The organism is Thiocystis violacea (assembly GCF_016583565.1).
Classification (GTDB): domain Bacteria; phylum Pseudomonadota; class Gammaproteobacteria; order Chromatiales; family Chromatiaceae; genus Thiorhodococcus; species Thiorhodococcus violaceus_A.
In genome coordinates this window covers 111,403-156,757 of sequence record NZ_NRRF01000006.1, presented here as the reverse complement: position 1 = coordinate 156,757, position 45,355 = coordinate 111,403, and the positions used below count along the sequence as shown (strand labels likewise).

Annotated in this window: 34 protein-coding genes (1 of these 34 cut by a window edge); 16 read left to right on the top strand and 18 right to left on the bottom strand. The window is 66.4% G+C overall.

Features of this window, described 5'->3' with window-relative positions; genetic code table 11:
- Positions 1-295 precede the first annotated feature (295 nt).
- Complete coding sequence (locus CKO23_RS04495) at positions 296-2,080, top strand: N-acetylglutaminylglutamine amidotransferase (protein ID WP_200328559.1); 1,785 nt, start codon at positions 296-298, stop codon at positions 2,078-2,080.
- Between the two features lie 227 nt (positions 2,081-2,307).
- The gene (gene grxD, locus CKO23_RS04490; protein WP_200328558.1) at positions 2,308-2,643 is read left to right on the top strand and encodes a Grx4 family monothiol glutaredoxin; all 336 of its coding nucleotides are present in this window, start codon (positions 2,308-2,310) and stop codon (positions 2,641-2,643) included.
- A gap of 74 nt (positions 2,644-2,717) precedes the next feature.
- Here the strand turns inward: grxD and rnt are convergent, their stop codons facing one another.
- Positions 2,718-3,398, bottom strand: coding sequence for a ribonuclease T (gene rnt, locus CKO23_RS04485; protein ID WP_200328557.1), 681 nt, complete (start codon positions 3,396-3,398; stop codon positions 2,718-2,720).
- A gap of 400 nt (positions 3,399-3,798) precedes the next feature.
- Here rnt and CKO23_RS04480 point away from each other — a divergent pair, with 400 nt between their 5' ends.
- The gene (locus CKO23_RS04480; protein ID WP_346014561.1) at positions 3,799-4,755 is read left to right on the top strand and encodes a TraB/GumN family protein; all 957 of its coding nucleotides are present in this window, start codon (positions 3,799-3,801) and stop codon (positions 4,753-4,755) included.
- 93 nt (positions 4,756-4,848) lie between these two features.
- Positions 4,849-5,634, top strand: coding sequence for an MlaA family lipoprotein (locus CKO23_RS04475; protein WP_200328555.1), 786 nt, complete (start codon positions 4,849-4,851; stop codon positions 5,632-5,634).
- Between the two features lie 13 nt (positions 5,635-5,647).
- Here CKO23_RS04475 and pyrC read toward each other — a convergent pair whose 3' ends face one another.
- The 5 genes from pyrC to CKO23_RS04450 form a co-directional block, all read right to left on the bottom strand.
- Positions 5,648-6,691: a dihydroorotase gene (gene pyrC, locus CKO23_RS04470; RefSeq protein WP_200328554.1), complete on the bottom strand. Its 1,044-nt coding sequence runs from the start codon at positions 6,689-6,691 to the stop codon at positions 5,648-5,650.
- Between the two features lie 350 nt (positions 6,692-7,041).
- Positions 7,042-7,314, bottom strand: coding sequence for a hypothetical protein (locus CKO23_RS04465; RefSeq protein WP_200328553.1), 273 nt, complete (start codon positions 7,312-7,314; stop codon positions 7,042-7,044).
- 497 nt (positions 7,315-7,811) lie between these two features.
- A complete protein-coding gene (gene secF, locus CKO23_RS04460) occupies positions 7,812-8,750 on the bottom strand; it encodes a protein translocase subunit SecF (RefSeq protein ID WP_200328552.1) in 939 nt (312 codons plus the stop codon).
- Between the two features lie 75 nt (positions 8,751-8,825).
- Complete coding sequence (locus tag CKO23_RS04455) at positions 8,826-9,542, bottom strand: response regulator (protein ID WP_200328551.1); 717 nt, start codon at positions 9,540-9,542, stop codon at positions 8,826-8,828.
- Positions 9,539-11,584, bottom strand: coding sequence for an ATP-binding protein (locus CKO23_RS04450; RefSeq protein WP_200328550.1), 2,046 nt, complete (start codon positions 11,582-11,584; stop codon positions 9,539-9,541). The genes CKO23_RS04455 and CKO23_RS04450 overlap by 4 nt, the downstream gene beginning before the upstream one ends.
- Before the next feature lie 290 nt (positions 11,585-11,874).
- On the opposite strand from CKO23_RS04450, the gene CKO23_RS25455 reads away from it, so the two are divergent.
- The 10 genes from CKO23_RS25455 to CKO23_RS26315 all read left to right on the top strand — a co-directional run bounded on the left by CKO23_RS25455 (position 11,875) and on the right by CKO23_RS26315 (position 25,523).
- A complete protein-coding gene (locus tag CKO23_RS25455; protein ID WP_346014560.1) occupies positions 11,875-12,186 on the top strand; it encodes an NAD-binding protein in 312 nt (103 codons plus the stop codon).
- A 17-nt stretch (positions 12,187-12,203) separates the two neighbouring features.
- A complete protein-coding gene (locus tag CKO23_RS25450) occupies positions 12,204-12,575 on the top strand; it encodes a hypothetical protein (protein WP_242482204.1) in 372 nt (123 codons plus the stop codon).
- Positions 12,572-14,026 (top strand): TrkH family potassium uptake protein, encoded by a 1,455-nt coding sequence (locus tag CKO23_RS04440; RefSeq protein WP_200328549.1) that lies wholly within the window; start codon positions 12,572-12,574, stop codon positions 14,024-14,026. Before CKO23_RS25450 ends, CKO23_RS04440 begins: the two co-directional genes overlap by 4 nt.
- A 605-nt stretch (positions 14,027-14,631) precedes the next feature.
- Positions 14,632-14,841: a twin-arginine translocase TatA/TatE family subunit gene (locus tag CKO23_RS04435; RefSeq protein ID WP_200328548.1), complete on the top strand. Its 210-nt coding sequence runs from the start codon at positions 14,632-14,634 to the stop codon at positions 14,839-14,841.
- 23 nt (positions 14,842-14,864) lie between these two features.
- Positions 14,865-15,257, top strand: a complete 393-nt coding sequence (locus CKO23_RS04430; protein WP_200328547.1) for a hypothetical protein — start codon at positions 14,865-14,867, stop codon at positions 15,255-15,257.
- A 242-nt stretch (positions 15,258-15,499) separates the two neighbouring features.
- Positions 15,500-17,107: an NADH-quinone oxidoreductase subunit L gene (locus CKO23_RS04425; RefSeq protein WP_200328546.1), complete on the top strand. Its 1,608-nt coding sequence runs from the start codon at positions 15,500-15,502 to the stop codon at positions 17,105-17,107.
- Between the two features lie 12 nt (positions 17,108-17,119).
- Positions 17,120-19,726, top strand: coding sequence for a YbcC family protein (locus CKO23_RS04420; protein WP_200328545.1), 2,607 nt, complete (start codon positions 17,120-17,122; stop codon positions 19,724-19,726).
- A gap of 588 nt (positions 19,727-20,314) precedes the next feature.
- A complete protein-coding gene (pta, locus tag CKO23_RS04415) occupies positions 20,315-22,429 on the top strand; it encodes a phosphate acetyltransferase (protein WP_200328544.1) in 2,115 nt (704 codons plus the stop codon).
- The gene (locus CKO23_RS04410) at positions 22,426-23,634 is read left to right on the top strand and encodes an acetate/propionate family kinase (RefSeq protein WP_200328543.1); all 1,209 of its coding nucleotides are present in this window, start codon (positions 22,426-22,428) and stop codon (positions 23,632-23,634) included. The genes pta and CKO23_RS04410 overlap by 4 nt, the downstream gene beginning before the upstream one ends.
- Positions 23,635-23,774: 140 nt before the next feature.
- Positions 23,775-25,523 (top strand): OmpA family protein, encoded by a 1,749-nt coding sequence (locus CKO23_RS26315; protein WP_274600189.1) that lies wholly within the window; start codon positions 23,775-23,777, stop codon positions 25,521-25,523.
- Positions 25,524-25,941: 418 nt separating this feature from the next.
- On the opposite strand, the gene CKO23_RS25275 is transcribed toward CKO23_RS26315, so the two are convergent.
- The 10 genes from CKO23_RS25275 to CKO23_RS04360 form a co-directional block, all read right to left on the bottom strand.
- Positions 25,942-26,307, bottom strand: coding sequence for an HVO_A0114 family putative DNA-binding protein (locus CKO23_RS25275; protein ID WP_207168423.1), 366 nt, complete (start codon positions 26,305-26,307; stop codon positions 25,942-25,944).
- Positions 26,289-26,606: a toxin-antitoxin system TumE family protein gene (locus CKO23_RS04400; RefSeq protein ID WP_242482203.1), complete on the bottom strand. Its 318-nt coding sequence runs from the start codon at positions 26,604-26,606 to the stop codon at positions 26,289-26,291. Before CKO23_RS04400 ends, CKO23_RS25275 begins: the two co-directional genes overlap by 19 nt.
- 130 nt (positions 26,607-26,736) lie before the next feature.
- Entirely contained in the window at positions 26,737-28,161 is a 1,425-nt protein-coding gene (locus CKO23_RS04395) for an FtsW/RodA/SpoVE family cell cycle protein (RefSeq protein ID WP_200328542.1), read from the bottom strand.
- A gap of 24 nt (positions 28,162-28,185) precedes the next feature.
- Positions 28,186-29,766 (bottom strand): peptidoglycan D,D-transpeptidase FtsI family protein, encoded by a 1,581-nt coding sequence (locus tag CKO23_RS04390; RefSeq protein ID WP_200328541.1) that lies wholly within the window; start codon positions 29,764-29,766, stop codon positions 28,186-28,188.
- Positions 29,763-30,812, bottom strand: coding sequence for an o-succinylbenzoate synthase (gene menC, locus CKO23_RS04385; protein ID WP_200328540.1), 1,050 nt, complete (start codon positions 30,810-30,812; stop codon positions 29,763-29,765). The genes CKO23_RS04390 and menC overlap by 4 nt, the downstream gene beginning before the upstream one ends.
- Before the next feature lie 5 nt (positions 30,813-30,817).
- Positions 30,818-31,738: a 1,4-dihydroxy-2-naphthoate octaprenyltransferase gene (gene menA / locus CKO23_RS04380; RefSeq protein WP_200328539.1), complete on the bottom strand. Its 921-nt coding sequence runs from the start codon at positions 31,736-31,738 to the stop codon at positions 30,818-30,820.
- A 394-nt stretch (positions 31,739-32,132) separates the two neighbouring features.
- Positions 32,133-32,999 (bottom strand): 1,4-dihydroxy-2-naphthoyl-CoA synthase, encoded by an 867-nt coding sequence (menB, locus tag CKO23_RS04375; protein WP_200328538.1) that lies wholly within the window; start codon positions 32,997-32,999, stop codon positions 32,133-32,135.
- Between the two features lie 438 nt (positions 33,000-33,437).
- The gene (gene menD, locus CKO23_RS04370) at positions 33,438-35,225 is read right to left on the bottom strand and encodes a 2-succinyl-5-enolpyruvyl-6-hydroxy-3-cyclohexene-1-carboxylic-acid synthase (RefSeq protein WP_200328537.1); all 1,788 of its coding nucleotides are present in this window, start codon (positions 35,223-35,225) and stop codon (positions 33,438-33,440) included.
- A 7-nt stretch (positions 35,226-35,232) separates the two neighbouring features.
- Entirely contained in the window at positions 35,233-36,621 is a 1,389-nt protein-coding gene (locus CKO23_RS04365; protein ID WP_200328536.1) for an isochorismate synthase, read from the bottom strand.
- A gap of 102 nt (positions 36,622-36,723) precedes the next feature.
- Positions 36,724-37,638, bottom strand: coding sequence for an alpha/beta fold hydrolase (locus CKO23_RS04360; RefSeq protein ID WP_200328535.1), 915 nt, complete (start codon positions 37,636-37,638; stop codon positions 36,724-36,726).
- Between the two features lie 505 nt (positions 37,639-38,143).
- Between CKO23_RS04360 and CKO23_RS04355 the strand changes: the two genes are divergently transcribed.
- Positions 38,144-38,926, top strand: coding sequence for a dienelactone hydrolase family protein (locus CKO23_RS04355; RefSeq protein ID WP_242482202.1), 783 nt, complete (start codon positions 38,144-38,146; stop codon positions 38,924-38,926).
- Between the two features lie 56 nt (positions 38,927-38,982).
- On the opposite strand, the gene CKO23_RS04350 is transcribed toward CKO23_RS04355, so the two are convergent.
- Both CKO23_RS04350 and CKO23_RS26310 read right to left on the bottom strand, forming a co-directional pair.
- A complete protein-coding gene (locus CKO23_RS04350; RefSeq protein WP_200328533.1) occupies positions 38,983-39,621 on the bottom strand; it encodes an EF-hand domain-containing protein in 639 nt (212 codons plus the stop codon).
- A gap of 185 nt (positions 39,622-39,806) precedes the next feature.
- Complete coding sequence (locus CKO23_RS26310) at positions 39,807-42,632, bottom strand: methyl-accepting chemotaxis protein (protein WP_200328532.1); 2,826 nt, start codon at positions 42,630-42,632, stop codon at positions 39,807-39,809.
- A gap of 814 nt (positions 42,633-43,446) precedes the next feature.
- Between CKO23_RS26310 and CKO23_RS04340 the strand changes: the two genes are divergently transcribed.
- Positions 43,447-45,355 carry the 5' portion of a glycosyltransferase gene (locus tag CKO23_RS04340; RefSeq protein ID WP_207168422.1) on the top strand. 1,664 nt of this gene lie beyond the right edge of the window, so only the first 1,909 of its 3,573 coding nucleotides appear in the window; its start codon is at positions 43,447-43,449; the stop codon falls past the right edge of the window.

The following is a 45,355-nucleotide window of genomic DNA, read 5'->3' as shown; positions in this document are numbered from 1 at the left end:
TTCAGGGTCCAACGGGTGTGCGACATGTGTTGTGCAGCGAGCGCTCAATCGAGGAGCCGGATGCGGTAGTCCCGCACGTCCGGATCTGTGGGAGCCGCGGGTGCGTAAGCACCCGCGGCCACCCGGTACCGGTAGGGTGGACGAGCGAGAGCGAAGTCCATCGAACCCCGCGCCGTTGTTGGTGGACTTCGCTGCGCTTGTCCACCCTACCGAAGACGACTGGTCCGAAGGATGATCGACGCCGGAATTCAGCTGAGCTGTTCTCTCCATCGACTGGCTTTAGGAGATCCTAGCGATGTGCGGTATTTGTGGTGAGTTGCGCTTCGACGGCGCTCCGGCCAATCTTGAGGCGATCGAGTCGATGATGGCCGAGCTGGTCCGGCGCGGCCCGGACCACGGCGGTAGCTACAGTGACGGAGCCCTCGCCTTCGGGCATCGGCGTCTGTCGATCATCGATCTGACCGTCCGGTCCAATCAGCCGATGGTCGATGCCGAGCTTGGGCTGGTCCTGGTCTTCAATGGGGCGATTTACAATTACCCGGCCCTGCGAGGCGAGCTGCGGGGGCTCGGTTACCGCTTCTTCTCGGAAGGCGACACCGAGGTCATTCTCAAGGCCTGGCATGCCTGGGGTACGGATTGCGTCGAGCGCCTGCACGGCATGTTCGCCTTTGCCCTCTGGGACGCCAACCGGCGCCAGCTCTTCCTGGCGCGCGACCGCTTCGGCATCAAGCCGCTGTACTGGTCCGAGCAGGCGGATCGCCTGCGCTTCGCCTCGAACCCCCAGGCGCTGCTCGCCGCTGGCGGGGTCGATACCGGCATCGATCCGGTCGCGCTGCACAACCTCTTCAGTTTGCATGCGGTGGTGCCCGCGCCGCGGACCATCCTGCGCGGGGTGCGCAAGCTCGCCCCAGGACATTGGATGCTGCTCGACGCACGTGGCGGCAGGACCGAGCAGGCGTACTGGCGGCTGAAAGCGACACGCCCTGAGCTGCCCAGGTCCGAGGGCGAGTGGCTGGAGTCGATCCATGCGGCCCTGCGGCACGCGGTCAAGATCCGCAGCGAGGTCGCCGACGTCCCCGTCGGCGTGCTGCTCTCGGGCGGCCTGGACTCGAGCCTTCTGGTTGCCCTGCTCGCCGAGGCCGGCGTCGCCGATCTGCGGACCTTTTCGGTCGGGTTCGAGGACACGCCGGAGGAGGCGGGTAGCGAGTTCGCCTATTCCGACCTGGTCGTCGCGCACTACGGAACCCGGCACCACAAGTTTCTCGTGCCGAACGATCAGGTGCTCACGCGCCTGCCCGAGGCCATCGACGCCATGGCCGAGCCGATGTTCGGACAGGACGCGGTGGCCTTCTACCTGCTCTCCGAGCAGGTCTCGCGCGAGATCAAGGTCGTGCAGTCCGGACAGGGCGCGGACGAGGTCTTCGGCGGCTATTTCTGGTACCCGCGCATGCAGGCGGAGACCCAGGGGACGCCGCTGGAGCGCTTCAGGAAGCACTACTTCGACCGCGACCACGACGAATACCTGCGCCTGGTCAGCGACGCCTATGGCTGTCCGGATCACACCGGAGACCTGATCGCGGGGCGCCTGGCCGAGCCGGACGCGGACACCTTCATGGATGCCGTTCTCAGGCTGGATGCGACCACGCTCATCGTCGACGACCCGGTCAAGCGGGTGGACAACATGACCATGGCCTGGGGGCTTGAGGCGCGCGTACCCTTCCTCGATCACCAGCTCGTGGAGCTGGCGGCGCAGTGTCCGCCCGAGCTCAAGCTGCGCGACGGCGGCAAGTATCCGCTCAAGGCGTTGGCGCGCGGACTGCTGCCCGACGCCGTGATCGATCGGCCCAAGGGCTACTTCCCGATGCCGGCCCTCAAGTACGTGCGGGGGCCTTTCCTGAGTTTGATGCGCGATGTGCTCAGCTCACGCGCCAGCCGTTCGCGCGGCATCTATCGTCAGGAATACCTCGACCAGCTGCTGGCCGCGCCCGACATGCACCACACCCGGATCCAGGGCAACAAGCTTTGGCATCTGGCGCTGCTCGAACTTTGGCTGCAGCGGCATGTGGATGCCATTCACTAGCCCAATGCCTCGGGCGATCGCTGGATGCGCCGCTGACGCCGATGCCAGGCTCGGAGCGGGTGGGTGCGCTGCGAGGCTGTGTCCGGAACGCCCTTGGCCTGCCGCCGGAGGCTGAGCAGGCTTTGTTCAGGTTGAAATGCCGCATCCCGCCCCGAATCTCGCCTCCGTGCAGCGGCCAGGCAATGGCTCGAGCCATCAGTCAACCATAGCGATCAACGAGGTGTGAGATGGACGTATTGGAGCGTATCGACGAGCAGGTCAAGGGGAACGCAGTCGTCATTTACATGAAGGGGACACCGCAGTTTCCGCAGTGCGGTTTCTCGATGCGGGCCTCGGCCGCGCTTCAGGCGTGCGCGATTCCCTTCGCCTACGTGAACGTGCTTGAGGATCCCGAGATCTTCGAGAATCTGCCGCGCTACGCGGACTGGCCGACCTTCCCGCAGATCTATATCGACGGTGAACTGGTCGGCGGCTGCGATATCACCCTCGAACTCCATACGAGCGGTGAGCTCAAGACCATGATGCAGCACGCGGCAGCCAAGGGTGAGGCGGCCGCTCAGTAGCCTCTCCGTCCGCCATTGGCCGGCCCGACGCATCGCTTGGGCGGGCCGCGCGGACTTCAGCCCAGACGCCCGGCTCAGACGCCAAGGTCTGGCATGGGCGTCAGCGCCTCCTGATTGCTTTCCCAATAACGCTCGGGATCCAGCTCTCGCCAACGGTTGACCACCGCGCAGAAGAGACGCGCGGTCTGCTCGGCGTCGTAGATCGCCGAGTGGGCCTCGCTGCTCTGCCAGTGCAGTCCAGCCGCCTTGGAGGCGCGCGCCAGGACCGTTTGTCCGAACATGAGCCCCGCGAGCGTCACGGTGTCGAAGACGCTGAAGGCGTGGAAGGGATTGCGCTTGTAGCCCGTGCGCTCGACGGCCGCCTTGACGAACCCAAGATCGAAGTGCGCGTTGTGGCCGACCAGGATGGCGCGATTGCACCCGTTGGATTTCACTGCCTTGCGAATTGGGGTGAGGACGCGGTGCAGTGCGTCATGCTCGGAGATGGCGTCGCGGAAGGGGTGATCCGGGTCGATGCCGTTGAACGCGAGCGCCCTGGGGTCGATCTCGGAGCCGACGAAGGGGAGCACGTGGCAGGCCAGCGTCGTCGCCGGTTCCAGCAGGCCGTCCCGCCGCATGCGAATGACAACGGCGGCGATCTCGAGGAGCGCATGGCGCTGGGCGTCGAAACCCGCGGTCTCGACGTCCACGACCACGGGTAGGAAGCCGCGAAATCGCTGGGCGATGCCATTTAGGATAGGTTCTTCGTCTCTCATCGCGACAGCATAAGATGGGCGGGTGCGTTTTCCAAATGTTGGTGTTGACGGTCTTCACCGGTTGCGACCAGAAGTGATGCGCGCCGGCCAGCTCCTGTCGGTTGGGCCGAGGTTGGCAAGCCCAACATGCGCCCTTTCCTCGGGCCTCGTACCTCGGCCCATCCCGCTCCAGACATCAGTCGTGGTTTCACCCGCCTTCACCGCACGCCTTTCGGCGGGCCGCTCTTTCTGGCAGCCTATCCGCGCGGGTGGGTGAAGCGAGGACGTGTCGGCGCGGTTCCGAGGCGCATAGCGGGTTCGATGCAACGAAGAACCGGGGTGAGCGAGGCGCTCGCCCGCTTGCGTCAGCGGTTCAGTCCAGGTCGGGCTGGCTCATCGGCTGGCGGGGCAGTGCTCACCGGTGGCAGTGGCTGCTCGCAATCGCCGGCCGCTGGATGTCTCTTCGAAGCATAGGGTTCTCTCCTTGAATCGCGTCGTTCGTCACTGGCCTATCTGGCCATGCATCTTGGTCCTTTTGTTCCTCTCTGTCGCCTCCGTCTTGGCTGGGGAGGCGCCACGGGAGCGGGGGCTCCTGTTCGAGGTGCGTTCCGCATCGTCATCGGCGCCGAGTTTCCTGTTCGGTACCATGCACAGCGAGGATCCCCGCGTGACGGGGCTCCCCGCGACCGTCCAGGCGGCCTTCGATGCCTGTCCGGGACTCGCGCTCGAGGTGGTCCCGGATGCCCCGGCCATCATCAAGGCGATGATGACCATGACCTATACGGATGGGCGCACCCTCGAACAGGTGCTGCCCGCGCGGCTGTATCAGCGGGTCAAGGAGGCGCTGGAGGCTCGGGGCATGGGCGAGGAGGCATTCAAGGACTTCAAGCCCTGGGCGGTCATGACGCAGCTCAGCATCCCGCCGGCGGAGACCGGCGAGTTCCTCGACCTTCGGCTCTACCGCTCCGCCGTTGCGGCGGGCAAAGGCGTCAAGGGCCTGGAGACCATGGAGGAGCAGCTCGCGATCTTCGACGAGCTTGCGGAGGCGGACCAAGTCGCGCTCTTGGATGAAACGCTGGCTGCGTCCGCCCTCATGCCCGTCCTCTTCCGTCAGCTGACCGAAGCCTATCTGCAGCGGGATCTGCTGCGTCTGCAGGCGCTGAGCGACGCCTCACTGCGGGAGAGCGAGCCCAGGCTGGCGGCGCTGTTTCGGGCGACCATCATCGATGCCCGCAATCGGCGCATGGCTGAACGGATGCGTCCCTTGCTGGACGAGGGTGGCTGGTTCATCGCCATCGGCGCCCTCCACCTTGCTGGCGATTCCGGCGTGTTGAGCCTGCTGCGCCGCTCGGGCTACGGGGTCTCGGTCCTGTACTGACCGGAGGGGTGAGGGCGTCGTGTCGGATCCACGATGAGGTGCGCTGCTGTGGTAGCATGCGAGCATTTCCTGGGTCGACTCTGGGCAAGAACGATGGGTGTGGAGATCCGCGCATACCGGCTGGTTTGGTTGGCTGCAATGGGCGCCGCCTTGATGGGCCAGGGCTGCGCCACGGATCCCGCTCGGGTCGCCGATCCGCGCGATCCCCTGGAGCCCTACAATCGCGCCGTCTACCGCTTCAATACGGAGATCGACAAGGCCATTCTGCGGCCGGTCGCGGTGGCCTACCAGAAGATCACCCCCGAGCCGGTCGATCGCGGCATCACCAACTTCTTCGACAACATCGCCGATGTCACCTCGGTCGCGAACAACATCCTGCAGTTCAAGATGTCGCGCGCGGGCAGCGATGTCGGGCGCATCTTCATCAACACCACCGTCGGCGTGCTGGGCTTCATCGACGTCGCCACCAACGTTGGCCTGCCGAGCTATAAAGAAGACTTCGGTCAGACCCTGGGTTATTGGGGCCTCGAGTCCGGTGCCTATTTCGTGCTGCCCTTGCTTGGGCCGAGCAGCATTCGAGACACCCTTGGCTGGGCCGGCGACATCGTCACGGATCCGCTGTTCAGTCTGCGGGAGGACAGGGTCCACTGGGGGTTGGTTGGTCTCAGGGTTGTCGATGAGCGCGCCGATCTCCTGACCGCCGTGGACATCGTCGAGGACGCCTCCATCGATCCCTACAGCTTCGTTCGGGATGCCTATCTGCAGCGGCGTCTCAGCCGGGTCTACGATGGCAATCCGCCCGCGGAGGAAGGTCGCGACGATTTCTGGAGCGAGGTCGACTTTGGCAACGGGCCAGCACCAGGTGGTGCTCGGCCCTGAGCCCAGGCGCGCCTCAGTCGACCAGCTGCCAGGGGATGGATTCGCCCGCGCGCAGCGGCACCACCTGGCTCTCGCCGAACGGATAGCGGTCTGGCACCTGCCAGGACCGACGCCTCAGTCGCACCTTTCCCACGTTGCGCGGCAGTTGGTAGAAGTCGGCGCCGTGGCGGCTGGCGAACCCCTCCAAGCGCTCCAGTGCTCCGGCCTCCTCGAATACCTGCGTGTAGAGTTCCAGTGCGGCATGCGCGCTGAAGGCTCCGGCGCAGCCGCAGGCGCTCTCCTTGTCGCCGACCGGATGCGGGGCGCTGTCGGTGCCCAGGAAGAAGCGCGGATGACCGCTGGTGGCGGCTTCGACCAAGGCTTGGCGATGGCGCTCGCGCTTCAGGACCGGCAGGCAGTAGAAATGCGGTCGAATCCCCCCGGCCAAGATGGCGTTGCGGTTGAAGAGCAGGTGGTGAGGCGTGATGGTCGCTCCCAGGGTTGCGGGGCCTTCGCGGACGAAATCCACCGCCTCGGCCGTGGTGACATGCTCGAAGACGACCCTCAGCCCGGGGAAGGCGGTGATGAGGGGCGTGAGCACCGCCTCGATGAAGACCGACTCGCGGTCGAAGATGTCGACCTCGGGGTCCGTCACCTCGCCATGCACTAACAGCGGCATGTTCTCGCGCTGCATCGCCTCCAGCACGGGCGCGAGGCGTGCCATGTCCGTCACGCCGCTGGCCGAGTTGGTGGTGGCGCCGGCGGGGTAGAGCTTACAGGCAACGACACCGCCGCTCGCCCGTGCCCGCGCGATCTCCTCGGGCGGCGTGTCGTCGGTCAGGTAGAGCGTCATCAGGGGCGTGAAGTCGCTGCCCTCCGGCAAGGCGGCGAGGATGCGGGCGCGGTAGGCCAGTGCCTGCTCGGTCGTCACCACGGGTTGCTTGAGGTTGGGCATGATGATGGCGCGGCCGAACTGCCGCGCGCTCAGTCGCGCCACGTCCGCCATGGCGATGCCGTCGCGGACATGCAGGTGCCAGTCGTCCGGACGGGCGATTTCGATCTCTTGGGGTTTTGTCATGATTCAGTCGGCCCCTGGTGGGCCGTCTCTGTGTGGCTGCGGGGTTGGTTGGTCCGCCGGCGGTGAGGCGCGGACATGACGCGCCCGCGATGGCATGAGGACTGCTTGGCGGGCGTCTCTGGATCCGGTCGATCAGTCCTATCGGCGGAGGTCGAGGCTACACCATTTGTCCCGCCGCTTGCAGGTTCGCGCGCGGGGTGGAGTGCGAGCGTCTTCAGCTGGGCGCCTGTCTTGGTGTCCCTCGACGCGGTGGCGGCAGGTCGTCAGCTGGCACTTCCCTGTGCCGGCGGTTGGCGCTGCGGGCAGAGCCCCCGGCTAGCCGGCGGCGGCTCTGCCCGGGATTGGAAGGATCAGTCGGCGTTCTTGTCAGTTGTCGAACTCTTCGATGACTGGCTCGAAGAACTCTTGCGCGAGGGTGTCTTGCGGCAGTGGCTCGCCACCTTCACGCCGTCCTTGCGGGTGTAGCCGTCCACCCAGTGGCAGGCATCCTTGGCCGAACAGGGTCCCTTCTCCAGTCCCTTGCAAGCCGATTCCGCAAAGCTTGGCGGCGAGGCAAGCCCCGCAAGCAATAGACTGGCGATGAGGGCTGCGCGTGCACGTCTGGCTGAATTGCGTGTTGTCATTGCATATCCTCGCGTTGATGTCTTTTTGCACCCTGCGTGCTCTTGTCCGAGCCAGCAAGAACTCGGATGTATAGTACGTTCGTACACTTAAATCAAACGCTCGCGTCAGGAAAGACGCCCTTTTGGACGCGCTTTGCGTTGTGTTTTGGCACGTTTCGTTGTGAGGCGCGATCTCTTGCGGCGCGATCGCCGGCATCGGACGGCTGTCCCGCGGCCTGCGGCGGCACATGGCATCAGGACCATCGGATACGCCAGCCGGCCCTCAAGACGTCCTTCATCGCATGATGGTCTCAACGCTCGAACTGCTGCGCCGTTGACGAGCAGCTTCCCGACGACCATGACGGCTTCACCCTGGCGCTCTCGCGCACGCCGAGGCTCATGAGTCCGACCAGGCTGAGGACGGTCAGCGCCGCCGGCAGCCTGATCCCATTCGACTCGGCGAAATGGCGACGGACGCGGGCGAGGCTCGGACGCCCTGTCCCCACTCAGCCAGGCGCCTAGGGCGTGTCGTCCACCGGTTTTCCTGTCTCCTTGTCGATCGGCAGGAGGTTTCGGCGGCTCACGCCCAGGTCGAGAGCGACCGTGCTCGCCACGAAGATGGACGAATAGGTCCCGACGAGGATCCCGATGATCAGCGCGAGCGAGAAACCGTGCAGCATGGGGCCGCCGAAGAAGAACATCGCGACCACTGTCATCAGGGTTGTTCCGGAGGTGATCAGGGAGCGTGACATGGTCTGGTTGACGGCCGAGTTGACGACCTCCACGGGCGTGGCCTTGCGCATCCTGCGGAAGTTTTCGCGAATCCGGTCGAAGACCACGACGGTGTCGTTCACCGAATAGCCGACCACCGCCAGGATGGCGGCGAGCACGGTCAGGTCGAAGTCCGTTCCCGTCAGCGAGAAGTAGCCGAGGATCAGCAAGGGGTCGTGAGCGGTGGCGAGCAGCGCCCCGATGGCAAAGCGTCGCTCGAAGCGCATCCAGATGTAGAGCGCGATCCCGCCGAGGGCGATCATGACAGCCATCCAGCCACGCTCCAGCAGTTCGCTGCCCACTTGGGCGCCGATGCTCTCGACGCGGCGGATGTCGGGCACTGCATCGCCTGCGTCAACGAATGCCTTGATGATATCGGCCTTGATCTGGAGCGGATCGACATGCTCGGTGACCGGGAGGCGCACCAGGACGCCGCGCTTGCTTCCGAAGTACTGAATCGTGGCCCGCTCCAGTCCGGCCCGATCCAGCACCGCTCTGACCTCGCTGGTCTCGGCCGCCTCCGCGAAGCTCATCTCGACCTGGGTGCCGCCGGTGAAATCGAGGCCGAGGTTCAGCCCTTTGATCGCCAGCGAGAGCAGCGCGATGAGGATGATGGTGGCCGACACCGCATAGGCGAGCTTGCGGGCCGAGACGAAGTCGATGTTTCTCAGATGGATGGACAGCATGGCGTGCGTGACCTCGACGCAGGGAATAGGGCGGTTCTTGGGTAAGGCGGAAAGGGTGGGGCTGCGCGCGGGCTCCTAGTCGGCCTGCTCGGCCGGGCGGCCGATGAAGCGGTAGCCGACGCCCGTCTCTGTCTGCAGGTAGCGCGGTTCGCCCGAGTCGTCTCCCAGCTTCTGGCGCAGCTTGCCGATGACGATGCGCAGGTAGTGGCTGTCCTCGAGGTGCGTGGGTCCCCACAGCTCGCGCAGGAGCTGGGTTTGGGTCACCACCCGCCCGGGGTGGCTGACGAGGGTCTGTAGCACCGCGTACTCCTTGCGCGTGAGGCGCACGGCGACACCGTCGCGGGCGACCAGCCGGCGCCCCAGGTCGATGCGCAGGCGGCCGTCCTCGAAGCACCCGGCGGGGCCGGCCTGATCCCCGCGCTGACGCAGGAGGCCGCGGATCCGCGCGAGCAGCTCCTGAACGCCGAAGGGCTTGGTGACATAGTCGTTCGCGCCGCCGTCGAGGGCGCGCACCTTCTCGGTCTCGGTGTTGCGCACCGTGAGCACGATGACGGGCACCTGGGACCAGGCACGCAGCTCCGCGAGGATGGCCTTGCCGTCGGCGTCGGGCAGCCCGAGGTCGAGCACGATGAGGTCGGGCGCCTGGGTGGCCGCGAGCGCCAGCCCCTCGGCGCCGGTGGCGGCCTCCAGCACCTCGTGGCCCTGGCTCTTGAGACTGATGCGCAGGAAACGGCGGATCTGCGATTCGTCGTCGATGACCAGGATGCGGGCCGGCGCGGTCGACTGCGTCATGCCGGCGGCGCCCTGTGGTCAGGCTCTGCCTGGAGCGGCAGGCGCAGGGCGATGCAGGTGCCTTGTCCATCGGCCCCTGGCTCGGCCGTGACCCCGCCGCCGTGCGCGCTCGCGATGGCGGCGCAGATGGCGAGTCCCAGCCCGCTGCCCTGCGTGTCGCGATCACCCCCGTCACCCGTGAAGAACATGTCGAACACCCGCTCGCGCTCAGCCGCCGGGATGCCGGCGCCCTGGTCGCAGACCCGCAGCAGCAGGTCGCTGCCGTCGCGCCTTACGGCGATCTCGATCGCGCCGCCCGGCGGCGAGAACTTGGCCGCGTTGTCCAGGACATTCACCAGCGCCTGCTCCATCAGCGCCGGCTGCACATGGAGCAGCGGCAGGTCCGGATCGATGCGCCGCACGACCGTCAGGCCGCGCAGCAGCTCGCGCAGCCGCCGCTGGGCGGAGCCGATGAGGTCGTCGATGCCGACCCAATCCCGCTGCAAGGTCAGCGTCGAGTGGCCGAGGCGGGTCATATCGAGCAGATTCTGGATGTAGCGGTCGAGCCGCTCGCCCTCGCTCAGCAGGGCGTCCAGCAGCTCCTCGCGGTCCTGGGCCGAGAGCTGATCGCCCAGGGTGCGCAGGCTGCTGGCGGCACCAATGATGGACGCCAACGGCGTGCGCAAGTCATGGGAGACCGAGGACAGCAGCGCCGAGCGCAGGCGCTCCGTCTCCTCGCCCAGTCGCGCCTGCTCCAGGCGGTCCGTGAGACAGGTTCTGGCCATCGCCAGTGTCGCCTGCCCGACCAGGACGTCCAGCGCGGCCAGCTCGATCGCCGTCGGTGGCGGTTTGCCCGCATAGCCGATCCCGATGACGCCGAAGCACGCCGGCTCCTGGAGCAAAGGGATCAGGCGCCAGGGCAGCTCAGCCCATTTTTGGGACTGGATCCCGCAGTGCTGGCGCTGGCTGTAGCACCATGCCACCGCCTCCAGGACGTGCGCGTCGAGCTCCAGTCGCGGGTCGGATGCGGCGATCAGACTGAGCCTGTCGTCCGTCTCTCCAGGCGCCAGCAGGAGTGTCGGCAAACGCAGGTGCCGCGCCAGGGCCGCGACCGTCTCGCGCTGAACCGACGCCGTCTCGGTCAGCGGAGCCAGGCGGCGGCTGAGATCCAGGAGTCCCTGAGTCTGCGCATTGGTCGCGCGCAGGGCTTGCAGTTGGCGCCGCAGCCGTCCGGCGAGCTGGCCGCCGACGACGACCATGAAGAGAAAGAAGCCGATCGTCAGGAGTCCGCTGGCATCGTGTACGACGAGGAAGTAACGCGGCTCGAGAAAGAAGTCGTAGGCCAGGGCGCTCAGGCCGGCCGCGAGCAGTGCCGGGCCCGTGCCGGTGCGCACCGCCGCCCAGAGCACGCCGGCCAGAAAGAGCGGCGAGAGATTGGCCAGCGGCAGCCAGGGGTGGACGAGCAGCGCCAGCGCGAGGGTGAAGGCGACCGCGCCGATGGCGATCAGGTAGTCGCGCGCCTGCCACAGGACGCGGTCTTTCGCGAGGGCCACCGGACCGCCCCTCGCCCTTGAGGGCACGAAGGTGATCTCCAGTTCGCCGCCCTCGCGCAGCAGGCGCTGGCTCAGGGTCCGCCCGATGAGGACCGCCAGGGGTCTGCGGCGGCTGCGTCCAAGCACCAGCGTGGTGATGCCGCGCGCGCGGCTGAAGGCGAGGATCTCGGCGACCGGGTCGGTGCCGCGCAGGCTGACCGTGTCCCCGCCGAGACGCTCGGCGAGCAGAAACGCCCGCTCGACCCGCGCCCGCTGCGCCGGGCCTGTCGCGCCCAGGTCGACGAAGGCGACCGTCCAGGGCGCGCGCCGCCCCTCGGCCAGGCGCTGCGCGGCGCGCACCAAGGCCTCGCTGTTGCCAATCCCATCGACGGCGACCAGGAGGCGGGGGCGAATCGACTCGGTGCGCTCGCCTTCCAATGCGGGACATTCCCCGTCGGTCTGCTGGTGAATCTCGGCCTCTGCGCAAGCGAGCCCGTCGCCCCGGTCGGAGCGCTCGCAACGGCTCAGCATGAATGGCTCCGAAACGTGCATGACACCCGGCTCAAGGACCATGACCTTCGCTATGGTAGGGACTTACCGCGTAAGCCTTCCATAGCGAGGATCCACGCGGGCGTAAATTCTTCGTAAAGCGCCTTAACAGGCTGGCGGGAAGGTGTTAATCCTTGTGCCCGGGCAAGCCGCTGGCGAATGCGGCCGTGCCTCTTCGGGCGGTATGCCGATGTCGTTGAGGATCGAGCGCGAGTAGCGCCTGTCGGCCACTTTAGCGGCGCATCGTCCCACAACTCCGAGCACATCAGTCCGTGCAGATCATCATCCTCGGCGCCGGTCAGGTCGGCACCTCCGTGGCGGAAAGTCTGGTGTCCGAGCACAACGACATCCACGTCGTCGATACCAATCCTCGTCGTCTGCGGCAGCTTCAAAGCCGCTTCGACCTGTGCGCAGTCGTCGGCAACGCGGCGCCGCCGTCGGTCCTGCGCGAGGCGGGCGCGGAGGACGCCGAGCTGTTCACCAACCTCTGCGCCTGCCGGACCGACGGGATCCCCTCTTCGACGTCCCGGCCACGATCGCCCGCCTGCGCTTGGCTGACTGGCCTGAGCACCCGGGGCCGCTAGGCGCGCGGACCTTCCGCGTGCATCTCGCCATGTGCCCCGAGCCGATGATCACGGAGCAGATCCTCAAGCTGACCGGTATACCCAGGCTGACCGGGATCCCCGAAGCCTTGCCGGTCATGGAGCTGGCGAATGGCCGCGTCGGTCTGGCGGCGGCGCGGGCGGTCGACGGCGGGGCCTGGATCGGCCACCCGGTCTCCGACCTGCGCCGTCACCCGCCGAGCGGCGATGTCCGCATCGCCGCCATCGCCGGGCAGGATCGGCCGATCATCCCCAGGCTGCGCCAGCGCGGACGCCCGAGCCGAGGGATCATGATCGCGGGCGGCGGAACGAACGGTGCGCGGCTGGCTCGGGAGCGCTACTTTCAGGCCGGGTTGGACTGCTTCTCATGAGCGGGCTGCTCTCGGTCCTCAATGTGCTCGGGCGGCTGCTGATCGTCTTCGGTCTGGCCTATGCGCTGCCGATCGCCTGCGCCCTCGTCACTGGCGACGGGACCCTGGTCACCTTTTTCCTGAGTCTGGCGGCCTGCCTGGCCGCCGGCGCGGCGCTGATCCTGGCTACCCGGCGCTACCGCGCGGAACTCAAGGCCCGCGACGGTTTCATCCTGGTGACCCTGGCCTGGACCCTGCTGGCCGCCATCGCCACCGTGCCGCTGCTGCTGCACCAGGGGCTCGGCTTCACGGACGCCTTCTTCGAGACCATGTCCGGAATGACCACCACGGGTGCGACGGTCATCAGCGGTCTCGACGCGCTGCCGCCCACCATCAATCTCTGGCGCCATGAGCTGAACTGGATCGGCGGCATGGGCATCATCGTGCTGGCCGTCGCCATTCTGCCGCTGCTCGGCGTAGGCGGCATGCAGCTGCTGCGCGCCGAGGTGCCCGGCCCCATCAAGGACGCCAAGCTCACGGCGCGCATCGCGGACACCGCGGCCGCACTCTGGCTGGTCTATCTCAGTATCACGGTCGCCTGCGTCCTCAGCCTGCGCCTCGCGGGCATGAGCTGGCTGGATGCCGTCTGCCATGCCTTCGCGGCGCTCAGCCTGGGCGGCTTCTCCACCCGCGACGCCAGTGTCGGGGCCTTCGACTCGCCGGCCATCGAGGCCGTGCTCATCGGCTTCATGGTGCTCGCCGCCCTCAATTTCGCGACTCACTTCACCGCCTGGCGCCAGCGCAGTCCGCGCCCCTACTGGCGAGACGCGGAGGCGCGCGCGGTGGTGTCGATTCTGGCCCTGAGCAGCCTGGGCTGTGCCGTCTACCTGTGGCTCGGAGGGGTCTACCCGGACTTCCCGACTGCCCTGCGCTTCGTCGGCTTCAACCTGGTCTCAATCGCCACCGACTGCGGCTTCGCCAGCACGGACTATGCGAAGTGGCCTATCTTCGTGCCCTTCTGGATGCTCTTCCTGTCCTCCATCACCGCCAGCTCGGGCTCGACCGGCGGCGGCATCAAGATGATCCGGACCCTGATCCTGGCGCGTCAGAGTTCACGCGAGCTGACGAAGCTGCTCCATCCCAGCATGGTTGCACCCGTGACTGTCGGTGGGCAGGCGATCTCCAACTCGGTCGTCGTGGCCATCCTGGGGTTCATCTTTCTCTACTTCATGAGCATCGTCACCCTGACCTTCCTGCTCATCTTCGGAGGGATGGACTTCATCTCCGCCCTGACCGCCGTGATCGCCTGCATCAACAACGCCGGCCCGGGTCTCGGGCAGGTTGGTCCGGCGACCAACTATGCGAGCCTGACCGATTACGAGATCTGGGTTCTGAGCTTCACCATGCTGCTCGGGCGGCTGGAGGTCTTCTCGCTGCTCATTCTCTTCACGCCGCAGTTTTGGAGAAAGTAGCCATGCGCTGGGGATACGCATTGGTGCCGGGCTCTCGTAAGCTCGACTTTGGCCATTTTTTCAGATCTATAAGTAATTTAAGATCAGTAGCTTAAGGTGCTCATGAAAATTAGCGAGGGGTCAAATTCCGGCGCGTCGGCCCTACCTGCCCCCTCTAATTTTTCGCCCTCATGATTTTTCGGGCGGTTAGCACGCTGGAGAAGTTGCCAAAATGGCCAAAGTCGAGGTAAGGATCTGTCCATCAATTGCTTCCCTCCTTTCTGGTCACGAAGCTCCAGCTTCTTGACCTCGGTGAGGCCTTGTTCGAGCAGGTGCTTGGGCGCATGCCCTGGCCGGCTCGACCGGCGCGACGACGACCGCGTCCGGCGATGTCTTCATAGGTGTTGGTCATCGGTTGGACCGGTAGGGTGGACGAGCGAGAGCGAAGTCCACCGACCCCCGCGCCGTTGTTGGTGGACTGCGCTGCGCTTGTCCACCCTACCGAAGACGATTGGTCCGAAGGATGATCGACGTCTATTCATAAATTACAAATGCTTGAAATTTATACGCAAGTTCTGATCCGGATATCCTCTTATCCCGCGGGCCATTCAAGCGAGGTCTTTCTCATGGGTATTTCGGGCATCAGCTTTTGGGAGCTCATGCTGATTCTGGTCGGTGCGCTGCTCCTGTTCGGCTCCAGGCGACTTCCGGGGATGGCCTCGGATCTGGGCTCGGCCATCCGCAACATCCGTCGCGCAATCGCCGCCGATCAACCGGGTGCCGCCGCCGGCACCGGCGCCGAGGGGCGTCCTCCGAGGGAGGGGGCGAGCGACTAAGGTCTGGAATCGCGGCGACCGCCGTGCTCGAGCCCATCCATCGACTCGCCCGCTGGCTCGCCCGGCTGCGCCCACTGTTTATCCTCGTCGGCGTCGTCGGCGTCGTCGGCGGGCTTGGCGTCGGGATCGGCCTGTTGGCCTTCTCCGGACGCGAGGGTGACGCCTGGGTGATGCCGGCGCTCCTCGCGATGCTCTGGGCGGCACTCGCGCTCGTCTTCATCGACCTCTTCGCGCACCTCCCGCCCTGGCTCCGCCGGGCTTCCGGCGCACGCTCGCCGTTGCTGCATGCCTCCGTCCTGGCGATTCGCTGGACGATGCTGGCCATCCTGCTCTTCCTTGGCGCAACCGCGGTGGAAATCAGCTCCTATATCGCTGAACGCTGGACGCAATCGCAGCCGACGCAGGGAGCCCGCTAAGGCTCGTGCCGTGATTCCGCCACCCCGTCGCAGGGAACCGACGCCGCGCCCGTCTTGGCAGGGTTTAACCTTTCCTCACAAAGGCATCCAGTGCTGGAGCGGGTAAGCGTCATCGCGCTCCTGCGCGCAAATCATCGACGATCGTCAATCTTTTTGATCTCAAATATTGATTTTATTTATGTCCCTCTGATGCCTATGTTCTTGCCATCACTTCGTCAGAGACTGAGACCCAGGAGGCGCAGATGTCGGTCACCATCACCACGGCAGCGGCACTCGCCGCGCCCCTCGCACTTTGGCTCCCCGCCGCGATTCCGAGCGACCTCGCGAACCGCGTCGGTCGACGCGTGCCGCCCCTGGCTAACAGCCTGGCCTGGTTGGCCTTCGCGCTGGCGCTGGTCGCGCTCCTGACCCATGGCTTCGGCCCCGCGGAATCCCTGACGCTCCTGAGCATCGATCTGCCGCTGGGCATCGGCGCCTTCGCCATCGGCGTCTATGTCAACGCGGTGACGGTCATCATGCTGACGCTGGTCTCGCTGGTGGGCGCGATCGTGTCCACCTACGCGCGCAACTATGTGGCGGGCGACGCCAATGAGGGACGCTTTCACAAGTGGCTGCTGATGACGCTGGCGGCGATCCTGACGCTGATCGTCGCGAGCAACCTGCTGATGTTCGCGCTGGCCTGGATCGCCACCAGCCTCTGTCTGCATCGTCTGCTGCTGTTCTATCCTGAGCGCCCGGCGGCGCTGATCGCCGCGCACAAGAAGTTCGTCTTCAGCCGCATCGGAGACGCCAGTCTGCTGATCGCCGTGCTCCTGATCGGCGCCACACTCCATACCCTGGACTGGGCAGGCGTCGCGGCGGCCATGGAGTCCATCCAGGCTCCGCTGCCCGCCACACTGCAATGGGCGGCCTGGCTGGTCGTGCTGAGCGCGGCCCTGAAATGCGCCCAGTTCCCCTTCCACGGCTGGCTGATTCAGGTGATGGAGGCGCCGACCCCGGTCTCGGCGCTCTTGCATGCCGGCATCGTCAACGCCGGTGCCTTCCTGGTGATCCGCATGAGTCCGATCATGTCGGTGTCCGGGCCGGCGCTCACGGCACTGGCGGTGATCGGCCTGGTGACGCTGACGGTGGCCTCGCTGGTGATGCTGACGCAGACCAGCATCAAGGTCTCGCTGGCCTGGTCGACCTCGGCGCAGATGGGCTTCATGCTGCTGGAGGCGGGCCTGGGGCTCTATAGTCTGGCCCTGCTGCATCTGGTGGCGCACTCGCTCTACAAGGCGCACGCCTTTCTCGCCGCCGGCAGCAGCGTGGACGCCTTCCGCGCGCCCGCACTCCAGTTCGACGCGGCGGGACCGCAGCCCTGGCAGTGGCTGGTGGCCTTCCAGGGTGCATTGCTGATGGCCCTGGTCGCCGGCTTCCTCTTTGGGGTGGATCCAACGCGCCAGCCGGCGCTCATCGTCACCGGCGCCATCGTCGCGATCGCGGTCGCCCAGCTTCTGCTCCAGGCGCTGGTGCTGCAAGACAACGCGGGGCTTCTGGTGCGCGCGAGTGCCATCGGCGCCCTGGTCTGTCTCGGCTACTTTGGCCTGCATTCCGCCTTCGAGCACGCCATCGCCGCAAGCGTGCGTCCCGTGCCGCTGCCGGGCGGGGTCTTGGACGTGGCGCTGAGCCTGGCGATCGTCGCTGTCTTCATCGGCCTGATCCTGCTGCAGCACCTCTTCACGCGCCTCGCCACGCCGCTGCGCCAGGCCATCCAGGTCCATCTCTACAACGGCCTCTACGTGGACGTCGTGGTCACCCGGTTGATCACGCGCCTATGGCCGCTTCGCCGCACGCCGGCCCTCGCCTGAGGAGGAGACAGCATGAACCTGACAGCACTCTCCAATCTTGCGCTGACGCCGGTCGAGACGATGACCATGACGGAGGAGACAGAGGTGATGGACACTTTCCACGCAATCGCGACATCCGTGCTTGACGCGCACATCACGGCGGCCTGCGACCGCATCGCCCCGGTCTGGCCGCTCGATCGCTTCGTCGCCGTCAACCCCTTCCACGGTCTGCGCCAAGCACCCTTTCAGGAGGCTGCCGCCATCATGCGTCGGGTGGCGGGCGCGCGCCTCTACATGCCCAGGGCCTACTACCGGGAGCAGATCGAGGCCGGACGCATCACGCCGGACGACCTGCGCCAAGCCGCCGCCCTCTGCGGCAGCGGCCTCGAAGCGGACGCCATCGCGCGCGCAACGGCCAGCGAGGCACGCCCCGCGGGCGGGGTCCCGCTGCTGACCGCCGTGCTCGACGAGATGGATGCCGATCGCTGGTCGAGCTTCGTCGTCGACCGGATCAGCCATCACTGCGCCGCCTACTTCGACATGGGTCAGGCGACCTGGAAACAGCCGTGGCAGGGCATGTCGCTCTACGCCTCCTGGCGGCGCTTCGCGGCGCTCGACTTCAGCACCACCATGATGGGACAGGGCGGCATGCGCGCTCGGGTGAAGGCCCTCCCGGAGCACCCGCGCGACTGCATCCGGTCCGCCCTGACGCGCCTGGGCATTCCAACCGCCGCCGCCCTCGACTACATGCACGCGGCCCTGATGGATGTCAGCGGCTGGGCGGCATGGACCCGCTTGCTGCGCTGGCAGGCGGAACTCGCAGGCGAAAGCGACGCGACCATTGAGGAGCTGCTGGCGATCCGCCTGGCTTGGGACCTCTTGGTCTATGAGCACAAGGCGAGGCCAGAGCTGACCCAGCGCTGGCGCGCGGTCTGCGCCGGGCTCGCAAGAGGGCCGGCCGCGCCCGAGCACGCGGACCAGGCTGATGCTGGGCCGCCAACCGATCAGGGCATCGATCACCTGCTGCTGACCGCCCAGGAGCTGGCCTACCAGCATCGACTGATCGGCCAGTTGACCGCGACCAGTGTCGACGACGAGGGGCCGCAGACCAGGCCGGTGCTGCAGGCCGCCTTCTGCATCGATGTGCGCTCCGAAGTCATGCGCCGGTCGCTGGAGACCGCCTGCCCGCAGGCCCAGACGCTGGGCTTCGCGGGCTTCTTCGGCGCGCCGATCGAGGTCGTGCCCCTGGGCGCGGTCCAGGCGAAACCGCATGTGCCGGTGCTGCTCAGTCCCGGTTACCGCGTCTGCAGCGAGATCCAGGGTGCCGACGGAGCGCAGACCGACCGGGCGTTGAGCACCCAGCGCCGGCGGATGGGCATCAGCAAGTCCTGGAAGGCGTTCAAGATGGGCGCCTCGTCCTGCTTCTCTTTCGTCGAGGCCGCCGGCATCTGGCTCTACGCCCCTAAGCTCATTGGTGACAGCCTGGGCTGGAGCCGCCCCGTGCCGGCCCCGGATGACCTGAGGCTGGATGCCGAAGCGGCGCATCGGGTCGGCCCGAGCCTGGGTGCGCCCGCTCATGACCACTGCTGTGGGGCACACGAGACCCCCCTGGGCATCCCCGAGGCTGACCGCCTTTCCCTGGCGGAGGGCATCCTGCGCGGCATGTCGCTGACCGAGGGGTTCGCGCGCCTGGTCCTGCTGGTTGGGCACGGCAGCACCAGCGTCAACAACCCCTACGCCGCCGGCCTCGATTGCGGCGCCTGCGGTGGACAGACGGGCGAGGCCAGCGCCCGCGTCGTGGCCGCCCTGCTCAACGAACCCGCGGTGCGCCAGGGCCTGGCCGAGCGCGGCATCGCCATCCCGGCGGACACCTGGTTCCTGCCCGGTCTGCATGACACCACGACCGACGATGTGCGGCTCTTCGACACCGCCATCCTGCCGCCCGGCTACGCGGAAGAGCTCGCCGAGATCAGGAGCTGGCTCAAGGAGGCAGGGGCGCTGACCCGGATGCAGCGCGCCACGCTGCTGAGCCTCGGCGGGCGGAGCGGGCGCGGGCTGGAGGCGCGCATCCGCCGCCGCAGCCGCGACTGGTCGCAGGTCCGCCCGGAGTGGGGACTGGCGGGCAACGCCGCCTTCATCGCGGCCCCGCGGGCGCGTACCCAGGGCATCGACCTCGGCGGGCGGAGCTTCCTCCATGACTACGACTGGCAGACCGATGCGGATTTCACGACCCTGGAGCTGATCATGACCGCGCCCCTGGTGGTCGCGACCTGGATCAATCTGCAATACTACGGGTCCACGGTCGACAACCGCCGTTTCGGCAGCGGTAACAAGGTGCTTCACAATGTCGTCGGCGGCGCCATCGGTGTCCTGGAGGGCAACGCCGGCGACCTGCGCGTCGGACTACCGCTGCAGTCCCTGCACGATGGCCAGCGCTGGGTGCACGAGCCGCTGCGCCTGAGCGCCTTTCTGCAGGCGCCCGAGGCGGCGATCGAGGACGTCATCGCCCGTCATGAACTGGTCCGACAGCTCCTCGACAACGGCTGGCTGCACCTGTTCAGGCTCGGTGAGTCCGGGGCCGAGATCGAACGGCGTCTGCCTGGGCAGGGTTGGGTCAGCGCGCTGCCCGAGGGGATCTAGGCGCGGCATGGGATCTTCGCCGGCGCTGGCTGGGCCGAGGTGCCTGTGGGCCTGGAGCCACGCGAACTGCGCCGCCGCCGGATAGTATCGGTCCGCTGACCGGACCATGCGCGTCCCGCCCGACCGTCGGGTCGGAATCTGCTCCGACACCGCCTGCTGGCCCGCACACCCGCGAACGGCCGCCGCTTCCGCGACTTGCTCTGGTCCCGTTTTGGTCGCACCCTCTGACCATGACTGGCGGCCTTCGCCAGCTCCGCCCGCGCACAGGGCTCGGTCACCCGCGCCGGACACGCCAGCGGGTTCTTCAGCACACGCCTCCGCCATTGCTCGCGCATTTCGTGCCGCTCGGTTTTCCAGCGCGGCCGTGCGAGGCATTTCCCACCGTGCGCGCACCGCTTCTTCTTCAGCCAAGCGTTGGTTGATTCCCAGTTACCTCGGCATCGCTCGATGCCTTCGTGTTTGCCAAAATGGGATCGATGACGAGCGCCGTCATCAAGACGTACGCCTTTTCTCGGGAATATCTGTTATTTTTCTGCAGCGCAGCATTTTGCGTATTCTTCGCCCATCGTCGTATCTAGAGGGAGATCCATGCAGAGCATCTATATCGCCGGTGCCGGCTCTGGCAGCGGGAAGTCAGTCGTCGTTTTAGGGGTCATGGAGATGCTCTCGGCGGTGAACCGGAAGGTGGGTTTCTTCCGGCCATTCGCGCCACGGGGGACGGAACCGGACAACCTGACCGCCTTGATCCGCAGCCGCTACGAGCTGCCCTTTCCGCCGGAAATGCTCTACGGCTGCACCGTGGAGACCGCCCGCCAGCTCATCGGCAGCGGTCACTATGATGAGCTGCTCAAGCTCATCATGAACAAGTTCAAGATGCTCGAGGAGCGCTGCGACATCGTCGTCTGCGCGGGCACGGACTACAACGGCCTCATCCCCTCGCTGGAATTCGGATTCAACGCGGATCTGGCCAACAATTTCGGCTGCAGCCTGATCGTCGTGGTCAAGGGGTTCGGGCGCTCGCCGGAGGAGGCGGTGGATGCCTTGCACATCGCCCATGAGCTGATGCGCGAGCGCGGCATCGACTTCTTGGCGAGCATCATCAACGGGGTCGCGCCGGAGTGCATGGAGGCCGTCGAGATCCGCGCGCAGGTGCTGATGACGGATACCGAACGGGTCTATGTCTTTCCCGAACAATCCGCGCTCGGCATGCCGACCGTCGGCGAGATCCGGCAGGTCCTCAATGCGGAGTGTCTGTATGGCGAGGGTGACGCCATGCATCAGGTCGTGACCAACTACAAGATCGCGGCGATGGAGATCCCGGACTTCCTCAACTATATCGAGGACGGCTGTCTCATCATCACCCCGGGCGACCGCTCGGACATCATCCTCACGAGCCTGGCGGCCGATGCCTCCTCCGCCTTCCCGCGCGTGGCCGGCCTGTTGCTCACCGGGGGCTTGCGTCCCGCGGAGAAGGTGCAGCGCCTGATCGAGGGTCTGCGGCGCACCAAGGTCGCGATCCTGCAGGTGCCGCAGGACACCTTTACGACGGCGATGAACGTCAACCGCATCGAGGCGACCATCCTGGCCGGCGACGACCGCAAGATCGCCGCCGCCCTAGGCCTCTTCGAGAGCCGCGTCGATGTCGAGGAGCTGCGCGGACAGGTGGCCGTCCACCAGCATGAGCGCGTCACGCCCTTGATGTTCGAGTATGAGCTGATCCGGCGGGCCAAGGCTCAGCGTCAGCGCATCGTGCTCCCCGAGGGCACGGACGAGCGCATCCTGCGCGCCGCCGAGATCCTGACCCTGCGTCAGGTCGCCGACCTGATCCTCCTGGGCGATCCGGACAAGATTCGTCGTCGCATCGGCGAGCTGGGTCTCAAGCTCGACGACATCCGCATCATCGACCCGACCACCGCCCCCGAGCGCGAGCGGTATGCGGCGGCCTACTTCGAGCTGCGCAAGCACAAGGGCATCTCCGAGCAGATGGCCCATGATGTGCTGGACGATGTCAGCTATTTCGGCACCCTGATGGTGTACCTCGGCGACGCGGACGGCATGGTCTCCGGCGCGGCGCATACGACTCAGCACACCATTCGCCCCTCCTTCGAGACCATCAAGACCAAGCCGGACGTCAAGCTGGTCTCCAGCGTCTTCTTCATGTGTCTGCCGGATCAGGTGCTGGTTTACGGCGACTGTGCCGTGAATCCCAATCCGGAAGCGGACGAGCTGGCCGATATCGCCATCAGTGCGGCCGCCACGGCCGCCGCCTTTGGCATCGAGCCGCGCATTGCCATGCTCTCCTATTCGAGCGGCAGCTCGGGTAAGGGCGCGGACGTCGAGCGGGTGCGCGAGGCGGTGCGCATCGCCCGCGAGCGCCGGCCGGACCTGAAGCTGGAAGGCCCCATCCAATACGACGCGGCCGTGGATATGGAGATCGGTCGCTCCAAGATGCCGGGCAGCGAGGTCGCCGGGCGCGCGACCGTGCTCATCTTTCCGGACCTCAATACGGGCAACAACACCTACAAGGCGGTGCAGCGCAGCGCGGGCGCGGTCGCCATCGGCCCCGTGCTCCAGGGGCTCAACAAACCGGTCAATGACCTCAGTCGCGGCTGCACTGTGACCGACATCGTCAATACCGTCGCCATCACGGCGATCCAGGCACAGACCGAGAGCGAGCCCATGAGCGAGGGGGATATGCAATGAAGGTACTGGTACTCAACTCCGGCAGCTCCTCCATCAAGTACCAACTCTTCCGAAGCGAGGATTGGGTCTCCATCGCCAACGGGCTGGTGGCGCGCATCGGCGAGCCCGAGGGCGAGCTCCGGCACGCGTGGCTGGCCGCGGACGGCAAGGAGGCGAGCAGCCGGGAGAGCTGTCCCATCCCGACGCACGCGGAAGGGATCGACAACATCGTCGCCTGCCTGCGCGACACCGGGTCCCTGGCGGACGTCTCCGAACTGGCGGCGATCGGTCACCGCGTGGTCCATGGCGGCTCGCACTTCAAGGAGCCCGTGATCGTCGACGACGCGGTCGTCGAGGCGATCCGCGACGTCATCCCCCTGGCGCCGCTGCACAATCCAGGACACCTCTCGGGCATCGAGGTCGCGCGCCGGCTCTTTCCCAGGGTGCCCTCCGTGGTCGTCTTCGATACGGCGTTCCATCAGACCATGGCGCCGACCGCCTACCGCTACGCCATTCCCGAGTACCTCTACACCGAGCACCGCATCCGGCGCTATGGCTTCCACGGGACCTCGCACTACTACGTCGCGAAGCGCGCGGCCGCCGTCCTCGGCAAGCCGTTGAACACATGCAATCTCATCAGCCTGCATCTGGGCAACGGCGCCAGCGCCACGGCCATTCGCGTCGGCAAGTGCATCGATACCTCCATGGGCTTGACGCCCCTCGAGGGGCTGGTGATGGGAACCCGCTGTGGCGACATCGATCCGGCCGTGCTCATCTATCTCTCTAAGAACCTTGGGCTCAGCACCGAGCAGATCGATCGCCTGTTGAATCGCGAGAGTGGGCTTTTGGGTATGTGCGGCGTCAACGACATGCGCGAGATCGATCGGTTGGCCGCCCAGGGGCACGAGCGCGCCGAGCTGGCCATCGGCGTGACCGTCCACCGGCTCAAGAAGTACATCGGCGCCTACTACGCGGAGCTCGGGAAGGTCGACGCCGTCGTCTTCACCGGCGGTATCGGGGAGAACTCGGCAAAGATCCGGGCGCTGGCGTGCCAAGGACTCGACCGGCTCGGAATCATCATGGACGACGAGGCCAACAGCGCGACGGATTCGCGCGGCGAGCGCTGCGTCAGTGCTCCGGAAGGGGCGGTGAAGGTGCTTGTCATTCCAACGAATGAAGAGCTTGAGATCGCGCAGCAGGCGATGACGGCGGTCGGGCTGCAATAGCCGGCCGCCAGGGGATCGGCGTGAGCCGAGGGTTTCAAATCCTGTCGCGCGCGGGCATCATCGGCGCATTTGCACGATAATCCCGGCGCGCCGCCATGCCCAGGCGTTCGCCGCCCCCTCTTCATCCGAAGGAGACCATGATGTCCGACTCCAGTGCCTCGTTCTGGAAATCCCTCGCCATCTTCCTGTTCTTCTTGCTGCTAGGCGTCTATGTGCTCTACGAATGGTATGACGATGGGCTCTACGCCCAGCTTGCCGAGAAGGATGCCCTGATCGATCAGACGAAGAAGCAAATGGCGGATGCGGAGTCGAAACGGTTGGCATCCGAGGAGGGCCAGGCGGCGATTCGCGCGGAGATCGACCGGCTCAAACAGGAATACGATGACGAGAAACAGCGCCTGCGGGACGCGATCGCGGCAGGCACGCACACCAAGGCGGACCTCGAGCAGGCCGTGGCTACGCTCAAGGAGGCGCATGCCGCCGAAATGGCGACGGCGCAGCAGCACACGGGCGATGTGGCTGTGGAGCGCGACCAGCTTGCGGCGCGCCTGGCGGACGTCGAAACGCGCTATGCCGACGCACAGACTCAGGCCGCCACGCTCCAGGCCGATCTCAGTCAGATCAAACAGGCCATCGCCGACACCGAGGCCGAGCATCAGGCCAAGATCGCCGCCTTGGAGCAGCACTTGAACGAGCGCGTCGAGCTGGCGCGCACCACGCCGATGGACGAGAACCTGCTGCGCACCGCGCAGGAGGTGGGGATCTTGCCCGTCGTCCAGGCGTTCGAGCAAGAGTGTAAGACCGCCGGGAACGCCTTGTCCGAGTCCAAGGCGGAGCTGGAGGCCATGCAGGCCAAGTATGCGAGCGCGCAACAGCAGCTCGCCGAGTCCCAGAACCAACTCGCCGGCTTGCAGGCCGAGCTGGCGGCCAGTCAGAGCGCAGCGGCGTCGGCAGCGACCGAACCCAAGGATGACGGCGCTCAAAACGCCGCCGTCGAAGAGGTCTCCACGCTGAGGGATAGGCTCGCCGCGGAAGCCAAGGTGCGCGACGCGCTCCAGCGCCAGCACGAGGCCGCGCTCACGGCGCTCAACGAGACGCTGGAACAGACCAAGTCGCAGCTCCAGTCCGTCAAGGAGACGCTCGCGCAGTCGCAGTCCTCGACCCAGTCCGCGGAGCAGGAGGTCGGCGCTCGGCTCCAGGCTGCTCAGGCCCGCGTGCAGACACTCGAGGCCAATGTCGAAGAGACGCGTGCGCAGGCCACCGGGGTCCAGGCCAGACTCGGGCAGGAGGTCGCCGCGCTCAAGACCCAGCTTGCGAGCCTCCAATCCCAGCCCGCGCCAGTGTCCGACGAGCCTGCCGAGGGCCAAGTCACAGACGCCGCGAACTCCGCGGAGGCCCAGGCGCGCATCGCCGCGCTCGAGAGCCAGCTGAAGGCGGCGCGCGAGGATGTTGATGCGGCGCAAGCGGCCAAGGCCGAGCTTGCGCGACTGCATGCCCTCAATGCCGACTTCGCCAAGCTCAATGGCACCTACACCGACCACGGCATGCTGCTGCGGCTAGCCGAGACCGAACTGCGCTTTCCGCCCGGCAAGGCCAGCTTGCCGGCGGGTGAGCTGGCAAGCCTCGACCGGATCGCGACGCTCCTGAGCAACCATCCGGATCTCTCCGTGCGGATTGAAGGGCACACCGACAGCCTCGGTGGTGACGCCCTCAATCTCAAACTCTCCGAAGCGCGTGCCCAGGCGGTTCAGCAGGCCCTGGCCGCGCGCGGTGTCGATGCGGGCCGCTTGAAGGCCGAGGGCATCGGCTCCGCCCGCCCCATCGCCGACAACGCGACCGCGGATGGTCGCGGCAAGAACCGGCGTGTCGAGGTGTACATCGTCGACTGAAGCGAGCCAGATGGCGCGCGCCTCGCGAGCGTATCTGATCCGGCGACTGGCGAGGGGTGCGATGAATGAAATCCGCGCCCTACGCGGGGGGCGGCAGTGTCCACGCGGTTGCGTTGCGCGCCATCTTGATCCAAGGCTGCCGTGAATAGGTCGCTGCTGTCGAGGTGGATCGTCGCGCGGCTCGCGTTGGCGCTGGCGATCCGATATCGACATGGGCGGTGCTGTCGTCCGCGTGTGAAGTGTCCCATGAGCGCAAAGTCGCCGCCTTCGCGCCAATGACGGTTGTTGATCAACAGCCGTCACTCATCGACGTTCAAGCGCGGAGTGCGCTTGGAGTCTGTGCATGATCGCCAGGGTCTTCTCGATGATTCGTCAAGTGACATCGGCGGCACCCGATTGCCCGAGCGGGGGATGAGCCTCATGCGGCGCTCGCCGCGCGGTGAAAATGCATGTCGACATGAATATTGCCATAGGGGCAAATGACACCTCCTCGGTCCGTACGCTCCACGAGTCCCAGCTCAGTCAGTCGCTCAACATCCTCATGGACGCGTTTGACATCGCGCTCTGCCCTCCTTGCCAATTCGCGCACTCCTAGCTCGCCAGCCCCCATGAGCATTTCAACCAGTGCCCAGCGCCGTGCGGTCAAGTGTCCAAAGAAGGCTCCAGGTGTCTCAAAATTCAACCGTTCCCCTTGATATCGCTCAGCCCCAGCGCTGCTGGCCGCTGCTCTGAGGGCGCGACGCCAATCTGGGTCCATAGTGATGGTCAGTGTGCGTTCCGCCATCGTTCCACCTCCCGAATGAAGTCCTCGATCAGTTGATCAACCTCGGTGAAGACGTAGGGTCGTTCAGACATGTCGATGTGGCAGTGATCGCCTTTACCACGTGCGTTGTCGAAGCCGATGATCCGCTTACCCGCCACGACGAACACCATCCGGTACTTGTAGAGATGGGTGCTTGGCGGAATCGGCTCAGGAACACGCCAGATCACAAATTCGATCAACCCTCCCTCGGGCGTGACGTCTCTGACCCCTGTAATAAGCCTCGCCTTCATGTTGGCAAAAATGACAACATGGATGGCCATTGTCAATCTTCCGCAGCAGAGGCAGCCGATTCGCGGGCGCGTAGCGAGAATCTCATCTGGAGAGTCCCACGCCCGCGCCCCGCAAGATCGCTAGGGCCGCTTGAGCACTGTGACCTGCCTGCGAGACCCCTCAGTGGTCGTCCGTCTTCCGCGCGCGGCTCTTCTTGCCGGCCGCGCGCGGTTGCTTCACGGGCGCGCGCTTCGAGCCTGTCGACTTGCTCGCCCGCGAGCCTCTGCGCTGCGTCCTGGCTGGACCCTCGGAGATCGCCAGGATCAGACCCAGGCTGATGAAGCCGGTGATGAGGCTGCTGCCGCCATGGCTGATGAAGGGCAGCGTGATGCCGGTCAGGGGGATGAGCTTGGTGACACCGCCCAGGTTCAGGAAGGTCTGGGTCGCGAGCACTGAGATCAGCCCGATACAAAGGAGCCGGCCGAAGCCCGAGCGCGTCTGATCGGCGATACCCAGCCCGCGACTGAAGAAGATCAAGAAGAAGAGCACCAGCAGGGTGCAGCCGACGAAGCCGAGCTCCTCGCCGATCACGGAGTAGATGAAGTCGGACTGCGCAATCGGCGTGTACTCCGGATTGCCCGCGCCGAAACCCTCGCCCCAGAGTCCGCCCGAGTACATGCCGGAGAGTCCCTGGAGGATCTGCCAGCTGTTGCCGGTCGGATCATCGAAGGGCGCGAGCCAGGCCTGGATGCGGCGCTGTCCGTGCGAGAAGATGCCGAGCACCAGATACCCCGCCACTGTCGCGGCCAGGCCGCCAAGCACCAGGTAGCCGAGCCGCCCCGTCCCGACGAAGAGCATGACCAGCAGCGTGACGCTGAGGATGACGAACATCCCCAGATCGCGCTGCAGCAGGAGCATCCCGGCGAGCAGGCCCCAGAAGGCCAGGAGCGGCAGCAGTGTGAGCACTGGCGGACGCGGAAAGCCCTTGCCCCAGTTGGCGAGCGGCTTGGCGTGGCGGTCGATGAAGCTCGCCAGGAAGAGCACGACCGTGACCTTGAGCAGCTCGGTCGGGGTGATGAGTCCGACCCCATAGACCCCGCCACGGTAGCGCTGCCCGAGCGCGAGCAGGGCCGCCACCAGGAGCAGCGAGAGCGCCGCCCAGACCCAGAGTCCGGCGGTGAGGCGCTCGTAGCGCCCGCGCACCAGGGCGATACAGACTGCGAGCATCACCGCGATGCCGCCGGGGAAGAGGTAGAGTCCGGGGTTGGTCGGGTCGGAGAAGTCCAGGGTTCCCATGCGGTATTGGGCGAGCAGCCCGAAGCCGGCCAGGAATGCCAGGCTGCTCAGCAGGATCTGGTCGCCATGGAAGCGGGCGGCGACCAGCGTCAGGTGCATGACCGCGAGGCAGCCGCCGTAGATGCCGAAGGGCAGAAGGTCCAGCGGACTGACGGGGCGTCCGCCGGCATAGCCCGAGCCGAGCACCATCATGAATCCCAGGCCAATGGTGAGGGCGCAGAGTAGCAGGAGATGCCGTTCCGGCCAGCGCAGCGCCCAGGTGTCGCCCAGGGTCGATGGACGGCTCGGTGGTTTAGGTGTCGCGTTCATGGCGGGCGGGGCGTCGACGTTCGGTCAGTGGATGAGCCCGATCTCTTGGGCGCGGATCAGCAGGTCGTGCGCGATGGGTGCGGCGACGGCGGAGCCGTAGCCCCCTTGCTCGACCAGCACCGCCACGGCGAGCATCGGCCGATCCGCCGGGGCGAAGCCGACGAACCAGCTATGCGGATCGCCATGCGCGTTTTGCGCCGTGCCGGTCTTGCCGGCGATGGTCAGCCTGGGGTCATTGATGCTGCGTGCCGTGCCCTCCGTCACCACGCGGCGCATCATGGCCGCCAGCTGATCGGCGGTCGCGGTGGACATGAATCGCCCGAGCGGCTCGCTGGGGGATGCTTCCGTGAGCCTCGGCCGCATGGCGACGCCGCGATTCGCGACCGAGGCCGCGAGCATGGCCATATAGGCGGGCGTGACCAAGAGTCGCCCCTGGCCGATGGAGAGCTGCGCCAGGCCGTAATTGTCCGAATCGGGGAGGGGGGGCAGCTCGCCCGTGCGCAGGCTGAAGTTCCCATAGGGACTCTCATGCAGGACGATGGAGCGGTTTAGCAGCATCTTGTCCGCCATGGCGTAGAAGGCGTCGTGGCCCTCCAGGACGCCGAGCTGGGCGAAGAAGACATTGGACGATTTGGCGAACGCCTTGCTGAGGTCGATGCGGCCATAGCCGCGCCAGACCTCGCCGTGTTCGCGGGCAGTGTAATACTCGTGGTCACGGATCCTGCGATAGCCGGCGCGTGTGGTGAAGCCGTTTGCCGGGCAGTCCAGCGTTCCCTCGAAGCCGCGCTCGATCGCCAGGCTGGCGACGGCGATCTTGAAGGTCGAGCCTGGCGGGTAGAGCCCCTGGGTTGCTCGGTTGAGCAATGGGGCGCTCGCGTTCGGATTCAGGAAGAGTCCGGAGTCGACGGTGTTGGGGTCGTAGGAGGGGAGGCTCGCCAGGACCCGGACCGCGCCGTCCCGGGGGCTCAGGAGCACCACGGCGCCACGGTGCCCGCCAAGGCGCTCGGCGGCCAGGCGCTGCAGATCCGCATCCAGCGTCAGCACCAGATCCTTCCCCTTGGGGCGCTTGTCCCGCGCCACGATCTGGCGCCCCAGCTCGCGCCAGTCGTTGAGGCTGGTCGGCTCGCCGCCGTTCAGGTGCGCGCTGGCCACCGCCTCCATGCCGGTGGCGCCGAATCTCGGCTGGCTGTAGCCGACCACGGGCGCGAAGAGGGGGCCATCCGGATAGACCCGCTCGGCTCGGCCCTGCTCCTCTCGCGTATAGGCCAGCACCACGCCCTTGCGGTCCAGGATCCGACCGCGCTGGATCCAGTGCGCCGGATTGAAGGTGCGTCGGTCGTGCAGCTGCATAAAGCTGATGAACTCCGGGCGGTAGACACCGGTGAGCTGCCAGGTCGCCTGATAGATCAAGAGCCCGCCGAAGAGCAGGCAGAGCAGGATGAAGGGGATTCGGAAGGCCCCTTTGGGTTTTGGTAGATGCCGCAGCTGCGCGAATTCCCGCAGCGCCACCAGCTCCTTGAGAAGGAAGAAGATCGCCAGGAAGAAGGCGACATGGAGGACCAGTCGCACGGCGGACCAGAGACTGGGGTCGAGCGGAAGCGTCATGCGTTGGGGATAAAGCCCGATCCGGCCGTCAATGGAAGGTGAATGAAGCCGTCTCGCGGCGTCGGCGCCATGCCGAGGTCCTGCGCCAGCCAATCGGAGGTGGCGAGTCCGTGCGGGACAGAGCTGCCCGTCGCGGCGGCGAGCTGTGCCGTCGGCCAGAGTCCGGCGGCCGTTTCGACCAGGCTGGTCACCACCACCTCGAGACCCGCGGCCATGGCGGTGCGCGCCAGGTCCAGGGTTCGCCCGAGCCCGCCGATGGCGGCGGGCTTGAGCACCAGACGGCGCACGCCAAGGCTTGCGGGATCCGTGTCGGGCGGCAAGGCGCGCAAGGATTCGTCCCGCGCCAGGGGGAAGGGGACGCCGGACTGAAGCCTGGCGAGTCGGACCGACGTCGGGTCGCGCAGCGGCTCTTCCAGCGACTCGATCGGGAGCCTGGCGAGCGCGCCGAGCATACGCTCGGCGTCCTTGAGATCCCAGGCGCCGTTGGCATCCAGCCGCAAGCCCATGTCGGGCGGGACATGGGGCGTGAGGCCCTCCAGCCGTGTCAGCTCGGTCCGCGGCGCCTCCTGTCCGACCTTGATCTTCAGCACGCGGAAGCCCCGCTCGTAGTGCAGCGCGATTGCGGCCGGGGTGAGCGAGGAGAGCGTGCCCGCCATGACGTTGACGGGCACGCGATCCTTGGCGTCGGCGCGGAGAAGATGTCTGAGCGAGGTGCGGGCGCCTTGGCTGATCAGGTCCAGCAGGGCGCACTCCAAGGCGAAGCGCGCGGCTGGTGCCGAACTCAGCGCGGCGCCGACCTGTTCCAGCAGCGTTTCGGGCTTCGCGCCCCTCAATGACGACGCCTGGATGTCGGCCAGTGCTTGTGTTGCCTGCTCCAGGTCCTCCGTGCCGGCCGCCGGGAGGGGGGCGCAGTCGCCGAATCCGCGCAGACCATCCGCCCAGACTTGCAGCACCAGTCCGCGGCGTCGCTCGAATCCGCCTCGGGCGCTTTCCCAGGGACGCCGCAGCGGCAGATCATAGGGATGGATGAGGAGTCGATCGATCACCAGCGTCAGCGGATGACGAATCCAAGCAGCATGAGGGCGACCAGCAGGGCCTGATATTGAGCCGTTCTCGCCAGCTGCGTGTTGAGCTCCGCGGCGCGCGCGCCGCGCAACAGCCGCAGGCTCAGGACGGCGGCGACTGGCAAGGCGGCCAGCAGCGTCCAGGTCACGCCAGGCAGGCCGCTGAACATGAGCATGGCGACGGGGGCGATCAGCAGCAGCACATAGAGGTATCTGGCGCGCGGCCGGCCGAGGTAGTAACAGAGCGTTCTGCGCCCGGCGGCGGTGTCCGTCTCCAGATCCCGATAATTGTTGATCAGGAGCACGGCGGCCGCCGGCAAGCCCAGCGCGATGCCGGTCAGCAGCGGCGTCCAACCAAAGCTGAGCGTTTGCAGATAGTAGGTTCCGCCGACGGCCGCCATGCCGAAGAAGAGCAGGACATAGAGCTCGCCGAAGGGTCCGTAGGCGATGGGTCGTGGACCGCTGGTGTAGGCGTAGCCCGCCGCGAGCGAGGCCAGGCCGATCGACAGAATGGGCAGGCCGCCACGCGCCAAGAGTGCCAGGCCGATCAGGAAGGCGAGGGCGAACATGAGGTGCGCGGCGAGCTTGACCTGACCCGCCGAGAGCCAGCCCTGCGCCGTTGCGCGCGGGGGTCCTACCCGATCCTCCGTGTCCGTGCCGCGCTCGAAGTCCGCGGCATCGTTGTGGAGATTGGTCCCGATCTGGATGGCGACCGCGGCGACCAGGGTGCAGAGCGCGACCCAAGGTGCCAGGGATCCGGTCTCCGCGATCGCGAGCCCGATGCCGGCGATCACTGGGGCCAGCGTCAAGGGCAGGGTCTTGGGGCGTGCCGCCGCGACCCAGCGCGCGAGCAGCGGCGGGGTCTCTGGGGTGGGGTCGGGCATCGTGATCTGTTGTGCTTCGGTCATTCCGGGATTCGGGTTTCAGTTGTCAGGGCGGTAGGATGGGCAAAGTCCGCGCTCGGGGCTTGAGCTTGACCTCGGCGCTGGACGGACGTGCCCATCCTGCAAGGTATTGCGCTGGGATGATGGGCACGCCCGTCGATCCTCGGGGCTCCGGGCGAAGCGCATCGCGCGGGCTTTGCCCATCCTACGCGATCGGTGCCGTTGGTCTGTCGTTTCCCGGAAATCACCGAATTCAGTCTGCTCGTGCTGGCGCGGCCGCAATGGCAATCCAGCACCGCCGCCAGCGGATGGGCGCTGTTTCGCTTGTGTAGGTCGCCGGAGCCACTAGACTCCAACTGCCAACTGCCAACTGCCAACTGCCAACTGCCAACTGCCAACTGCCAACTGCCAACTGAACTCAAGGCCGCCGGGGGAATTGGTGGAAGTCCGGCTCGCGCTTTTCGAGGAAGGCGTTTCGGCCCTCCTGCCCCTCTGTCGTGGTGTAGAAGAGGGCCGTGGCGTTGCCGGCCAGCTCTTGGATGCCCGCGAGTCCGTCCGTATCCGCGTTGAAGGCGGATTTGAGCACGCGCAACGCCGTTGGCGAGAGGCGGTTCATCTGGCGGCACCAGTCGACGGTGACCGTCTCCAGCTCGGAGAGCGGAACGACGGTGTTCACCAGGCCCATGTCCAGTGCCTCCTGCGCGTCGTACTGGCGGCAGAGGAACCAGATCTCCTTGGCCTTCTTGAGGCCGACGGTACGTGCCATGAGGCCGGCGCCAAAGCCGCCGTCGAAGCTCCCGACCTTGGGGCCGGTCTGTCCGAAGCGGGCATTGTCGGCGGCGATGGTCAGGTCGCAGATGAGATGCAGCACATGGCCCCCGCCGATGGCGTAGCCGGCGACCATGGCGACCACGGGCTTGGGCAGGGTGCGGATCTGGCGCTGCAGCTCCAGCACGTTCAGGTGCTCGATGCCGGACTCGTCCTTGTAGCCCTCATGGCCTCGGATCCGCTGGTCTCCACCCGAGCAAAAGGCTAGGTCGCCCGCGCCGGTGAGGATGATGACCCCGATCTCGGAGTCCATGTGCGCCCGATGGAAGGCATCGATCAGCTCGCGCACCGTCTGCGGGCGAAAGGCGTTGCGCACCTCGGGCCGGTTGATGGTGATCTTCGCGATGTGCTCGGCGTGCTGGTAGAGGATGTCCGTATAGGCGCAATCCGCCGGCGTTTCCCAGTGGATGGGGTCGGCTCCGGTCTCGGAGAGGCGCGGCTTGGGGTCTGCTTGCACGTGTGAACCTCGTTCTGAAAAGGTGCCCTGAGGCTCCGGTGCCCTCGGTCGTCCGCTGGGCGACTGTGGCGAAGAATCTCCGCTCGACGTCAGCGGATCCTCGCCAGGAAAGCGGCGGGCGGCATCATGGGGCTAGGATGCCTGTGCGTCGAGTGCGGTGCGCTTGAGCCGATCAGCTCGGCTTGGGTCGTGTCGGCGCGTGCCAGAAACATGGTGTCGTTGGGCTCGATGGTGTCGTTGGGCTCGGGGCAGGCGGTGAGGAGGTAGGCGACTTCAACGAGGTGCGCGTGTGATCGAGAGCCAGACAGCAAGCGTTCAGGTGGCGATCGCGGCGAGACACCCCCGGCTCGGTGATTGGCCCATTTTAGTCAGTTGGACTAGTCGCGCAAGGGTCCCGAGGTCGTCCGGGCGCGGCGAGTCGTGCCGCGGTCTTGCGGCTCAAGCGACGCCAAACTCGGCGTCTCTCAGCGCGGCCCAGAACCCTTGGTGCAACTGGCGGCTGAGGTCGGCGTCGACATGCACCTCAATGACCTGTCCCCTTGGGTGCGTTCGACGCGCCTCCAAGGCGGCGCGCATGGCCTCTCGGAAGTCCGCGCCATTGGAGACCGAGCGATGCGCCAACCCGAACGGCTCGATCAGTCGGCGCAGGTCGACATCGACCGGGGTGCGCCAGAGTGCCTCGAAACCGGGTAGCCCATGCTGCGGCAGGTAGTCAAAGATGCGCCCCCCGCCGTTGTTGATGACGATGCAGGGTCTGGGCAGGTGCCGCATGAGCTGCAGTCCGCTCAGGTCGTGCAGGAAGGAGAGATCGCCGAGCAGCCCCGTGGTGGGCACGCCGCCCGCGTTCAGTCCGGCGAGTGTCGAGGTCTGCCCGTCGATGCCGCTTGCGCCGCGATTGCCGAAGACCGCGAGGCGCGATTCCCGGCTTCCCGACCAGGTGTCCAGCTGCCGGATCGGCATCGAGTTGGCGCAGAGCAGGCCCTCGCCCCCGGGCAGCAACGCCAATAGGTCCGTGATCACATGGGCCTCGCACCATGGGGCCTGCTCCATGTAGCGAGTCGCGAACTGGTCGACGTGCGCCTCGACTCTCGTCCATCGGCGCATCCAGTCGGCTGCGGCGGATCCGCTCTGAGGTGCCGCCCGATCCGCCCACGCCAGCCAGCGGCAGACGGTGGCTGGCTCGGCCGGGATTCGCCAGCTGACGTCGTGATTCGGATCGCTCCAGCGTTCGCCCGCGTCGATCAGCACGGTCGGGATGCCTGCAAGCCAGCTCATCAGGGTCTTTGAGACCGGCGCCCGTCCGAAGCGCAGGACCCAGTCCGGCCGCACTGCCGCCGCGGCCCCAGGGTTGCGCAGGAAGCTGTCGTAGCGGGTGATGCGATGCGGGCCAGCCGGCCCGGAGCGCAGACCGCTCAGGGGATCGCACAGGACCGGAAGGTCGCGCCGCGCGGCGCATGCCCACAGGTCTGCGGCGGCATGCGCGGTCCAGGCGCCAGGCCCGCAGCAGATGATGCCTCGGCCGGACGCGAGGGGCGGTGTGTCCGCTGGAACGGCGCCAGTCGACCATGACCACTCCGGCCTGCGCGGCCGGCTTGCTGTGCCGTCTGATCGCTGGGTTTCCGGGGTCGTCGCGGAGCTGGGTTCGCCGCGGGCGAAGACAGCACAGTCTGGACCTGGCACCAAGGGCTCGCGGAAGGGCAGATTGAGATGCACCGGGCCTGGCGGCTGACCCAGGCTGTTCGCGGCGGCGCGCAGGCCGAGCGTGCGGATCATCTTCAGCCCTGCCGGGGTGTCTTCCGCCGGGCCGGGATCCCGGAACTCGCGGACGTAGCCAGCGAAGAGCCCTGTCTGGTCGATGGTCTGGTTCGCGCCCCAGCCGCGCAGCTCGGGCGGGCGATCCGCCGAGAGCAGGATCAGCGGGATCTCGGACTCTGATGCCTCGATGACGGCGGGAAGCCAATGCGCGGGCGCGCTGCCGGAGGTGCAGACGAGCCCCACGGGGCGATCGGAGGCCAGCGCGGCTCCGAGCGCGAAGAAGGCCGCGCTGCGCTCGTCCAGGACGATGGTCAGCTCCAGCGCGGGCAGCCGCTGCGCGGCGAGCACCAGCGGCGTCGAGCGCGAGCCGGGCGAGATCACGAGCTGGCGCATGCCGCCGCCGATCAGGCCCTCCATGAGCGCGAGCGCCCACCTCAGGTTGATGCAGCCCTGGTCTTGTTGGTCTGCCATCAGGGTATCAAGCGAACTGGAGGGCCGTCGACATGGCCGCGAGCTTGTGCTCGGTTTCCTGCCATTCGCTCAAGGGGTCCGATCCGGCGACGATGCCGGCGCCCGCATAGAGCTCGGCGACCCGGTCTTGGATGCGCGCGCAGCGCAGCAGCACCCAGAGTTCGCCGGTGAGGTCGGGCTCGACGATGCCGGCCGCGCCCGTGTACCAGCCGCGCTCGAAGGGCTCGTGCTCGCCGAGCCAGGTCTGTGCCGCGCGCCGTGGCTGACCATTGGTGGCCGGGGTCGGGTGAAGCCGCTCGGCCAGCTCGAAGACATCCACGCCGGGCTTCAGCTCGCCTCGCACGAGACTCCAGAGGTGCTGCGCGTTGTTGAGCTGCATGATCCGGGGGCCGTCCGGCGGTTCCAGGTGGCGGCAGCAATGGCTCAGGGCCTCGCTCACCGCCTCGGCCACGACGCGGTGCTCGCGCAGGTTCTTCTCGCAGATCTGGAGGTCCGCCGTGATCTGGGCATCGACCTCCGAATCCTCGGCCCGGCAGGCGGTTCCGGCGATGGCGTCCGCCTCGATGCGGTCGCGCTTCTGGGTGAAGAGCCGCTCGGGGGTGGCGGCAACGAAGCTGTTGGCGTGGCGGCGGATGTTCACCACCTCGCAGGACGGAAAGAGGTAGCTCAGGGCGGCATTGAGCCGGGTGAGATCAAAGCGTCTGTGCCCCCGCAGTCTGAGCCGGCGACAGACGACGACCTTCTCGAAGCGCTCCTCGTCGATCTCATCCAGGGCGGAGAGGACGAGTTCGCGCCACGCCTCGAGCCCTGGGGCACTGTCGCCGGGCTCCATGTGGGCGGGCGTCAGCGGGTCCAGCGCGGGGAGGTCCAGGAGCGGCACGACGCGGTCCAGCCATGTCTCCCAGTGCTTGAGCAGCCAATCCTGCTCGACCGCCGTGCGGCTCGTCAGGATCAGCGCCCCCTGGGAGCCTTGGGAGCAGAGTGCCAGCTCGGGGAGCCAGAACATGGCGTTCGGCAGATCTCCGCCGTCCGCCGTCTTGGCGGGCTGGGGAGAGGCGGCGAAGCCGAGCATGCCGAATCCGGTGAAGCCGGTCTCGTCCGGGTCGGATTGCTGCCAATCGGCGATGACTGCGCGGGCCGCGCCCCGCAGGATCTCGAGGCGCTGCGCGCCTTCGGCTTGCCATTCCCCGGCGACGCCATAGCCGGCACGCAGCTCGCCGCGGTGGTTGTTGGCGAAGTGGAAGCGCGGTCCAGGGATGTCCGGCGCGGCGAACAGACCATGTGGCAGCTCGAGGATCAAGGAGGCGTATCCCGTCTCAGACCCCAGCGGCAGCGTGCCGATGGTTTCACGCAGGCGGGCCTTGACCTGCTCGAGGACTTGGAGCGGTTGAAGCATGAGTGGCTGGCTCGGGCGGGGCTCAGGAGCGGCGGATCGCATGCGATGCAGCCATTGGCTGCGCATGCGACCCGCGACGGTCTCGATGGCGATCCGGCGATTCTATCCGAGGCTCTCCCAGAACCGGGTGATGGCGTTGGCCGTTTCGGCGGGCTTCTCCCACTGCGGCATGCCGCTGGTTGGCGCGATGCGCTCGGCGCGCCAGTTCGGGTGGCGGCCCAGGAAGTCGGGCAGCTCGTGGAAGTCGATATTCGGGTCCTTGTCGTAGAGCACGAGCACCGGCTGCGTCACCTTGTCGTAGAGCCGGTCGCCGGCATGCGCGGTGAACAGCTGGCCCGACAGGAAGTACAGTGGTGCGTTCTTGGCCCCAGGCTGGTGCGTGGTGGCGTAGGCATAGTCGATGAGTTCGACCGGCGGCTGGCCCTCGAACGCCTGGTTGTAGAAGAACTTGATGCTCGGACGGGTCGTCAGCAGACCGAAGAGTCCATCATTGAGGAAGGGAACGCTGAGGAACTTGTAGGCGCGCTCGGCGGCGGCGCCCGTCGGCATTTTCCTGACGTTGAAGCCCGTCGGCGAAATCAGCGCCAGCGAGGTGATCCGCTCTGGTTTTTCGACGGCGACGCGTGCCGAGAACTCGCAGCCGAGCGAGTAGGCAACCACATCAGCGGGCTCTTTGACGACGGCGTCGAGGAATTCCGCGATGGTGCCCGCGAACAGCTCCGGGCTATACCGCCGCTTGCTACGGTCGGAGTGTCCGAAGCCTGGGAGGTCGAGGGCGAACACGGGGCGCTGCGTCCGAAAGTGCTCGAACAGCGGCTTCATCTCACGGGCGCTGGGGGCCGCGTTGATGCTGTGGATCAGGACCAGGGGGCGCCCGGTGGCCGTGGTGTCGGCGTAGTAGTGGATGCGTCCACCCTGCACGGTGTCGAGGTCATGGCGTGTCGCATCGATGGCGCTGGGGAGTGAGCTGCGCGGATGGGTCGGCGAGCTTGCGGAGTGCGTGATTGCGGAGTCCATTTGCGAGATACCTCATGTGAGAGAAGGTCTGGCTGGTTGGTGTCCATACCCTGAAGCAGCCTTTGGATCTTGGGTGCCGCCGTTAGAGATGTCTTGAAGGCGGGGGGTTCCAGGCCGAGCCATCAATAAACCGGGGTCCGGATGTTGGAACCGCGAAGGCGCACAGCGGGCGAAGGATGTCTAACCGTTTCGACGGCAACGACCTTCACCCGCGAGGTGAGCCCGAAGTTGACGCGAAACAATCGCTGGTCTGTGCGGACTTTGCGGTTCAGCCGCGCTTTCTAGGATAAATGAACAGATCGCATTGGCCTTCAATAGATTGCATTGCTCAAGAGGTCGCGCGGACCACGCGAGCCTCAGAGGGCTTTGCGAATGACAATGTCATCTCATCGAGATGCTCTCCGATCAAAACGCTCCCCGATCACAATGGCGGCCAACCTGGATGAATCCAAAGCTATGTCAGTCTGGCTTGACGGTCGCTTGTCAAACGAAGTTTACAGCGGTCTTGGCGGCTTGTCTGTTGGTCTCGGGCTGTTTCGGCGGGGCGGAGCAGCGGCTGCAGCGTCCGATCTCGGCCGCATCGCCGCTCACTGCGCCTGGGGCGGCGGCTGTCGCGGTTCGGGTCCAGCATGGCACCGCGTCATCACCGACGGGGTGCACGCTGCACTATCGCCTCTACTCGACCGCCAGCGCGCGTCCAGGCGATCTCGTCGTGCTCGGCCATGGTTTCCTGCGCAGCCAGGCGCGGATGGCGGGTTTGGCGCGGGCCTTGGCCGTGGCCGGCGTGAGCACGGTGACGCTCGATTTCTGCACGGATCCGCTCTGGACGGGGCGTCACATCCGCAACGGTCTGGACATGATGCACTTGGCGGCTGCGCGGGGCGCGCGTCGGGTGGTTTACGTCGGCTTCTCGGCCGGTGGGTTGGCGGCCTTGGTCGCGGGGCGCAACGATCCGCGCGCCGTGGGTGTCGTCGCCTTGGATCTCGTCGATGCCGAGGACCTGGGTGTTCGGATGGCGGCGGGGCTCAAGCACCCGTTGATCGGGCTGGTCGGGGGGGGCTCCGCCTGTAACGCCTGGAACAACGGGTTGGCGGTCTACGCGGCGGGACGCGAGGCGACCGTCGAGCGCTTCCCCGGCGCCGATCACTGCGATTTCGAGTCGAACACCGACTGGCTCTGTCCCTTGGTGTGCGCGCGAGGGGCGCCTGCTTCCTGGGCCGTGCGCCGCGCCATCCTGAGCGCCGCCGTCACGGCCGTCACCGGCCTGCTGTCCAATCGGGACGGTTAGCGCGAGACCCCGAGCTGGGTCGCGCCGGACCGGAGGCTTGGGCCGGCACATGCGCCTCACAAACGCGGTTGCGAGTCCTCGCGCGTTGGAGCGGGGCGCGGGGCGGGGCGGGCATCCGCGCTCGATTTGGCGGCCTGCGGCTGGGGCTGGCGGCGCTCGGCCACGGCAAACTCCTGCCGGTCGATCAGCGCGTCTCCATTGAGATCCATCTGCCCGAAGGTTGGCTCATTCGGGAGATTGCTCGTCGGGTCGCCGCGCTGTGCGCGCTCGACCAGGCGCGCGGCACGCGCCCGATAGAGCTCGTTTTCGCTGATGCGCTCGTCCCCGTTCTCGTCGAAATCCGCAAAGCCGAGGCTGTCCTGCCCGGGAGGGCGATTGCCGCCAGGCACCATGCCCGGACCGCGGCGCTGGCGCGCCGGTGACGCATTGGCAACCTCATCCGCGCTCAGCTGACCGTCTCCATTGGTGTCCATGGCGCCGAAACTGTAGGTGCTGGCTTGGGTGCCGGCTCCGGCGCTTCTCGCCTGTACTCGATCGAACTCGTATTCCGACACGATGCCATTGCCATCCTGGTCCAAGGTGGCGAAGCGCATCGGGTCGTTCAGCGAAGGGCTGCCGTCCTGCGCAAATGCAGACAGGCTGCCCGCGGCGGCTGCGAGTGCGACCATCATCAGGGTGCGCGTCATTCCATCCATCGTTCAGATCTCCGATTCCGCTTGGCTGTCTCGATGCCGCGTCGAGGGCTCGTCTTGCCGGCAGAGGCGCCCCTGGGTGTCACGGCGGCGCGCCGCGAGGTGGCGCGTCGCCTCCGTTCGCCGACGCAGCATACCCGAAGGCGATGCGCCCCTCGGACGCGGGGCGTGCTTTTTGGGTTGGCGGTTTAGAACTCCTCCCACTCGTCCGCGTTTTCGGCCATGGCTGGGGTCGCACTCATCCGCTTCACGGCCGACCGGCCGGTCTTGGCGGCAAGCGCGGTGACCACCTTGCCCTTCTTGGGCGCCGCCGATACGGGCGCCCTCGGGTTGAACTGGGCCGGGGTCTGTGCGATGGCCGGGCGTTGGCTGGAGAGACTGAACACCGAGATGGCTTGAGACAGCACCCGCGTCTGATCCTCCAGGCTCTCCGCCGCCGCCGCCGCCTGCTCGACCAGTGCGGCATTCTGCTGCGTGACCTCGTCCATTTGCGCGACGGCCTGGGTGACCTGCTCGATGCCCGTGCTCTGCTCGCGCGAGGCGCCGGTGATCTCGTCGACCAGGCCGGTCACCTGGCGGAAGCTGTTCAAGATCTCCTCCATGGTGTCCCCCGCCTGACCGGCGATCTGGGCACCATCCTCCACCTTGCTGACCGAGTCCGTGATCAGCTCCTTGATCTCCTTGGCGGCCTGAGCGCTGCGCTGCGCCAGGCTGCGCACTTCGGCCGCGACGACCGCGAAGCCGCGTCCCTGCTCGCCGGCCCGGGCGGCCTCGACGGCGGCGTTGAGTGCGAGGATGTTGGTCTGGAAGGCGATGCCGTCGATGACGCTGATGATGTCGGCGATCCGCCGGCTGGACTCCTGGATGGAGCCCATGGTCGCCACGACACGCTGCACCATCTCGCCACCGCGGGTGGCGACGGCATTGACATCCTGCGCGAGCTGGTTGGCCTGGTCGGCGTTTTGGGCGTTCTGCTTGACCGTGGCGTTGAGCTGCTCCATGGAGCTGGCGGTCTCCTCCAGGCTCGCCGCCTGCTCCTCGGTCCGGCCGGAGAGGTCCGAGTTGCCGGAAGAGATCTCGCCCGCGGCGGTGCTGATGGCGTCCGAGACTTCGATGATCTGGCCGACCACCTCGCGCAGCCGGGCGACCGTGGTGTTGGTGTCGTCTTTCACCTGGCCAAAGGTGCCCTCGTAATCGGCCTCGATGGTCCGGTTGAGGTCTCCGGAGGCGATGGCGTTCAGCACGCCAGCCACGTCGGCCAGCCCGTTCGCGACGATGGTCATCAGCCGGTTCAGGCCATCTCCGAGCTGCAGGAAGAAGCCATCCTTGCCCTGGGTCTGGATCCGTTGCGTGAAGTCGCCGCTCGCCGCGGCCTGGATGAGGTTGGCGATCTCCTGCTCGGTCGTGACCTCGCTAGTGCGGTCCAGCCATTGGGTGACGCGCCCCCGGTAGCTGCCGTCCGCGTCGCGCACCGGACTGGCGGTCAGGCGCAGGTTGCGATCGGCCAGCCGCATGTCGAAGCTGCGGGTCTCAACCAAGTCCGCGCGATAGACCGTGGCCACCTCCTGATCCTCGAAACAATCCGCCAGTGTGGAGCCAATCATCGTGTCGACGTCGAAGGCCGGTTTCCTGCGCTTGATGCTCTCGGACATCCCGGACCAGAGCTGGCGTGCCGCTGCGTTGATGTAGACCAGTTTGTTGCGGTCATCCGAAAGCGTGACCGGCAGGGTCACGTTGTCGAGACCCGTGCGGATGCGCAGGTTCTCGCGGGCGATGCGGTTGGTGTCCTGGATCTCGAAGTCGAGGCGCGCCTGGACGGACTTGACGGCCAGCGTCATCTCGCCGAGTTCGTCCTTGTTGGTGACCTCGATGCGCTGGCTGTAGTCGCTGTTGGAGATGGCCTCGAGGTGGCCGCGAATCACCTGTAGCGGGCGAGCGATCTTGCGTACCAGCCAGACGCCGAGGAGGGCCGCCGTGAGGAGCGCGAAGATCGAGAACCCGATCGCTTGCTGCTTGGCGAGGTTCGCCGCGGCGATGGATGCCTGCCGCTCTTCCTGCGAGGTCGCCTTGACCGCTTTCATCGCGTCCATGATGAGCGTCTTGTAGGAGCGCCAAACGACGTTCTCCTCTTCGTTGTAGAGGCGCTTGGCACCGGCAAGGTCGCCCGTGTCGATCCGGTCCAGGACACGCGCCTGGATGTCGGCGTGCTGCTGGCGCTGGGTGGCGATGTCGTCCAAGAGCCGGATCGCCTCGGCGTCTCCGGCGGACATCTGCCGCACCGTCGCGAGCTCCTTGGCGAACTTGGCGTTGGCCTTCGCGAGGTTGTCGCGTGCCTGTTTGTCCGCCGGCTCGATCAGGATGTAGCGCATGGCGGCAACCATCTGCAGCCCATCGCCGTAGAGGTCGTTGTAGGCCTGCTCCAGGACCTGGGTCTCGTCCGTGATCTTCTGCAGATGTCCCGCGGTGCGCTCCACGCCCATGAGGGAGATGGCGAGGGCCACGGCAAAGAGGAGGGTGATCACCAAGAGTCCGCCCGGCAGCGCTCGGGTGATGTGGATGTCGTCGATGCGCGAGCGGATGCGCGCCATGAGTGGCTGCGCCGCCTGCCCCGCACGCAGTCTGACGTAAGTCGCCTCGGCCTTGGCGATCTGCTCGCGGCTCGGCTTGCGGCGGACCGAGATATAGCCGATCGTCTGTGCCTGCTCGCGCAGCGGCGAGACGTTGGCCTCGACCCAGTAGAAATCTCCGTTCTTGCAGCGGTTCTTGACCAGGCCCGTCCAGGGCTTGCCGGCCTGGATGGTGTCCCACATGTCCTTGAAGGCCGCCGCCGGCATGTCCGGATGGCGGATGATGTTCTGCGGCGCCCCCATCAGCTCTTGCTCGGTGAAACCGCTGATATCGACGAAATCATGATTGAAGTCCGTGATGCGCCCCTTGAGGTCGGTCCTCGAGACGATCAGCTGATCGTCGCGCATGACATGCTCGTTATCGGTGACCGGCAGATTCGTTCTCATGGTCGATACCTTAGTCCGCTGTGAATCCTTGAAAGGGTTGACGATGGCGGGTTCACGGAGGTCGTGGGTATTTGCGTTGACGCAGCCGCATCCTGCCCCTCTGACAGCCGTCACCCCTGAGTGCGCGCGCGCCGACAGAACAATGCCGAAATTTAGAAGAATGCTCGGAGATAAACCGGTGACCTCATCACAGTCTTGCGATGGCGTTGGTCTGGCGAGGGAGGGGGGATCGGGCCGTTCTCCAAGGCCAGGTGGTGGTCTGAGCGACGCCTCGGCGCGACCAACGCCGGCGCTTGGGTTGTTGTCAGTTCAGGTTCCCGACCCTCGGCGTTGCGCACCGGAGGGAAGTGACGTATCGTCCACAGCCGCTTTTACGGGAGAGGTTCTGGCATCGGCCACGAGCCCGGTGCGGCGGCGGCCATGTCCTCGCGCCGTCTCAACGACGGCAGCCAGCCCTGACGAGACGCTTGCAGAGCCAGCCGGCGTCAAGCTTCACCGCAGATTCGCCCGCAACCGGTATGAATTTCGATGATGGGGCAGCGATGTGGCGATCACACTGAATCGATCTGACCGCAATTCTTCCGCACTGCCCCCTGTCGTGTAACCTCTTCCGCAACTCCCTGGAGAGCAAGTGGGTAGCAGATCTCTTTATCCGAGCGCTCAACGTTTGGGCAGTGCCCTCCGCCTCGGTCGACGCAGGCCGGTGAAGGGGTATGCGGAACGGATCGAGCCGCGGGTCATCGCTGGCTGGGCCTTCGATCAAAACCGGCGCCCTGTGCGACTCGAAGTGCAGATCAAGCAAGAGCGCTTCGAGTTGAAGCCCACTTGGAGCGAGCGCGCGGATGTGGCTGCGGAGCACGGCCAGGATTTTCTGTATTGCGGGTTCAGCTGTGAGCCGTCGCCGCTTCTCATCGGTGCCCTCAAAGCCGCCATCGAGACCGGGCAGGCGGTTCGGATACTGGCCAACGACGTCGAGCTGAAGTCGCCCAAGTTCCTCGGCATGCCGAGCGCCGCGCGGGCTTTGTCCGGTGGAGCGTCCAGTTACGCAGACCCTGATGGTGATCTGCTGCGACCCGCCGACGTCCTCGCGCAATTGGCCCCCAAAGGGGCAACCGATGCATTGGTCGTCAAGGGCGCGCCTGCAACGGACGCAGACACCCTGGCAGCTGCCGCCTTGACGGCGGCATTCGACCGCTTCGTCATGCTGGTGCGTCAACAGTGCGAACTCGGCGCCTACGAGCGCGCGATTGCACTCTTGGACAGTCCTGAGTGCCTTGAGCATGTCCCGTCGCCCAACCTCGAGGTCACACTCCTGAGGCTCACGGCTCTGATCGCGACCCGCCAGTGGAGTGCCGTCGATCCAGAGCAGGTCATTGCGGCGTTCCTGTGGGATTTCCACGCGTCCCAGCTCGACGGGCGTCCTGCGCAACGAGGTGGCTCGGTCGAGTCGATTCTGCTCGAGCTGTACCGTCATCTGGCGACCTGCCTCGCCGCGGACGATCTGGGCGATGCGCACGCCAAGGGCATCCTGACCTCGCTCGCGCTTCCGCTTGCCCATTGGACCCATCGGTTGACTCAGAACGCTTACCTTGCGCTCGATTTCCTGGAGTTGCTCGATCCTGGCGCGCGAACGGTGTCACCGCGCGAGCGATTGTTCGCGGTGCGGCTCTATCGGTCGACGGGGCGTAACGCCAAGGCGTTGGCGCTGCTTGCCGAGCATCGCGCCGAGCAGGATGACGCCTGGTATCTGTGGCACGAGCTGGGTGTTCTGCTGCGACTGCATATCCATGACAATGCGGGTCTCTCCAGGTCTCAGGCGGGGGCGGCCATCGCCGCATTCACACGCGCGGAACGGCTCAATCCGCAGCAGGCGTTGAGTCGCCGAGAAGGCTGGGGGCTTTTGCGCGAATGCTTCGACAACCTGGTGTCGGTCAGCCGTCGACTCGTCGACTCGGGTGATCTGAGGGAGGGGATTCGGCGGCGCCAGGAGGGGCTCTCCAAACTCGTGGAGTTGTCGTGCGAATTGCAGGGGTTTCATCCCGGCGTGTCGGATCCTCTCCGCGACTCATGGGTGGCGCTTGGCCATCGCAAGATCCTGCTCTGGGGCTCGCGTGATCTTTACCAGTGCCATTACTACCGTGTGCGGGAGAAGATTGACCAGGCCGGAGCACTCGGGTTGGAAACCGACTATCTGGACCTCTCCGAGCTGCCCTTTGTCGATTGGCGGCGGCGCTTGATGGGCGCGAGCCTGCTTTATGCGTGTCGCGTGCCGGTCACGATGACGGAATTGCAGGTCTTCGCCTACGCGAAGTCCCTCGGAATTCCGATCATTTACGACATCGATGACCTCATCTTCGACCCCGAGCTGTTTCCGCCACCATTGGAAACCTACGCCGGGACCATCGACCGTGCCTTGCACCAGCACCTGAGTCTGGATAATCCCTTCTTTGGCACGGCCTTCGGCTTTGCGGATCACTGCAGCGTGTCGACGCAGCCGCTTGCGGACGAAGTCAAGCGATACCTGCGGCCCGAGGCGGACGTGTCCGTGCTCCCCAATCTCCTGAGTGAGGAAGTCTTTGAACGCGCTCGGAAATCCGCCCGCAAGAAACGCGCGAATCGGCCGGGGCAGGAGATCAGGCTCTTCTATGGGAGTGCCACCAAGGCACACAAGCTCGCCTTCTACGACCTCTTTCTGCCTGCCGCGTTGGAGTTGCTGAGGGCCT

Excerpts from the sequence above, each read along its gene's own strand:
- CKO23_RS04495 (WP_200328559.1), top strand. The coding sequence starts at position 296 with ATGTGCGGTATTTGTGGTGAGTTGCGCTTCGACGGCGCTCCGGCCAAT.
- grxD (WP_200328558.1), top strand. The coding sequence starts at position 2,308 with ATGGACGTATTGGAGCGTATCGACGAGCAGGTCAAGGGGAACGCAGTC.
- rnt (WP_200328557.1), bottom strand. The coding sequence starts at position 3,398 with ATGAGAGACGAAGAACCTATCCTAAATGGCATCGCCCAGCGATTTCGC.
- CKO23_RS04475 (WP_200328555.1), top strand. The coding sequence starts at position 4,849 with ATGGGTGTGGAGATCCGCGCATACCGGCTGGTTTGGTTGGCTGCAATG.
- pyrC (WP_200328554.1), bottom strand. The coding sequence starts at position 6,691 with ATGACAAAACCCCAAGAGATCGAAATCGCCCGTCCGGACGACTGGCAC.
- CKO23_RS04465 (WP_200328553.1), bottom strand. The coding sequence starts at position 7,314 with ATGACAACACGCAATTCAGCCAGACGTGCACGCGCAGCCCTCATCGCC.
- secF (WP_200328552.1), bottom strand. The coding sequence starts at position 8,750 with ATGCTGTCCATCCATCTGAGAAACATCGACTTCGTCTCGGCCCGCAAG.
- CKO23_RS04455 (WP_200328551.1), bottom strand. The coding sequence starts at position 9,542 with ATGACGCAGTCGACCGCGCCGGCCCGCATCCTGGTCATCGACGACGAA.
- CKO23_RS04450 (WP_200328550.1), bottom strand. The coding sequence starts at position 11,584 with ATGCTGAGCCGTTGCGAGCGCTCCGACCGGGGCGACGGGCTCGCTTGC.
- CKO23_RS04440 (WP_200328549.1), top strand. The coding sequence starts at position 12,572 with ATGAGCGGGCTGCTCTCGGTCCTCAATGTGCTCGGGCGGCTGCTGATC.
- CKO23_RS04435 (WP_200328548.1), top strand. The coding sequence starts at position 14,632 with ATGGGTATTTCGGGCATCAGCTTTTGGGAGCTCATGCTGATTCTGGTC.
- CKO23_RS04425 (WP_200328546.1), top strand. The coding sequence starts at position 15,500 with ATGTCGGTCACCATCACCACGGCAGCGGCACTCGCCGCGCCCCTCGCA.
- CKO23_RS04420 (WP_200328545.1), top strand. The coding sequence starts at position 17,120 with ATGAACCTGACAGCACTCTCCAATCTTGCGCTGACGCCGGTCGAGACG.
- pta (WP_200328544.1), top strand. The coding sequence starts at position 20,315 with ATGCAGAGCATCTATATCGCCGGTGCCGGCTCTGGCAGCGGGAAGTCA.
- CKO23_RS04410 (WP_200328543.1), top strand. The coding sequence starts at position 22,426 with ATGAAGGTACTGGTACTCAACTCCGGCAGCTCCTCCATCAAGTACCAA.
- CKO23_RS26315 (WP_274600189.1), top strand. The coding sequence starts at position 23,775 with ATGTCCGACTCCAGTGCCTCGTTCTGGAAATCCCTCGCCATCTTCCTG.
- CKO23_RS25275 (WP_207168423.1), bottom strand. The coding sequence starts at position 26,307 with ATGGCGGAACGCACACTGACCATCACTATGGACCCAGATTGGCGTCGC.
- CKO23_RS04400 (WP_242482203.1), bottom strand. The coding sequence starts at position 26,606 with ATGGCCATCCATGTTGTCATTTTTGCCAACATGAAGGCGAGGCTTATT.
- CKO23_RS04395 (WP_200328542.1), bottom strand. The coding sequence starts at position 28,161 with ATGAACGCGACACCTAAACCACCGAGCCGTCCATCGACCCTGGGCGAC.
- CKO23_RS04390 (WP_200328541.1), bottom strand. The coding sequence starts at position 29,766 with ATGACGCTTCCGCTCGACCCCAGTCTCTGGTCCGCCGTGCGACTGGTC.
- menA (WP_200328539.1), bottom strand. The coding sequence starts at position 31,738 with ATGACCGAAGCACAACAGATCACGATGCCCGACCCCACCCCAGAGACC.
- menD (WP_200328537.1), bottom strand. The coding sequence starts at position 35,225 with ATGGCAGACCAACAAGACCAGGGCTGCATCAACCTGAGGTGGGCGCTC.
- CKO23_RS04365 (WP_200328536.1), bottom strand. The coding sequence starts at position 36,621 with ATGCTTCAACCGCTCCAAGTCCTCGAGCAGGTCAAGGCCCGCCTGCGT.
- CKO23_RS04360 (WP_200328535.1), bottom strand. The coding sequence starts at position 37,638 with ATGGACTCCGCAATCACGCACTCCGCAAGCTCGCCGACCCATCCGCGC.
- CKO23_RS04350 (WP_200328533.1), bottom strand. The coding sequence starts at position 39,621 with ATGGATGGAATGACGCGCACCCTGATGATGGTCGCACTCGCAGCCGCC.
- CKO23_RS26310 (WP_200328532.1), bottom strand. The coding sequence starts at position 42,632 with ATGAGAACGAATCTGCCGGTCACCGATAACGAGCATGTCATGCGCGAC.